Here is a 57671-nt window from a genome sequence, read left to right on the forward strand (position 1 = left end):
AGCACTCAATTTGAGTGCTTTTTCTTTAAGCATAAAGACAAGTTTGGAGACAGTTGACTTCTTCAAAATTTTATTAGGGGTAATATTTTGAAAAAGAAAGCCTTTCATATGTAGATTAACACCACTGGAATATATAGTAAATTGATAATGTTTATACGGAAGATTGCTAATGTTTAGTATAGATAGTTTACACTATGCTAACAGTGAAAACTATCTATACTAATAAAAAAAGGTGCCTTCAAAAAAGACAACTTTCAAAAACAGACACTATAAAACAGAATTATTTATTGTTATATGATTGTTAGATACAAAAAGTAGAGGGAAATGTTTGTATTAAATTCTGCTTTATAAAGTCTGTCTACAACTTATATTGTAATCCTCTGCCTTTGAAAAAAAATATAATATGCACAATTGCATACAAAAAGAAAAAGCACTCTACTGAGTGCCTTTTCAACCATTTTACTTTTAATATATCGCTTTGAATATATTGTAACATACGTATCTATATATTTTATTGAGAAAATTCAAAATCCTTTTTCTTTCATTTTCAATTATAAAATCATGTAATATAAAAGGTATGTCAAATTCTTATACAAGTTGAGGTGTACTATATTTATGATGTATTTTGGAATTATTCCTCTTATACTGTTTATTATTTTTCTTATCTCGTATTTAAAAGATCCGCGAAAAATAATAAACGGCTTTTTATTTAATGCCTTTATCTGTTCATTTCTATTATTTTGCGCTATAGCCTCATTTGAGTCTGGTAATAACGATTTACATTTTATCGTTATCATCCCCATGTTAGCACTACTTGTAATGATACCTTTTGCTATAGTCGCTTTAATGTTCGGACTTTTTCTTAATGCAAAAATTTTAATGCAACGTGAAGGAAGGCGTTTCACAAACTCTTTAACTTTAATTGCTGCTTTAGGGATTTTATTCTTTATAATGCTCCCTATCATAAACCCAGCAAGTTTAGTTTCATCGCATTTAGAGCCTATTTTTGCAGCTATTTCTCTTATAAGCTTCTATTTCTTTATACACTTATCTAACTTCTTAAGCGCATATTTTTTATACCAATTCAACAGACCAAGACGTAATCAAGATTTCATTATCGTTCTTGGTAGCGGCTTAATTAATGATAAAGTACCACCATTACTTGCAAGCCGCATTAATAAAGCTATCGACTTCTATTGGAAACAAGCCGCTGTGAATACACCACCAACAATTATTTTCTCTGGTGGTCAAGGTCCAGATGAAGGCCTTCCAGAAGCAGAAGCAATGCAAAATTATGCTGTTGAAAAAGGAATTCCACTTGAACATACAGTACAAGAAAATCGCTCTGTAAACACATATCAAAATATGTTGTTCTCTAAAGAAATTATGGATTCTTTAAAACCTGAAGGTAAATATAAAAGTATTTTTACAACGAATAATTTCCACCTTTTCCGCGCTGGTATATACGCTAGACAAGCTGGTCTTAATAGCCAAGGAATCGGGTCAAAAACTGCATTTTATTACTGGCCTAACGCAATGATTCGTGAATATGTTGCAATTGTCGTAATGGGACGTAAGCGTCATATGAAAATATGTGGAACTATTTTAGGTTTCGCTTTATTCATATCAGTACTTAGTTTTATATTTTCTTAATAGTATCCCATCCTTTGAAAGGATGGGATTTCTTATACTCATTTCAAAAATATTTTAAAGATAATATGGTGATAATATTCCCTGCATACATCCATTAAAGGAGAATTTTTTCAAATTAAATGTTAAAATGAAATTTAGGTGTGAATAACGTAACAAATAAGAAACTAGTTTGAAACGAGGAAATTATATGGAGAAAATTATCAAAAACAAGCCCAATAAGCTAAAAATTGCTTCAAAAGCTTTGATGATTATTATTGGGGCATTTATCACAGCGTACGGATTAGAAGCGGTATTAATTCCAAATAACGTATCAGACGGTGGTGTAACTGGTTTAAGTATCGTTAGTTCAAGATTATTTGGATTGCCATTAGGAGCTCTAATCGCAGTTATTAACATTCCTTTCGTTTGGTTAGGGTATAAGCAAATCGGTAAAAGCTTTGCGATTTATTCTATTATCGGAATTGCTTCATTAGCAGTAGGTACCGTTGTCATGCACGGAATACCAGCTATTATTGAAGGTGATACATTATTAGTTACAGTTGTTGGTGGTATTATCATCGGTTTTGGTATGGGACTAGCATTACGTAACGGTGGGGCATTAGATGGAATCGATATGCTTGCTGTATTGCTTTCTCGTAAGTTACCATTTGGAACGAGTGACCTTATTTTATTCTTAAACATGTTCGTATTTATTTTCGTATCAACGGTATTCGGCCTTCAAGGAGCTATCCTTTCGGCAATTGCTTACTTTATCGCTTCGAAAGTGATTCATATCGTTGAAGTTGGTTTAAGTGGTTCAAAAGCATTTAAAATCATTACAAAAGAGCCTGAATTAATGGTAGAAACAATTCGCGATCGTTTAGGCCGAAGTGCAACATATAACGAAGTATACGGTGGTTATTCAAGAGAGAAGTTCAAAGAAATTTCTTGTGTAATTAACCGTTTAGAAGAAAGTAAAATGAAAGAACTTATTAATGAAATCGATCCACACGCTTTTATTACAGTTTATGATGTAGCAGAAGTAAAAGGCGGTAATTTCAAGAAACGTGATATTCATTAATCGTTATATAAAAGAGGGTATGCCAAAATTTTGGCACACCCTCTTTTTATTATTAAGTTGCTATCGTTGTCAGTTTTTGTCGGTAAGTCGATATATTTCAATAATCGCTGATATATTTTTACTCTCCCCCCTTATGCCTAAATCGCACTAATAATAAGGAATTAATTCCCATAACAAGAAAAAAGACCAAAAAGCAACTCACACTTTTCGGTCTCTACACTATCTTCTCTTCGTAATCTTTCCTGAACCACCGACCCTCGTTTTCGGAGGAGATGTATTCCTTGGCGGGGTTTTAATAGATGATTTTGGCTTCACATCTGATCCGCTTGAACCACCTGGATTTTTCGTTATTTTCCCTTTGCTTCCAGTAGGAGGCGGAGGCGTACTACTTCCTTTTTTAGTAATACTTCCTGTATCTCCTACGGAAGGTTTCGAATCTACATGATCGCCTCGCTTAATGATAGACCCTTTTCCTTCCTTCGTAATTGGAGGAGGGGTTTTCTTTTCTTCTTTCGTAGGCGGTCTCTCTGGAATAACCGGTTTATGATTTTGTCTGTCATTATACCCGCGGTAATCACCGTACGATGATTTTCGTGAACCAAATATATCATTTAATATACTTCCCATAATATACCCTTGCAAGAAGGACGGTTGGTAATTTTGACGGACAAATTCTTTATTACTTATTTCAATTAACGTATCAGATGGTTTCTCTTTATCCTTTTGCAGGTTATAAATCTTATCAGAATAAACGAGGAACATTTGATTTTCGTCTTCTTTAGATGCTTGCTTCGGTTCTCTTTCGTTAATGAGTTCCTTCGCTACTTCAGGAACCGACCGATTGGCGGCCCTATACACGTAAGATTCTTGTTTACCTTCCTTGGCAACAGATTCAAGTGGATAACGGTCTTGAATCGACTTTGTCTGCCCGCCTTGACAACCTGATAAGGCATAACCAGCAACAACAAGTAATATAACGATAGCAAGTATAGGGATCACAAACGATTTAATCATGGTAAACAATCGGTTTGACATGATTACGCCCCCTTACGTTGCTCTTATAATTTGTACATCAGCAGGAATGATTGCTTCTCCCTCATACATCATTGTGCGACCATTTTGCCATTCAATACGCAATAATTTTCGATTATCTGATTGGAATTCCCATATATACTGTTCTTCTGAAGCTGAGAATGGAGTTTTTCCCATCACAACAACACGTCCGTTATATTGTTCTTCCATATGGTACTCGGTATCATCCATTTCAATTGTCGTCGGAATTTCATCAATTGAATCTAAGCGACCATCAATTGGAGTATATAATTTGTAATACGTATTTTCACGGTCTTCAATTTTTAAATAACGAATATCTTTCCCGTCTTGCAGTGTCAAAACAATTTCTTTACGAGAATGCATACTCGTTTTCCCAATTAATTCATACATAACTAATGAAACTTCAATCATATCGCCAGGAGCTAACGTTAAAAGACTCTTTTCCGGCTTCGGTGGCTCTGGGCTTTTCATTATATTTTTAATTCGTTTAAATAAACTCATGATCTACCCCTCCTTTTCTCTTTATAAACACGCACCTAAAATTAGTGCACCAACAATATGTAATGATCCGGCTAGCATCGCATGTGCAACGCTACCTTCTTTCGTACCCTCTTCTAAATCAAGACCAGACATTTTCTTTAATACGAATTCGATAAACATTTCTACCACTAATAAAATAACGAAAGAAACTGCTGATGCAAGAAGTGCTTGCCATAAATCATTTGCTTTCGTTATCGATTGGGATAAAATGTACCCTTGCGCAAATAATTTCATAATAAAACGAGTTGTTACAGCTGTATTTCCATTTTTGATTTCTTTTAAATCATTGTATTTTGTAAAAATTGAATCAACCCACATAATTGCAAATAAAAGTACTGCACTCGCTCCAGTCCATACAAGCATGGCAACTACATTCATCCATGTCATTGCAAAACCTCCTCTAAATATAAAGTGAAACTTTAATGGGTGGGGAAGTGTTTATTCCCCACTGATTATTAGCCCCCACCAATCGGGCATTTATGGGCAGTAGATCTCCCACCCACCTCTCTGTTTTCACCAAAAGTAGAGGTGGGTGTCTTACTGCCCGCAAATTGCGGGGTAATAGAAAACCGACATGAATTTATTTAGACATGTCGGTTCATTTGTCTCTATTCTATATTATTTCTCATACTGCTTCATAATACGAGCTAATTCATCGTCAACAGCAGAATTTTTATTTAAGCTTGCGAATTCATCATCTAATGATTTTTCTTTTTTGTACACTTCACCGCTTGCTTCTGCTTCAGCCTCTAATTGAAGAGCTTTCTCTTCCATACGGCTTAAACCAGCTTTTGCTGAGTTTGAATCAAATCCAGACATCGCCTGATTAATATTCTTTTGTGCTTTCGCCGCATTTACACGTGCTACAAGTGTCTCACGTTTATTTTTCAGTTCATTTAATTGCTTACGCATTTCTTCTAGCTTCAGGCGCAGATTATCAGCAGCAGCTTTGTTTTGCTCATAGCTTGCTTTATACTCATTCATCTTTTGCTCTGCATTTTGTTTTTCTTCTAGTGCACGGCGCGCAAGATCTAAGTTACTAGCTTGAACAGCCATATGAGCTTGTTCTTCACGTTTTTTCACAAGTGCTTCTTGCTCTTCAAATAAGATTTTGAATTTCTTCTCAAGCGCAATTTGAGCTGCTACACTTTTCTCAGCTTCTTGTACATCAGCTTGCATATCGCGTAAATATTGATCCGTCATCTTAACTGGATCTTCCGCTTTTTCAATTAATGAATACACATTCGACATTGTTAAATCTCGTAATCGTTTAAATACAGACATCTAAATTCCTCCTATGATATACCTCATATTTTAAATTCACTACTTGGAAAAATAAAAATCTTCCTTAACAGTAAAGAATAGTAATTTTTACAGCTATGTGTTTATTATAACAAAATGAAGATGTACTTACATGTTATTTCCAAAATACATCCATTATAATATGACATTCTAGATGCAATATTGTATTTCTAATATATTCTCATTATCTCCCTTTAAAATTAACTTACTTTTTTGCAATTTCACTAAATTACATAAGTGTAATATTACTGTAAGCTAACTCGATAGTTACGTTTCCATATTTCTTATACACTAATACCAGAAGCAACAAATAAGCTTCTCATCATTTCAAAACTAATACAAAAATTGTATTTACTATAAAACATTAAAAAGGAGAAATCATCATGAAAAAATTAGTAGGAATCGGATTAGCAGCAGCAATTTCATTCGGAGCATTATCAGGTTGTTCTTTATTAGGAGAAAAAGCAAACGGATTTGTACTGTACGGAACAGAAGATCAAGTAACACAAATTGCAGATAAAAATAAAAAAGAAGTGAAAGAAAAAGACTTCTATAAAATGAAAATGACAACATTAGACGGTAAAAAAGTTCTTGTCATGGATAAGAAAACTGGTGAAGAACTTGTGAAGAAAGAGTTACTTAGCAAAGTGGATGCAAAAGACGACACGAAGCCACTTGATAAATTACCAGCTGTAACAACAGAACAAGGTGTATTATTCGCAAAAGAAAAAGTAGAAAATGCTACACTTGATGGGGCAAAATTAAAATACGAAGGCAATACAATTATCGGTAGTGGCCGTGCATATGCCGACATGTTCGCGGTTGTTGATGATGCAACATACGGAAATGTAAAAGGTGAAGAAAAATCTGTAGGTGTATTAAAATTTGATAAAGACCCAAGTAAAGAATTCCCTGGAAAGAATGGTGTAGAATCATCACAACTTGTAAAAATTAAGAAGTAATAAAAAAGCTTTGCGAAATTCGCAAAGCTTTTTTCTATTTATTATGAGCAATTTGCTCCATATCCGGACTACAAGTTTGCGACTGACATGACTTATTTAAAGAACATGCCGCGCATTTTCCTTTTTTACTTCTCTTTACAAAATGAACTAACGTGTATGCTGCATAACCAAAAATGATAGCTCCAATTATAATATTGACCATCATCACAATACATCTCCTTCTAGAATCCGAGTAAGGATCCGACTTGGTATATAATGAGAGTTAATACGTAAGCAACTACGAGCGGATAAACGACTGAGAAAATCGTCCATTTCGCTGATCCTGTTTCACGTTTAATAACAGCTACTGTCGCTAAACACGGAACATATAATAAAATAAAGAACATAAATGCATATGCTGATAACGCAGTATAATGTGCTCCCATTACATTTCCAAGCACATCTTCTTTCACCGCATAAATAATTGCCATTGTAGAAACGACAACTTCTTTCGCTAAAAATCCTGTTAAAAGAGATGCTGCAGCTTGCCACGTTCCAAAGCCGAGCGGTGCAAATAGTGGTGCGATAAATCCACCAATCATCGCTAAGTAACTGTCTCCCATATCCACACCAAATCCTGATGGACCTGCGTAGTTTAATAACCAAATGACAACAGAACCACCGAAGATGAATGTACCTGCTTTACGAACAAATCCCTTACCTTTCTCCCACGTGCTTAGCCATAACGTTTTCGCTTGTGGCACGCGGTAAGGAGGTAGTTCAATGACGAAAATAGACTTTTCCGCTTTTAAAATGGTAAGAGACATAATTTTTGTAACTAATAATGCAAGAACAATACCTGCAACATATAAAGAAAACACAACAGTTGCCTGACTATGAGGGAAGAATACTCCCGCAAATAATGCGTATACAGGTAAACGTGCCGAACAAGACATAAATGGTGTTACAAGAACTGTAAGTAAACGTTCTTTTTCTTGTTCAATCGTTCTCGCTGCCATAATACCTGGAACATTACATCCAAAACCGATAATCATCGGAATGAATGCTTTTCCATTTAAACCGAAGAACTCCATAATTCTATCCATAACAACTGCAATTCGCGCCATATATCCTGAGTCTTCTAATAATGAAATGAAAAAGAATAGTGCAAAGATTTGTGGAACGAATACTAATACCGCACCAACACCGGCAATAATACCTTCTGTAACGAGTGCTTGAATAAAATCAGAAGCTCCAACACTTGTAAGTCCAGCTGTCACCCAATCCGTAAGCTGGCCACCAAAAAACTCATCTAACATATCCGATAAAGGTGTACCAATCCACGTAAACGTAACCTGAAAAATAAAAAACATAACTGCTAAAAAGATTGGAAGTCCTAAAATTTTATGTGTAATTAATCTATCAATTTTTTCTGAAAAAGGAATTTTCCCTTCTTTCTCATGCTTCATAACATTTGTTTTTAACTTTTCAATATACGCTTCACGAGTTTTGTAAATGTGCTCTTCCAACGTACAATCAAGTTTTTCTTCTAAGCGAGATCGAATGGCTGCAAGTTCCTTATAAATTGGTAATGCTTTCATCTCTTTTTCTACTACTTCGTTATTGCTTAAAAATTGAAGAGCTAACCATCTCGGATGCTCGTAATTCGCTTTCTCTAAAAGAGAAATTACTCCTCCAATTCCTTCATCCATTCGTACACCATATGAAATAATGAATGGCTTTTTCGCATTTTTGTCATTTTCTTTAAGCGTCGCAAGTAGTTCTTCACAACCTTTTCCGCTTCTTGCAACGACAGGAACGACTGTTACACCTAATAGTTCTGATAATCGTTTAACATCAATTACAATGCCTCTTTGCTTCGCCACATCAATCATATTTAAACCAATTGAAACGGGCTTACCAAATTCAAGTAATTGCAACGTTAAATGCATATTTCGTTCAAACTGCGAAGAATCCACAATATTTAACATATGCTGAAATTCTTCTGTTAATAGAAAGTTTGTTACAACACCTTCATCACGTGAAACTGGATTTAAATCATAGACGCCTGGTAAATCAATTAATGTTCCTTGCTTATCTTTTAATTTACCAACCTTCTTTTCTACTGTTACACCGCTCCAGTTTCCTACATACTCATAAGAACCAGTAAGTGCATTAAATAATGATGTTTTCCCTGTATTTGGATTCCCTAGCAAAGCTACCTTATTCACGCTAATTCCACCTTTATCATTTTCGCGTCACAATGACGAATACTAATTAACTGTCCACGACACTCCAATGTACAAGGACCTTTGAACATCGCTTTTTGCTTCATGCGAAGTTCGCTTCCTTCAGAAAGACCAAAAGCAGCCAGTCTTCTCTTTAGTAACTGATCTAACGACTGAATACTTTTTACTAACACTTTCTCACCAATTTTAATATCTACTAAGCTCATAACCTTCCCCCTCCGAAGAGAATGATAATTATTTTCAAAAGAATTATAGCACACTCTATTTCTTGAGCACTATACCCTTTGACTTCATATTTATTAACATTTCTCTACAATTTTATTTCAATTATTGTCATAATAGATTCGTTTGCCATTCTCATCCATTTCGCTTACAATAAACAATAACAAATAAAGAATTTCGTTATCACAGGGGGAGCCATGCCGCTGAGAGGGAACACTTCGTTCCGACCCTTCGAACCTGTTAGTTAATGCTAACGCAGGGATTGTGCAAACGTCCGAAATACATACCTCTTTTTTATTTACGTATTTCGTATCCTCCTATGATATCTATTCTTTTTTGTACAACTTGGATTTAGGGGGAGACAACATGCGTAACACCAATTTACAAGCGATGATCGAATCTGCTATTCTTGCAGCCTTCGCCATGACCATCGACATTTTACCATTATCAATTAAACTTCCAACAGGCGGTTCCATTTCATTTGCTATGATTCCTATTTTTATTATTGCTTACCGCTGGGGCTTTAAATCAGCTTTCTTAGGCGGTTTAGTTTGGGGACTATTACAAATTGTCGTGGGAGATGCTTACATTTTAACACCTGTTCAAGCATTCATTGAGTACTTCATTGCCTTTGCTTTTATTGGATTTGCTGGCTTATTCTATCGTCCAATTCAAAAAGCACTTTTAACATCTAATGAAAATAGCTTAGAACAATCAAATTTAGGTAGCCGTAAAGACAAACCTTCATCAAAACAAAACCAGGGTAAGAAAGTCCTTGCTTATATTATCCTTGCTACATTTATCGGTAGCTTTGCTCGCTATTTCTGCCACTTTATTGCTGGCATTATTTTCTGGGGACAATATGCACCGAAAGGTCAATCAGCTGTGTTATATTCATTAATCGTAAACGGCAGTACAATGCTCGGTTCTTTTATTTTATGTACAGTTTTACTTATATTTTTATTCCTTACTTCACCACGATTATTCAAAAGCATCAATGCTTATCAAATAAATGCAAACAAAAAGGGCGCTTAATGAGCGCTCTTTTTTCATATCGTAATATCAATTAAAAATACAATAAATGCGCAAAAGAAAATAAATACCATTATACTTAGCCAATTGCTATGCACGGTTCATCGACTCCTTACATAACCTCATATTCTAAACAAATTATACTGATTAAAAATAAAGATTAGGTAAAGATAATATGAAAATAAATTAAAAAAACGTAGATAATATGATCTACGCTTTTTTCGGTAAATAGAAGTAAAATAACACACCATTTTCTGTATTTTTTACCCCATATTCAGCATCATGTAGTTCTAAAATGTTCTTTGAAATGGCAAGCCCAAGCCCCGTCCCACCTTGTGAACGCTGACGAGCTGTATCCACGCGATAAAAACGATCCCAAATTTTATCTAATTGTTCTTCTTCAATGTGAGTACCTTTATTTTCAATACACACTTTTATACGATCCTTCTCATCTATTGTAGAAATAATAATATCCTCTTTATTTGGTGTGTAGCGTATGGCATTCGTAATAAAGTTCACGATGACTTGTTCAATCCGGCCTTGATTTGCAATCACTTCAAATGAACATATATTTTTATGAACATGAAGTTCTTTTTTCTCTATTTCCACAGATAGATGTTCACATATATCTTCAATTACTGTATCAATATAAAACGAATCCTTTTTCATTTTATATGTACCAGATTCAAATTTAGCTAGCTCAAGCATATCCAAAATTAACGTATCCATTTTGTCTACTTCTCTCTCCATTGCCTGAAAATAATACTCTTTTTTATGTTCAGCTACCCCGTCTTTTAAAATAGAAATACAGCTTTTCATAATACTTAGCGGTGTTTTTAATTCATGTGAAACACCAGAAATGAATTCTTTTCGCGTCTTTTCTAACTTTCTTTCCTTTTCAATATCTTCTTCTAACTGTCCAATATGCGAATGGAGTTTATTTGATAGCACATTAATATTTTTTGATAAATCCCCAATTTCATCTTTTGAAGTAATCGGTATTTTTTCTGTGAAGTCTAAATGCGCTATTTTCTTCGTTGTATCATTTATTTTCAATAATGGCTTTGCAATTTGTTTTGAGTAATAGAACGAAGCTAAAAAAATAAGAACGACTACAAATGCAATGATATAGATATAATAATCTTGCACCATTTGTACAGCCTCATCTACGGGCTGTAAAGAAGCCATCGCATAAATATATGTTACTGATCCACCTTTTTCTTTTATCGGCTTAATTAATAATTTATATTTTATATCATTCTTTTCATAGTCCATTGTTTGTATTGCATATTGTATATGCTTGCTCTCTTTTAATAATAAATCCGTTTGAAATTCTTTTATGTTATCTAAAAAGATGCTATTTTTATAAATTTGATTTATAGGACCTGTTACATCAGGAAGCTGAACTTTCGTAACACGCCCACCTATGTAAGCATCTAATTCTTGAGCAGATTCTTTCTGGACAGCTGGTTTCTTTTCCTTAGCAAGTTGTTCTTCGGCTGCTCTCTTTTTCTCCTCATTTAATTTCATTTTCTCCTGAAACGCTTTTTCTAACGGTTTATTAGATCCACTTAAATTTTGCTTGCCTAACGTGAAAGAGAATGGAATATAATTATCATCTTTTTTCACGCCAGAAAAATAAATTTCTTGTCCTAAAAATGCATTTGATGATTTATTATCAATCTCCTCTATATTGATGAGATTGTATAAAGGAATTTTGAATATTTGTTGTCCAAAGCTCTTTTGTTGCCTACGATCTATCGTTACCTCAAAATAAAAATCATCCGCATGTTTTAAATTCCCATTCTGATCTAATGTCGTAATCCACGTATTATTTTCTCTTAAAAAGTCTTGCTCCAGTCGCTTAATTTCTTCTGCATTTCCTACATAATTCAAATAACTCTTCTCAAAGGAATTTAAGTTCACTTTAATATCTTCTACTTTTCGATTCGCATAATATTGTTTAAAAAATATCGTTTGTCCAATAAATATCGTCACTAAAATTAACATGCATAATGCTGTTGTGAGGGTAAATAATTTTAGTACAATTCCTTTTCTCATACATTCCCCTCAAATTTATAACCTGTTCGTACTACAGTTGTAATGTACTTTGCTTTCTCTCCTAATTTATTTCGCAAATTACGAATATGGCTATTAACGGTTCGGTCATCACCGGCAAATTCGTATCCCCAAATTCTTGAAATGAGTTGCTCTCGCGTTAAAACTATTCCTTGATTTTTCATGAAATACACCAATATTTCAAACTCCGTATGCGTTAAACTAACATCTGCCTCATCAACAGTAACAGTACGCGACGGAAAATGGACATGGATGCCATGAATCGATAACGTATCATCTTCGTTCTCTAAAGGTTTCTTCGATGCTTTTCTACTTTCTAATAATCGTTTCGCTCTTGCTAATAAAATTGGCGGACTATACGGCTTCGTCACATAGTCATCTGCTCCAAGTTCAAAACCAAGTAACGTATCGTCTTCATCTACGCGTGCCGTCAGCATAATAATAGGCACCTCGGACGTCTTCCTAATCCTTCGGCAAACAGACCATCCATCGAGTTCTGGCAACATAATGTCTAAAATAACTAAATCCACCTTTTCTTGCTCAAATACAACTAAAGCTTCTTTTCCATCTCTTGCTTCAAACACTACATATTGCTCACTCAAAAAATAATCTTTTAATATTTCACGCAAAATATCTTCATCTTCCACAATTAAAATGTTTTTTGACATAACTTATGTATCCCCTTCCGTTTTCAGAAACTATCACTTCATTTTGAATAACTAGCCGTTAACTTCGCCTCGATAATATATCTATCTGGTGCATCCCCTATATAATCAAATGGATAGCAAGTCGTCAGTGTTAATACCGGTTCTTCTTTTTTTATAATAACAGTACGATCATCCGCGTGGGTAATCCACGTCTTTTGAATTTCATATGTGTAAATTTTATTATCATACTCTAAAACAAGCGTATCTTTTTCTTTTAACTCCCCTAAATCGGTAAATACAGTATCCCGGTGTCCACTCAAAACAGTATGTCCACCTCCAGATGGCGTTGTCGTTAAATCACTAACGAACATACCCACTCCTTTTTTCAAAGTCGTATCATCCGCTCCCCAATATATAGAAAACTTCTTCCCTATTTTTGGTATGTTTAACATCGCTACCTTTTCTCCTTCTTTATGTTCTGTTTGAGAAGAAGGCACTTGGGAAGTTACAGGTGTTTCGGAAGAAAGTTCATTATCTTGTATATTTTCAAGGCTCTTTAGTTCTTTTTTTGTTAATTGTTGAGCAGAGCTTTTTCCTTTATACCATTCGACAGCGTAATATGCTCCCATAAATAGCCCTATAGCCATCAATATGATACCGATATAATTGAGTATCTTCATGTTTCATCCCTCCATGCAAAAAATGGTAGGAATAACCTACCATTTTTAATATATGAAATTATGCCATTCTTTATAGGACAATATTTGATTTATGCCTTAACTTTATTCCGACGATTCAAACCAAATAATGTACCTAGTGCTACAAGACATGCGCTTAGTCCCATCATTGCTACATTATTAGATGCTGTGTTTGGTAATTTCTCTCCAGCTTCTTTTTTTGCAATAGCTTCCTTTTCTTTCACTTGTGGCGCTACTACTTCTTTAGCCATATTACTTTTTTCTTTTTCTTGTACTTGTGCCGCTTGCTTTTTCGCTACTTCATTCTTCTCTTGCGCTTGCGCCGCTTGTTTTTTCTCTGTATCATTTTTTTGCTGCGCCTGAATCGCTGCTTCTTTTTTTGCTATATCTTGCTGTATTTGCGCTGCTTCTTCCTTTGTCAATGTTCCAGTTGAAGCACTTGCTACTGAAGAATATCCTACTGTTAAAAGTGCCATCGCACAAATTGGTAATAGTTTCTTTTTCATTTTATTTCTCTCCTCTTATACGTTTTACATCACTTCGCATCGGATGTATCACTAGAATAAACAAGAGATATAAATTTAAGATGCAGATGAAATATATTTCATTTAAAGATTTCATTGTAGAGAAATAAAAAAACATCGCAATATATACGATGTTTTTTCGGGTGTGTGTCTCAATATTTACATATTACTTTCGCGTGATGTAGAAGTAGAACAGGCCGGAGCGATAACTAATTGTCTCGGCTCAGTTTTCTTTAAGTGATTTTTGACGTTACACTTACGACGTTGAACAACCCACGCTTTAATAGGGTTTGTCAAAATAATCTTTTGCTCTTCGTTAGGGGCCTCTTCTTCAAACCTACAACTTTCGCTCCATTTATTCCATTTCATTGTAAATTTAGAAGAAGAATGATCATCTTCTTGATCAAACAAGTGCAAAAAATCCATCTCGCCAGCTAGCATTACGGTGTTGCTAGTTGCTAAAAAAGAAAAGGTCGTCCAACGTTTCTCCATGCCCTCCTACTCCTTTTTCACATATAGAGTGCCTAAAACTTAATTTACCTAAAATATGCTTGCCTTTTACCTTACACCCATAGTTTATCCAAAATGCTCTTATGCAACTATCGATTTGCCTTACAACTACCTTACATTTTTGTAAGAAACAAAAAAACCTTCACTCTATATAATGAAGGTTTCTTACTTTTTATCTATATGATCTCTCATATCATCAAGTCCAGCTTCTTTTAGCTGCGACATCATACCGTGCGAAATTGCTCCTAACACTAAAGTCATTCCAATTAATGAAATACGAATCGCAGGTACATCAATTACGTAAGCCAACAGGCCAAGAACAATTGTTAAAAGTAATGCTTTTATAAATGTTACACTTGTGTACTGTTTCTTCTTCATCATATTCACCCTTTATGGAAGCGTTTTCTTAATATGCTTATTATATCATATCATCAGATGATTTTTTCGTTATCTTTGTAAAAAATTACTATCTCCTTTGACTTTTTTCTTTCTATCCTTTACAGTCGAAATGTTCACAAGTTTTACACTGTAGGAGGACTCCAATGAATATTGAAATAAAAGACACTTTAATTTCTGAAGAACAATTACAAGAAAAAGTAAAAGAACTAGCACTTCAAATCGAAAGTGACTTTGAAGGAGAAGAAATCGTAGTCATTGCTGTATTAAAAGGATCTTTCGTATTTGCTGCTGATTTAATTCGTCACATTAAAAACGATGTAACAATCGACTTTATTTCTGCATCTAGCTACGGAAATCAAACAGAAACAACTGGAAAAGTTAAACTATTAAAAGATATCGATGTAAACATTACTGGAAAAAACGTCATTGTCGTAGAAGACATTATCGATTCTGGTTTAACACTTCATTTCCTAAAAGACCACTTCTTTATGCATAAACCAAAGGCACTCAAGTTCTGTACATTACTTGATAAGCCAGAACGTCGTAAAGTAGACTTAACAGCTGAATATGTTGGCTTCCAAATTCCAGACGAATTCATCGTTGGATACGGTATCGACTGTGCAGAAAAATATCGTAACTTACCATTCATCGCTTCAGTTGTAACGGAATAATCATATAACTTAAAAAATCGATAGTACATAAAATGTATATCGGCGATTTTTTAAATATATCGACTTACCGACAATAACTGACAATCTTAGCGCCTTATTAATAGGAAAAAGCTGTTCTGAAATACATCGGAACAGCTCCTTACTTTCCATTACAAAAAAAAACAGGGAGAGATGAAAAATGACAAAAACAAAATTTGAAAAAGTACTCCTCATCGTAAATCCAAAAGCTGGACAAGGCGACTTACATACAAATTTAACGAAAATCGTACCACCTCTTGCCGCAGCTTTTCCTGACTTACATATCCTTCATACGAAAAAACAAGGTGATGCAACAAAATATTGCCAAGAGTTTGCTAGTAAAGTAGATTTAATTATCGTCTTTGGTGGTGACGGAACAGTATTTGAATGCACAAACGGCTTAGCACCTCTTGAAACTAGACCTACACTTGCAATCATTCCAGGCGGAACTTGCAATGACTTCTCTCGCACACTAGGCGTTCCGCAAAACATTGCAGAAGCAGCAAAACTTATCACAAAAGAACACGTAAAACCAGTTGATGTTGCAAAAGCAAATGGACAACATTTTTTAAACTTCTGGGGCATTGGACTCGTATCTGAAGTATCAAACAATATCGATGCAGAAGAAAAAGCAAAGCTTGGTAAAATCGGTTACTATTTAAGCACAATTCGAACTGTAAAAAATGCTGAAACATTCCCAGTTAAAATCACTTATGACGGACAAGTATATGAAGACGAAGCTGTTCTTGTCATGGTTGGAAACGGTGAATATCTTGGTGGTATTCCATCCTTTATTCCGAACGTAAAATGTGATGACGGAACACTTGATATTTTCGTAGTCAAATCAACAGGTATTCAAGCATTTAAAGATTACATCGGAAAGAAACTATTTGAAGACTCAAATGAAAATGACATCTTCCACGTAAAAGCGAAATCCATTCATATCGAAACAGAGGAAGAAAAAGAAGTTGATACAGATGGAGAAAGCTCGCTTCATACACCTTGTCAAATTGAATTATTGCAAGGACACTTTACGATGATTTATAATCCTGCGGTTGTGTAATAAAAAAAACGAGTGCTAGCACTCGTTTTTTCTCTTCTAATCTAGTTATATTGTTGAATCATTTCTTGTATTTCTTTCACTCTCTCTAAAGTAATTCCATTTCTTTGTTCGATCGCTAAAGAATGCTCGGTTGGCTCTAATTCAATATACGGTGCCGTTCCAACTTCTCTTATATGTACATTTGTTTTTAAATTTAATGTTTCTGGATAAAATGGTATTTCTACAGATAACCAACCAAAATAAGGATCACTATTTTCTCGGCCTCTCTCATCCCACTTTTCTAATACTTCATCATAACTTTCTTTACTAAGTGATACCCACACAGTCCATATGAAATTTTCGTGGTAATCAATGATAGGAATCTCTAAACAACCTCTAATAAAGTAATATTCATCATCCATTACGCAAAGTTCTGACGTTAAATAGAAGCGTTCCTCTCTTTCATGGGGCGCTACCTCGTAATAATAATATGGTGCTTCACTTCGGTAGCATAAAACAAGTGTAAAACGACTCATTTGTACTTTTTCTCCAGATTTTCTTCTTCTTTTCATTTATTATTCTTTCTCCCATCTTTTTCAGTCACAATCAAACTCCACCCAATTTTCCCAGTTCGTATTAGCATCCTTATTTACAATTTCACTAGAGTATACCATAGACATACTTACCTTTCATTTTCTAATAATATTACTAAAAAATAGTAGAATGACTAGTTTGCATACTCTAGTTCTTTTTATGTACAATGAAGGAAAGAAGCACCTTCATGTAAGGGAGAGGACAAACTTTGTTCAACCAACAGTTAGTTAATTTACGCATTGATTTTGCATTTAAACAATTGTTTGGTACGAATGGTAGCGAAGATATTCTAATTGCATTTTTAAATGCTATGTTACAAGAGTCTTTAGAGTCGCCCATTGCTTCTCTACAACTAGAAGATCCACATTTACACAGGGAATATGAAGAGGATAAGTTATCTATTTTAGACATTTCAGCGACATTAAACACAGGAACAAAAGTTAATGTAGAAATACAACTCAATAATAATCACGATATGGTTAAACGCAGTTTATATTATTGGGGAAGACTATACACATCTCAACTACAAAAAGGGATGCCCTACAGTGCACTTCACAAAACCATCACCATAAACTTACTAAACTTCGTAATGTTTTCGGAACACCCAGCCTTCCATACAACGAGCATATTATGGAATACACAACAACAAAAAATCCTGAGTGAAGACATAGAAATCCACATTATAGAAATTCCAAAGTTAACTGAACAATGGCATGAAGAAAAAGTAAATCCGTGGAAAGATCCATTTGTTCGTTGGCTTTTATTGCTTTCAGCAAATGAGGATGAGCACTTAACTAAACTATTGGAGGATATTGCTATGAACCAAGACCCTATTTTACAAAAAGCAATAAATAAATGGGAACGTATGAGTCAGGATTCTTCTTTCCGACAAGCCTATGACGCAAGGGAGAAAGTTTTAATGGATGAAGCAGCAAAATTCGCCCATGCAGAGACAGAAGGAATAAAAAGAGGAATGGAACAAGGAATTAAAAAAGGGCTTGAAAAAGGCATTGAAAAAGGCATTCAACAGGGGAAAATTCAAATGATTAAAAATATGTATGATCTTGGTATACCACTTGAAACGATTGCTAAGGCAAGTAAATTAAGTTTGCATGAGATTGAGCATATTTTAGGATATAAATAGTCATAAAACAAGAGCTTGAATAGTTTCAAGCTCTTGTTTTATCAACTCTCCTCAATATCATCCAATTGAGTCTTATAACATTCATCACACTTTGGCCTCATAGGAAGAATCCCTCTTTCATCAGGTAATAAAACCCTCAAAACTTCTCGATCCATCTCTACGAAAGACTTCATAATAATGGGATAGCCTTCAATTATATTCGTATACTCAATCCCTTTTTCAAACTTTTTTCCGCCCTTTATTTCTTCTATTATGGTACAAAAAACACTATGCGCGACTTCAGGATCCATATTTAATGCTATTTGTAAATCTTGATGATTAAAGTTATCTCTTAGACCATGCGTATGATAATTAGCATGGATGCCATCAATATCTTCTGCTAATATGCTATGCATGTACCATCCATACTCTTGTAGCATATTTTCTTCCCATTCATCTGCATCCTCTTCTAAATCTTCATCAAACAAATTCGGATCATACCACACATCTTCGTAATCTCCATCAATTAAAAATCTCCAACCAGGTGGTAACCCTAAATACTTCTTTATTTCAGGTGCCCATTCATCAATATGTTGAGCGTGTAAAGGAAGAAAGAAATCTTCTTCTGTCCCCATTTCTTCACCAGCCCAAATGTACCAACCTGTCGTTCCGTTTTCTATAAGCATTCGTAACCCATTAATCGGAACAATACCATCTTTCACATTTTGCGCTATTCCTAATTTCAAGTCATTCGGAGATTCTACATACTCTACTTTATATTTATCACATATACTCCTCTGTTCTTTTATGTATTTTTCCATCCTTTTAGCACACTCCCCAATTTTTGAAAGATAGATTTCTTTGCCGAAGCACTCTCTAACTTCCATACCCCACACGGATTATAAAATGGATCCTCTTGTTCATAACGATTATCTATATAATGAGATAAAAGATACACTGGAGCATCTTCTGTGAAACTAATTGTATCTCCATCTTTCAAATTAGGTTTTTCCAATATATTATGTAGGTTAAAATCATTTAATAAATCTACAGCTACTTCCGGATCTATTCCTCTGTCTAAAACAACGTCTGATAGATTAAATGCTTGCATTCCACATGAATAATAACCGTCCTCTTCATCTCCAACTAAAGTTACAAGGTGCGAATACATTGGGAATATTTCCTTATTCTCTGCAAGCTCTTCCTTTCTTAACTACTTACCTATATTTTACCATTAAGTAAAGATAATTTTATACTTATAATCCTATCTTATCCTTCATACTGGAAGAAACTTTCTTTACTTCTATTTACTCATCAATGTGATTCTTTTTTGTCTATATAAATAAAGAATACCTGTAACTATAAAAACAATCCCGCCAAAATACACACCATACTCTATCGCAACTGCTACAATTCTTTCAATATGTTGTCCAAATAAAGAACCTAGTACGAAATAAACGAGTGTCCAAACAAAGCCTGTCGTATAAGAATACAAAGCATACGCCTTAAATGACATGTTATTCATTCCAACTAAATACGGCACGATATGTCTTACAACTGGTATGAAATAGCTTGTAACTAACGCGTACTGTCCGTATTTATCAACCATTTCTTGTGATTTTATCAAATACTTCGCTTTTTTCTTTTTCATTAATTTATGGAGTACCTTCGTGCCAAATACCTTCCCTAATATATATCCTAAAGAAAGCCCTGATACAACACCTAAATATGTTAATACAAATGAAGGAACAACACTTAATATCCCTACTGAAGATACGAAACCACCGCTCATAACAATCATTTCATCTGGAATTGGCATACCGATAATACCTAACCATAAACAGAAAAATAATGCCCAATAACCGTACTGCTCGATATAGGATAATAATTCATGTAATTCCATTATGCATACGCTCTCCTTAGTTCTTTTTTGCAACTAAAGACGTAGGCTGGCGGAAAATTGAGCCATACTTTTTCTAGTGTAATTTCAGGAAAGAAATGCTCTATAAAGCCTTTTTTCACAAGTGAATATTGAAATGTAATGAATTCACCATTCTCATGTATCACTTCCATCGCATTGTTTAAAATGCGCTTTGAAACTTCTTCTGGTAAAGAAGTGAAAGGTAATCCTGATAAAATGTAATCAATGCATTTTATATTGAACTCTTCCATATACTTCTTTATATTTTCAGCTGAACCGTGTACAACTATGACGTTCTGCTCATCTTTAAACTTTCTCTTTAGCTTCTTGCAAAACACTTCATTAATTTCAATAAGAAGAAATATTGTTTCCTTCTTCTTTCTCTTCATAATTTCTTTCGTAAAGACTCCTGTACCAGGACCTAACTCTACAATGCATTTCGCTTTATTAAAATCAATTACATCTACCATTTTCTTTGCTAATATTTTTGAACTTGGCGCAATTGCACCAGTATGTTTCGGATGTTTAATAAATTCATGTAAGAATGTTATGAGTTGCATGTAACCTTCTCCCCATTCGTTCAATAGTTTTTAACTTGTTTCTAAGTATAACTATCATTTCTTAATAAAAATTGAGGAAGTTTCTTAAGATTTTATGAAGAATAAAAAAACAGCTATCCCTATTACGATAGCTGTCCCTTTATTACTTCGCACTCACGATCTTATAATAAGAACGAACTGTTAAGAAGTAATATCCAATATAAATAGCGCCGTATACTCCGATACTAATTAGAAGCGGAATCATAATTTCAAATGGTAGTATGTTCCCTAAACCTTTTAATGCAAACAAGCTGTGCAGGATTCCGATTACTAGTGGAATTGCAAAGATAAAGCTTACTTGTTTTGCAATAGCTTTTTTCATTTCTTGTTTTGTAACCCCGACTTTATGAAGGACAATGTAACGATCACGGTCAGCACTTGCTTCTGTAAGCTGCTTAAAGTAAATGATTGATCCTGTCGCTAATAGGAAGACTAAACCTAAGAATAGTCCGATGAACATCATTAGTCCAGTTGCTTCCAGTCCCATATGGAAACCAGTATAGAAGTCTCTAAATGGTGGTGCCATTTCTGATACACCAGTTGGCATCACTTTTGCTAATTTTTCCGTTAACACTTTACTGTTTCTTTCATCTTTTACATCAATATTTTTTACAATACGTGTTCCAAATGCTTGTTTCGCTTGTTCATACATTTCATCGGAAACGACAACAACTAGTTCACCTAAGTTTGTAATTGCATTATCATTTGCGGCTTGAATCGTTAATTTCTTCGTTTCATTTCCAATTTGGAATACTACTTTATTCCCTTTATATTGAGGGCTAAACTCATGCCCTTCAATATACGAACTATCATATATAATTGCTTCACCAGCAGTTACATTCACTGTTTCTGCCTCAATTTTTTTAGCAAGCTTGTTAAATTCAGATTGAGACATAAATTGATATTTCTCTGAAATCGTGTAATTCATATTAAGAATGAAATCAACTTTCTCTCCTTCAAACTTCCCTTTTACAGGAACTGTCTCAATTTCAACTTGATCTTTGATCGGATGATCTTTCTTCTCTTCTGCAAAAATCGCATTTACTTTCTTATCAAGCTCTGCATCTTTCTTCTCGTAAGAATAACTGTATGGCATAGCTGCTTTTGATTGTGTAAATGTGTTGTAATACATCGTAACTGACGTACCAACCGCTGTTAATGTTACCGCACTTAAAATAGAAATTGTCGCAAGTGACTTTGCATTTCCTTTAATACGATATAGTAGCTGTGACGTCGTTACCATATTCATACCGTTATAAAACGATGATTTATTATTTCTTGCACGTTTCAATACGAATACTGTAAAGAACATAAATAGTAAGTACGTACCTAATACTGTCGCCAGTAAAATATAAAGTGCAACTGCCATAAAGTCTGCATATTTAACGGCCTTCATGAACATTAATGCTAAGAAATAACCTGAACCAATTAAGACAACTGAAATTAATGCCATAATAACAGATCCTTTTGGCATTGCTTCTCCTTCACGTTCTGCGCGGAAAAGTTCAATTAACTTAAAGCGATAAATTAAACGATATCCTTGGAGTGATGTATATAAAATAATCACAAAGAAAATAATTGCTGTATCAATAATTGCTGCCATTGGTACTTCAAAATGAACGTTTAAATTTAATCCCATCATATTTACTAATAACTCAAGGAATAATTTTGAAAGGACACTACCGATTGCAATCCCGATTACTAATGACATTAATCCCATTAACATATTTTCATAAAAGAGCATTTTACCAATTTGTCTTTTTCGAATACCTAATAAAGAATATAGCCCAACTTCTTTTTTACGTTTACGTGTAAAGAATCCGTTCGAATATATAATGAACACTGCTACGAAAATGATAAGCATCACACTGGAAACTTGAAATGCACCACTAATCTTTTTAGAAGCTTCTGCTGCTTTTTCCATTTGTGAATTATATTGTAGTGCTTTAAATGTAAAGTAAATTACAATACTAAATATCATTGATGCAAAATATACAAAGTAGTCTTTAAAGTTCCGCTGTATGTTGCGGAGGGCAATGCTAGATAAGGTCATCAGCCATACCTCCAGAAATAGAAGACATTACGTCAACGACTTTTTGGAAGAACTGTTTACGCGTTGATTCACCGCGGTGCAATTCTTTATATAGTTCACCATCTTTAATGAAAATAACTCGTTTACAATAACTCGCCGCAAATGCATCATGCGTTACCATTAAAATTGTTGAGTTATCATATTCATTTAATGACTTCATACTTTCAAGTAAATCTGTTGCAGATTTAGAATCAAGCGCTCCAGTTGGCTCGTCTCCGAAAATCATACTTGGATTCGTAACGATTGCACGTGATGCTGCACAACGTTGCTTCTGTCCACCCGACACTTGATATGGGAACTGACTTAAAATATGATCAATACCGAATTTCTTTGAGATTTCAAGAACGCGGCGATCAATCTCACTCGCTTTCACCTTTGATAACGCAAGTGGTAAAGCGATATTCTCTTTCACTGTTAACGTATCTAATAAATTATAATCTTGGAAAATGAAACCTAAATGATCGCGGCGGAATAACGCTAACTTATCATCATTCATCTTCACAATATCTTTTCCATCAATTAAAATTTCACCGTTCGTCGCATTATCAATTGTAGAAAGAACATTTAGTAAAGTCGTCTTACCAGAACCAGAAGGTCCCATAATTCCAACAAATTCACCTTCTTTTACTTGTAAGTTAATACCTTTTAACGCTGCAAATTTATTACCACCCGTGTCATACACTTTTTCGATATTTTTTGCTTCTAACACTGTTTTCATCTCGACATCCCTCATTTCTTCTATTCTCTATTTTCAACTATATACACTCTCTACTCTTGCCACTATCGATGTTTCTTACACAAACATGACAGTTATGTAAGGCACATAAGTAAAGACATCAAAAAGTTAACATAATGAATTAAAGTACTTTGCTACTATAACATTGGGATATCATACCATCCATTCATTCTCCTTACAGGAACATTACAATTTTGTAAGGTAAAAAATGTACCTACAAAGTTGTGCACGAAATGTCGGATGGGGTTATTTCGTTCCTGTTATTCTATGTACAGAGGAGGTCATAATATGGATTCACTTAAAAATATGAATGCTGCAATGCACTATATTGAAGGTAACCTTACGAATGAAATTGATTTTAAAGAAGTTGCGAGGCTAGCTCTCTGTTCTGAGTATCACTTTAAAAGAATGTTTTCGTTTTTAGCAGGCATATCACTATCTGATTATATTCGCTGTAGACGTCTTACTCTCGCTGCCTTTGAACTAAAAAACAGCAATGTAAAAGTCATTGATGTCGCTATAAAATATGGCTACAACTCACCAGATTCATTCGCTCGTGCATTTCAAAACTTGCACGGTATAACACCTTCAGAGGTCCGAAATAGTAGCCATTCTTTGAAGGCTTATTCACCAATGACCTTCCAGTTATCCATTCAAGGAGGAAATGAAATGAATTATCGAATTGAAGAAAAAGAGCCATTTCGAATTATAGGTATTACAAAACGAGTACCAATCGTTTTCAATGGTGTAAATGAAGAAATCGCTTCTATGTGGAAGAGTTTAAACCCAGACTCCATTCAAACATTAAAGTCCCTTTCAAACATTGAACCTACTGGAATTATTAGTGCCTCTACTAATTTTTCTGAAGGGAGAATGGAGGAAAAAGGAGAACTTGATCACTATATTGGAGTAGCCACAACGAAAGATTGTCCAGAGCAATTCGCGCAACTTGAAGTCGCAGCTTCAACATGGGCTATATTTGAAGCTGTCGGTCCATTTCCTGATGCATTACAAAATGTGTGGGGACGTATTTATTCTGAATGGTTCCCTTCTTCGAACTATGAACTAGCGGAAGGACCGGAGATATTGTGGAATGAAAGTAAAGACGTATCCTCTCCGAATTTCAGAAGTGAAATATGGGTACCTGTTTTAAAAAAGTAATATAAGAGTCTAACCTTTTCAAAATAAAGAAGCTACTTTTCCTTTTTAAAGGAAAAGTAGCTCCTTTATTTTATACTTCTTCTCGACTCGTTCTTATACAAGAAAATAGTAATAATCGTAAGCACTATAATAACTACAAAAGTAAATACTCTGTAGTTCGAGATAGTAGCAGTACCAATTAATAAGGCAGGTATAACCGCCACAATTAAGCCACCAAACATACCAACAAACGATCCTATACTTTGTTTTACTACTTGAGTTTCTGATACCCAATCATAATAACCAAATCGATTATTAATGAAAATCCCCCATACTGCTGAAAATAATGAATATATTATCGGTGTTATTACGATGAAAAAAGAACTCCAAACATCTAGCTTTAACCCGATTATCAGTAATACAGCACTAATAAGTGATGCAGGTATACTCAATGAAAGATTCATAAGAATTTTACTATCATAAATCATCTTTGGCGCTATAGGCAATGATTTAATAATCCATACATTTTTTCCTTCTAAAGACAATGACACACATGTTGTACATGTCATCGAAATCGCTGCTGCAATAGCAAATGGAGCAATCTTTTGCAACAGGGGCTCAATTCCAGGATACGCTATTAATTGGCTTGGTCCTACTACAACTATGGCTAGCGAGAAAGCTAGCGCCATCACGACTCCCATTCCACTATTTATGACATACACTGTAGAAGAGAAGAAACGTGTCAGCTCTTTTTTATACAATGCGACCAATACACTCTCTTTTTTCATGCTATTAATCTCATAATTTGAAAGCATATGATAAGTGGTGATCCCTGTGTTTATTTGCTTATATTTTAACGAAAGTATTTTTACAAAAAGATAATACCAAATCACTGATATCCCCACAAATAAGATGAAAGCTACCATATCAGCATTAACAATTGCTTTTTGAAACATGTTAGCTAATGGATACACTTTAGTTAATTGCTCCGAAACAATTGCACCAATTCCGTTCATATCATTAAGGCTATATTGAGCATTTCCGTTTTTTAGCATAAAGGAACCGAATGTAATAATTACTATAAAACTTAAAATCGTAGTTATTTTATTCGTATTTTTAAATTTAGAAGCGATTGCCGTAATCGAAGCTCCAAAGATTGCTGCGATTGTTGTTGGGATTAAAGATGCGATAAACATACTGATGAACCACATAAAGTAAAAAGAAACTGATGGATTTTCATGTATACAATACACAACTCCCATTGGTAGCATGATTATGATTGAAAAGATTGTATTCAGCAAGTATAAATACAAAAATCTACTTGCAATAACAGTACTTACGCGAATCGGCAATGACATTAAAAAGTCGTAATCCTTAAAAGCAAAAATTTCTCCATTTGCCTTAAATATAGTGAAAAACAACGTTAATACACTGCTAATAACTAGTGCATAGACGGGAATAATTTCACTCATTCCTAGTTTTACCAACCCATATGCCGAAGCTCCGCAATATAACATTAACATGACACCAACTAGAGCAATAGATGCTGTCAGCAAAATCTTATTCTGCTTCTTTTTCTTATCTTTTTCGTATTTAAAGGTGTTTAAACCGAGCTGCGTTATCAACCGAATTTTCAAAAGACCTAAACTATTAGTATTCATTAGCAAGCTCCTTCATAAAGAGCTCTTCCAATGAGCCTTCCTTTATTAAAGAATTTACTTCTCCTGAAAGTGCTAATTTCCCTCTATTAATCATCGCTACTTTATTACATAACTTCTCAGCTACATCTAAAACGTGCGTAGAAAAGAAAATCGCACTTCCTTTTTCACAAAGCTCTTTCATAATACCTTTCAATACTACTGCTGCCTTTGGATCAAGACCAACGAAAGGTTCATCTAAAACTAATAATTTCGGTTTATGTAAAACCGCCGATATAATCGCTACTTTTTGTTTCATGCCGTGTGAATAAGAAGATATTAAATCCCCTAAGTACGGTGTAATCTCAAAAGCATCCCCATACTTCTGTATCTGTTCTTCCCGATCCCTCGCAGGCACTTTAAACACATCCGCAACAAAGTTCAAATATTGAATTCCTGTTAATTGCTCATATAAATCTGGATTATCAGGAATATACGCCATTACTCTCTTACATGCAATCGGATCCTTTTTTACTGAATGTCCATCAACAAAAATTTCACCCTCTTCAAAATCTATAACTCCTACTAACGACTTAATTGTTGTACTTTTCCCCGCACCGTTATGTCCAATAAATCCAAAGATATCCCCTGCTTTAACAGTAATATTCAAATGATCAACTGCTTTCTTACCGTCTTTATATGTCTTGCTAAAATTTATAATTTCTAGCATGTAAATCCCTCCAAATCACCTTTTCGATTGAATTTTCAGACCTTAAAACGAAAAATTTACTCAGTGAGCTTTTCATTATTCCCACTGAGTATTAAAATCTCTTAACACATAGAAACTATAAATATAAAATTTGACTAATATAACTCACATTTGTATTTCTTTTTTATACAAAACGTAAGAATATAAATTCGTTATAATGACAGCAACTACTATAATCCCAAGCATTATATAAGTTCTCCAATAAGCCGGAGCGAAAACACTTATAATCATAATAACTCCTAACGCCACAAATACTTTTCCGCTAAACCGATGTGTTTTCCGCCATACTTCTTCATTACTTAACGTCCATGGATTACGCATCCCGACAAAAAAGTTTGGCTTACACTGTGGTAAATAATTACCCATTACTAAAAATAAAACACCAACTAATAATTCAGGCACCCGATTAATGAATAAGTTATATCCTAATCCACTTGTAATAATATCTATATTTCCTACAAATAGTAGCAATAGTACCCCATTATTCATCATCATAAAGGCTTTAGAAAATTTCTCGTAATTTGCTTTCCTTGGATCAATCTTTGGTATCACATTTAGAAATATATATAATGCAATCATAATTCCGACCATAGAAATCATTCCGTAAAATTTAGACGAATATCCATCTACCTTACCGCCGCTCCAATGCGTTGCAATTGTATCCGGCAAATGCGGCCAAGCAAACGCCCAAGCTAAACAAGTTATAACAATTAATAAGATTGCAAAAAGATGTTTTTTCATTTCCCCTCTTCCCCCTTATTCGTAAATGTAAACACCCAAGTCAACAAATCTTGAAAGACCGTTGTGTTTAAAGAGTACACAACGAATTGCCCTTTCTTTTCATCTTGAATAAGTTCAGCACTTTTAAGTGCGCTTAAGTGGTGTGAAATACTTGGTTTTGTCATATTGAAATGTTCAGCAATCTCACCTGCGGTTAGATCGCCTTCTTTTAATAAATCTAAAATTTTTCGCCTTGTTGGATCTGCTAATGCTTTGAATGCTTGATTCAATGTCTTTCTTCCCCTCATTAATTAGACATTTAGATATTTATCTAAATGTTAAAATGATTTTAGTTAATTGTCAATTATCTATACGCCCCTTTTTATTTTGTACCCTACGCCAATTACTCTATATTGAATAAAATCTAAAGAGTACGCAGGTTAAAAAGGAAAGCAGCTCTTCTGCTTCTTTTCTTAATAATACTTTTTCTGGAACTTCTACAACAGGATCATCACTTAGTTGTTGTTTTTCAAATAAGCGCATCCTCTTCCATATGTGTTTTCTCCATTGACTAATCTGTTTGTAAACAATTCCATTCAACCAAAATAGAAACGGTCTAGATTGATCATATGTTGAAATAGATTTCCAAAGTTGAAAGTAGATTTCATTTACGATTTCATTTGTATCATGCCGATTTTTAACTATAGCAAAGACGGTTTCATAGATTCTCTGACTTGTTAAGTTAAATATAAATTCAAAAGCCTCCTCATCACCTTTTAATAAGCGTTCTATCCAGGTATGTATACCTTCATTACTTGCCAAGTAGTGCCCCCTCCTTAACGATGTTCTCACTATATATTGGACGGTAAGCAAAATAAAGTTCCAAATTTCATAAAAAAATATAATACTTTTATCCATTCATATATTTAAAAGGAAAATATATTGAATTATTCCTATAATACTTTTTACTTTTCTCATTTTTAACCTATACTGTTTACTAGCTTATCTTTCAACATAATGAAAAGACTTGAAACACATGATACACTATAGCTACAATTGTTTTTTTGAGGAGGAATATACATATGTATAAAATTTTAATCGTTGAAGACGATCCAAATATTTCATCATTACTACAATCTCACATTCAAAAATACGGCTATGAAGCTGTTGTTGCAGAGAATTTCGATGATATTATGGAATCGTTTAACGCAGTGAAACCACATCTTGTTTTACTTGATGTAAACTTACCGAAATTCGATGGGTTCTACTGGTGCCGCCAAATTCGTCATGAATCTACTTGTCCTATTATTTTCATTTCAGCTCGTGCAGGTGAGATGGAACAAATTATGGCGATTGAAAGCGGTGCGGATGATTACATTACAAAGCCGTTCCACTACGATGTTGTAATGGCGAAAATTAAAGGACAATTACGCCGTATTTACGGTGATTATGCACCAAATATTTCTGAACGTATCGTTGAAGTAGAAGGTTTAAAACTATTCCCTGAACGTCCAGAAATTCATTTTGGATCTGAACAAGTTCTTTTAACGAAGAAAGAGGCAATTTTAGCAGAAATGTTATTATCTAAATTCCCTCGTACAGCGAGCCGTGAAGATTTATTAGCTGCGCTTTGGGATGACGAAAGTTTTGTTGAGGAAAATACATTAAACGTAAACATTACGCGTCTTCGTAAAAAGTTTAATGAACTTGGTATTGAGAATTCTATTGAAACAGTACGTGGACTTGGGTATCGTTTTAACGCAACTTGGAGTGAATAAGCATGAAGCTATTTTTACGTGATCATTTTGCATTTTTCCTACTGTACGTATTAAACTTCGGTATCATCTTCGTTCTTTATGATGCAGTAGATGGATTTCAAAACAATAAATTTTACTTCGTCGTTTTAAGTTTATACTTATTTATTTGTTTCCTCGCTTATCGTTACGTTCGCAATCGTAGAATGTACCATAGATTAAGTGAGCAACCAGAAAAGATGGAAGATGCGTTTATTGAAAGAGCGACTGCTCCGATGCCTCACGGTGTCAATGAACTCGTGCGTACGCAGTACCGCCTCTTCCAAAAAGAACTACAATCGTATGAAGTAAAACAACAAGAACATCAATTATTTATTAATCATTGGGTACATCAAATGAAGACACCTGTATCCGTTATGCAGCTTATGGTGCTCGAAATGGAAGATGAGCATTTGATTCCGAAATTCAAAAAAGAATTAGAACGATTAAATCAAGGACTCGATATGGCTTTATATATGGCAAGGCTAAATAACTTCCATGAAGATTTCCATGTTGAGACAATTTCATTAAAAGATACAGTAACAAAAAATATTAACGGATTAAAAGAACTATTCATTCGTAATGGTGTCTTCCCTGTTTTAGAAGTCCATTCGGATTTAAAAGTTGCTTCTGATGCGAAATGGCTAAAATTTATCATCTATCAGTTAATGACAAACGCTGTTCGTTACTCTGGGGAACGCGGAAAGAAAGTTTTCTTATCTGCTTACCGAAACGGAAAAGATATTATTTTAGAAGTTCGTGATGAAGGTGTGGGTATTCCACAAGAAGATATTCGAAGAGTATTTGAACCGTTTTACACTGGGAAAAACGGTCGTGCATTCGGAGAATCTACTGGTATGGGACTTTATATTGTAAGTAAAATTTGTGATTACTTAGGTCACTCTGTCAAACTAGATTCTGAAGTTGGTAAAGGAACGACGATTAAAATCATCTTCCACAACGCTGCAAATAATCAAGCAGAACATACGGAGAAGGTGACCGAAGCATGATCGTAACATATGTAAGCGAAATGTATGAGAACTCACTCTCATACATTTTTTGCAATACAACTACTTCTATATCTTCTAGCCGGAGGTATAATTTATGACATTTTGGCAATTTGCATTTAAAAATGTAACGCGTAATTCAAGAGCTTATTTTGCTTACTTTGTAAGTGGTTCCTTTTCCATTGCTGTTTTCTTTTCGTTTGCTGTTTACTTATTCCATCCGAAATTACAAAACTTTGACATGACCTCTGAAATTTCAGGATTAATGATATTTTCAGAAGTAGTAATTGTATTTTTCTCTTTCTTCTTTTTACTATATTCCATTGGTACTTTTTTAAAAGTTAGAAAAAAACAATTTGGTATTTTGACCATTTTAGGAATATCGAGAAAACAATTACATCGTCTTGTTTTTATGGAGAATATGTTAATCGGGGTTTTATCTATCTTTTTCGGCATGCAGTTTGGAGTTGTTTTTTCTCAATTTTTCTTATTAGTAACAGCCAAACTTACGCATATTCCAGGAATATATTTATACGGTCCTACTAAAGCGTTTATTTTAACAACTATTGTTTTCCTTAGTCTTTTTATCACTGTATCTGCATTCACACCAATGCTTATTCGTACAAAAAAAGCGGTACACCTTTTAAAAACAAATGGTGGAAAACAAAAAGAAAGAAAACCATCCATACTTGTTTCATTATTTGGTGCGATTTGTTTATTTGGTGGTTATGCGTTAGCTGGAAATCCTAAATATTTTGTATCAGTAAGCCCGCAAATCGGTGTTATATATATGGTTTCAAGTATTTTCGTTATCCCAACGCTTGTTACAGTCGGAACATATTTCTTCTTTTCACAAATTAGTTTCTTACTTATTTATATTTTAAAGAAAAAAAGGAAGTTTTATATGAAACGGATTAATATGCTTTGGATTTCGGATTTAGCGAGCCGTATTCGAACGAATATTAATATGCTTTTTATTGTAGCGATGCTATCTACTATCGCTTTCACAATGATTACGTTTCTATATGGATTCGGAAAATTTATTAAGCTAGAGGTTAATAGAACTTCTCCTTTCCCAATTTCTTATTTTTCTTATGATGCGAACCCTTTTGTTACAGAGCATTTAAATTGGCTTGAGCAACAATTACAAAAAGAGCATTTCCCTTATCAAAAAATAAAAGCTGATATATATGAAACACCACTAAAAGAAGATAAAGATATAGCTATTTATAATGACGTATACGCAATTAAGCAAAGTGACTATAACAAACTTGCAGATTCTTTACGAATGAAACAACTATTTATGGATGATAACGAAGCATATGTGCTAACAGGGACATCTTATATCACCATATTCAATGAATTTGAGCAAAGCTACAAAAGAGATTACATTACACTCTCTAGTACAAATACGAAATTACGAGTAAAAGGCTATGAGCATGTAAACGCAATCCCATCTGACTTTTCATATCAAACGATAGTGTTGCCTGATATTATCGTAAATAACTTACCTAACACCGTAAAACATATATCAGCATACAATTACAAAATTCAAAACTGGGAACAGACATATGAAATTGCTGATAATTTTATAGAAAAAGTGCAAAAAGATCGAAATAAATTCCAGTATGAAGGGCCTCTTATTCGTTCCTTTGAATCAGCAGGATCGTTATACAAAATAACATCAGGCAGTGCGGCATTCTTCCTAATCGGGACATTTTTAGGAGTTATTTTCTTCATTGGCGCTGGTAGCGTTCTTTACTTTAGAATGTATACAGACTTAACGAACGAACATGAGAAATATATAACGATTTCTAAAATTGGTGTAACAGATACAGAGATGAAACGATCTTCAACCATTCAACTTAGTATTTTATTTTTCGTTCCGTACATTATGGCATCCATTCATACAATGTTTGCAACGAAAATGCTACAAGATGTAATTGGTCTATCTTTGTTCAAAGAAGTTTCAGCCGTTCTTATTATTTTTGGATTCGTTGAAATTATCTTTTTCTTCTTCATTCGTTCACTTTATATGCAAAAATTATCACAGTATACGAATGGTTAACATATTAAAAAAGTTATCACATGAGAAGGTGGGATCTCATCCTTCCTTTTTCATGCTCATTCTAATAGGAGGTTTAGGTGAATGACATTTTGGCAGTTTGCCTTTAAAAATGTGACGCGGAACGCCAGAGCTTATTTCGCCTATTTTGTAAGCAGTGCGTTTTCCATCGCAATTTTTTTCTCATTTGCAGTTTATTTATTTCATCCTAAATTGCATATGACAGACGTGAATGTTGCTCTGAACATATTAATGACAATTTCAGAAGTTGTCATTGTATTCTTTTCGTTTTTCTTTTTACTATATTCAATCGGTACCTTCTTAAAAGTACGAAAAAAGCAATTTGGGATTTTAACAGTACTTGGCATATCTCAAAAACAATTAAAGAGACTCGTATTTCTAGAAAACATGCTAATTGGTGTTCTTTCCATCTTTTTCGGCGTTCAACTTGGACTTGTCTTCTCGCAGTTCTTTTTGTTAGTTACCGCCAAAATTACACACGTACCTGGTTTATATTTATATGGGCCTACAAGTGCTATCGTTTTAACTATCATCATCTTTCTTGGGCTCTTCATTCTCGTATCATCTTTTACACCGATGCTCATTCGTACGAGAAAAGCCGTACGTCTTTTAAAAGAAGGAACAAAACAAAAAGAAAGAAAAGCATCCGTTCTTATCTCTCTATTTGGTGCGATGTGTTTAATATGTGGATATACGTTAGCCGCAAATCCGCTGTATTTTATGTCGCTAGGTGACATCATTGGGCTTTTATATGCCGTCTCTAGTATATTTGTCATCCCATCGCTTATTGCAGCTGGAACATACTTTTTCTTTTCACAAATTAGTTTTTTACTCATTCGTATATTAAAAACGCGAAGAACATTTTATATGAAGCGAATTAATATGCTTTGGATTTCTGATTTAGCAGCGCGCATTCGGACAAACATTAACATGCTCTTTATTGTAGCGATGCTATCAACACTTGCTTTTACTATGATTACATTCTTATATGGTTTTGGTAAATTTATGAAGTTCGATACAGTAAGAGAAAATCCTTTTCCTTTTACATATTTATCACATACTGAAAATACGTTAGCAGATGAACATTTAAATTGGTTAAAACAAAAGTTTAACGAAGAGCAATTTACTTATAAACAATTTAAAACGGATATATATGAAGTATCTTCAGCGGAAGAAAATTCGCAGCTCTATTATGCAATTAAACAAAGTGACTATACTGTACTTGCTAAGGCTTTAAATTGGGAAACGCTCACAGTAAATAAGAATGAATCTTATATTCTTATGAAAGACTTAGATGATCAAGTTATTGGAACGCTTCATAATAAAGACAAGAAAAATACTCTTACACTTACTCAAAACAATTTACAACTACAAGTGAAAGAATATAAAAGTTATAACCCATTCCCAAATCGCTTAATATACCAATTGCTCATACTATCTGATGAAAATGTAGAAGCATTATCCTCCGTTTCAAAACAGATGAGTGTATATAGCTTTAAAGTTAAGGACTGGGAAAAAGCTAATAACATCGGCTCGTTATTCATAGACAAAATTAATACCGACGGGAACAACATTCAAGCAGAGCACAAGCCTTTCCATGCAAGTGAAGCGAGCGATTCTCTATACACAACAAAACAAAATGTCGCTTCGTTCTTCTTAATTGGTACTTTCTTAGGTGTTATTTTCTTTATTGGTGCTGGCAGTGTCCTTTACTTCAGGATGTATACAGATTTAACAAATGAACAAGAAAAGTATGTAACGATTACAAAAATCGGTTTAACAGAAGCTGAGATGAAACGATCTGCTACAATTCAACTTGCGATTCTTTTCTTTGTTCCATACATTATGGCATCGATTCATACGATGTTTGCGACAAAGATGCTACAAGAAGTTTTACATCTCTCGTTCTTCGCTGAGATTACAGTCGTACTTATGATTTTTGGAACGGTTGAAATTTTATTTTTCCTTTTAATTCGTTCCTTTTATATGCAAAAATTATCACAACACATTAAGTTTTAAAAAGTAGAAAGGTGATTACTATGGAAGAAGTATTACACATAAAAAACGTCTCAAAAGTATATGAGGGAAAAGTCCCTCATACTGCTTTAAAAAATATAAATTTACACGTGGATAAAGGGGAATTCGTTGCCATTATGGGACCATCTGGTAGCGGGAAATCTACATTTTTAAACGTTATCTCTACAATCGATTCTCCGACTTCTGGTGATGTCGTGATTAACGGAAAAAAACCGCACACATTTCGTAGAGAGAAGTTAGCTATTTTCCGAAGACAAGAGTTAGGATTTGTTTTCCAAAACTTTAACTTACTAGATACACTAACAATCGGTGAAAATATCGTACTACCTTTAACATTAGATAATGTTCCATTAAAAGAAATGGATGAAAAGCTTGATAACATTTCAAAAAAGCTTGGAATTGATCATATTTTGGACAAGCGTATTTTTGAAGTTTCTGGAGGACAAGCACAGCGTACTGCAGTAGCACGTGCTGTTATTCATCATCCTTCACTTCTACTTGCCGATGAACCGACAGGAAACTTAGATTCAAAAGCGGCAATTGACGTAATGGAGCTATTTACGAAATTAAATAAAGAAGAAGATGCAACGATTTTAATGGTTACGCACGATCCGTTTGCAGCAAGTTATTGTAACCGTGTTATTTTCATTAAAGATGGAGAGCTTTACAATGAACTACACCGCGGATTGTACCGTGAGAAATTTTATCAAGAAATATTAGATGTTTTAGCATTATTAGGAGGAAGACGTGGATGACATTTTGGCAATTCGCATTTAAAAATGTCTCGCGTAATTCTAAAGCATATTTCGCTTATTTTGTAAGTAGTGCTTTTTCTATTATGGTTTTCTTTTCATTTACTGTATACGCGTATCATCCACGCTTACAAATTATGAATAAATTACAGGAACAAGATCCACTGATGAACTTAGCCGGCATGGCACAGTTTGTTATCGTTTTGTTCTCGTTCTTCTTTCTCTTATATTCAATCGGAACATTTTTAAATGTTCGGAAGCAGCAATTCGGCGTTTTAACTGTTCTCGGTATATCTCAAAAACAATTAAAACGTCTTTTGTTTACTGAAAATATGATTATTGGAATGCTCGCTATTTTTGCTGGTATTCAAGGCGGTCTTGTTTTTTCTAACTTTTTCTTACTCGTTACTTCTAAATTAACAAACGCAAAAGGCCTCTATTTATATTGGCCAACAGAAGCTATTATCGTAACGACAATAACTTTTATTATTTTATTTCTCATCGTATCTACGTTTACACCGATGTTTATTCGTACTCGTAAAACAACTCGATTAATTAAAAATAGTAAAAAGGAAAAAAGCGAAAAAAGACCGTCTATACTCATTTCATTATTTGCTTTAATTTGTTTAGCACTATGCTATTATATCGCTGGTTATCCGCAAGGCTATATAACAGAAAAAAATGCACAAAATGGATCTGTATTCTTAATTATGCTATCTATTTTACCGCTCGTAGTGGTAGGAACATATTTATTCTTTTCACAAACATTTCTTCTCTTTATCTTTATTTTGAAAAAGCGGAGAAAGTTTTATATGAAGCAAATAAATATGTTATGGATTTCAGATTTAGCTAACCGGACTCGTAGTAATATTAATGTACTCTTTATCGTTTCTATGCTATCTGCACTAGCATTTACGATTATTATTGGTTTATTCGCTGCTAATAACAATACAACAGCATCGGTACTAGAACGATATCCCGTCCCCTTCACTTATACATCAGAAGGTGACAATTCCCTTGAACAAAAGCATATTACTGCAATTGAAACTGAGCTTACAAATAGTAATTTTCAGTACAGAAAATATAAGTTTACAGTAGTAAAAGATACAGCTTCAAAAGAAGACATTATGCTTATGAAGATGAGTGATTATAACGCAATTGCTAAACAATTGAAAAGGCCGGAAATAACAATTGATTCTACAGAAGTGTATATTATTTCTCGCCACTCACCAGAACTTCTCAATCTCGTATCTAATCCATTTGCAAAGCATAATACGATTACACTTGGATCTAATAAAAAAGAATTTCATATTAAAGGGTTTATTAATAAAGGAATAGAACCATCCTTTGCATTCCCACATTTAGCTGTCGTACAAGATTATGTATTTGATAATATGATTCCTCATATTGAAACAACCGTAATCTATAACTACTTCGTAGAAAACTGGGAAAATGCAATCGTTCCAACAAAAAATATGTTACGTGTTATTAGTGGCGATGCACGTAAGTTCTACGAAAAGCATACAGAAGAGAACGCTCAAGTTCCTTTCTTCATATATACAGCTACGGATGAACTCATTTACGGTAAAGGGAATGCAGTTGCTCAATTCTTTATTTGGGCATTTCTTGGCTTTATCTTCTTTATCGGTGCGGCTAGCGTTTTATATTTCCGTATGTATAACGACTTAACAACTGAAAGACAAAAGTATATTACGATTACAAAACTTGGCTTAACAGAATCAGAAATGTTTCGTTCTGCAACGATTCAATTAGGAATATTATTTTTCGTTCCTTATATTGTTGCTGGTATTCATACAATATTCGCCATTAAGTTTTTACAAAGCATGTTTTCTTTCTCATTACTGAAAGAGACATGTATCGTACTCACTTTATTCGGGATTATTGAGATCATTTTCTTCTTCTTAATCCGATCTATATATATTAATAAATTATCACAACACATAAAAATATGAATAAAATGGCCTTGTGCAATACGCACAAGGCCATTTTCAATAGTTTTTAATTAGCAGCAATATCCACCGTAGCCGCCAGCATAACCGCCGTAACCACCATAACCACAAGAACCGCCACCGCCGAAGCAGCTAGCACCGATGATGATTAATAAAATAAACAATACGATTAGAAGCGCAAAACCGCCGCCGCAACCATGTCTGCGGTTACAATCATCATGTCTGTGTTCACACTTTTCGCTCATTACCCTATTCCTCCTTTAGTATCATTCATAACAAGTTCCTCTTGTTCTAAATGAGGGGATTCCATTTATATTATGTTTTCAGGGCGAATAGGAAGCTTGGCTTACCTAAAAACGGGCTTGTTTTAGGAATTGGACTTTATTAAAAAAGGATACCTATTCAGGTATCCTTTAAAGAAACATATTCAACAAAAGAGCAAAACCGAATGCAATAAATGATAACAATGTTTCCAGCACCGTCCACGTTTTAAACGTTTCTTTTACTGTCAAACCTAAATATTCTTTTACAAGCCAGAACCCTGCATCATTTACGTGAGAAAACATTAATGAACCTGCACCGGTTGCTATAACGAGCAATTCTAAATTCACACCAGACATGTGCTGAATAACTGGTGAAACAATTCCCGCTGCTGTCGTTAACGCTACTGTTGCTGAACCTGTTGCAATTCGAATTAATCCAGCTACCATGAAAGCTAATACAATTGGTGATAACGATATATGCTCTGCCATTTGCGCAATCGCTGTTCCAACGCCACTTTCAATTAATATTTGTTTAAATCCACCGCCTGCACCGATAATTAAAATAATGGAACCGACTGGTAATAAACTTTCATCCGTTAATTTTTTAATCATCTTTTTATTAATTCCTTGTCTTATCCCAAGTAAATAAAATGCTGCGAAACATGAAATAAGTAAAGCAATTACTGGGCTTCCGATAAATACAAAAAATTCAGTCATCTTTTTCGGTAATGAAATATATGGTGCAACGACTGATAAAATCATCAATACAACTGGTAATAAAATAATAAAGAATGAAACTTTACGACTCGGTAAATCAGTTGAGACAGTCGTAACTCGAATAAGCTCTGGTTCATTTTCAGGTATAACCCTTTTATGTACCCACTTTGCAAATATCGGTCCTGCGATAATAGCTGCTGGTAGCGCGATAAGTAATGAATATAAAAGTACCTTTCCTAAGTTCGCGTTATAAATACCGATTGCTGTCATCGCACCTGGATGCGGAGGCACTAGCCCGTGAACAATAGATAATCCAGCAATGACAGGTAACGCAATTAATAATATATTTTGCTTCGTCGTTTTTCGGATGGAAATAACGAGTGGTAATAAAATGACGATCCCCACTTCAAAAAATACTGGAATCCCTATAACAAATCCTGCAAATAACATAGCCCACGGTAGTTTCTTCACACCGAAAAATCGAATAAAGAAATCTGCCACTTGCATGCCGGCCCCTGAATCGGACATCATTTTTCCTAAAATTGTACCGAGAGCTAAAATACCAACTAAATGCCCTAGTACACTACCAACACCAGATTCATAGGCAGTCACTATCTTCGTTAAATTCAATCCAGACATGATAGCTAAAAATAAACTCGCAACTGTTAAACTAATAAATGCATGCCATTTCCACCATGATACCCCTAAAATAACAATCGCAATTGCAAGTAACGTGACGATTAATAAGTATATATCCATCTCGCATTCCCCTTACTTTATAAAAAAAGAGGGCAAATACCCTCTTTTTTATACGTCATAATTCACTACATAATGCTGCATTTCTGTATTGTAGTAGCCTTCGCTATATTCAATTACTTCGCCAACTTCATCGTAAGAATAACGCATACGTTTTAATAGCGCTGTCCCCTCTTTTTCACCTAACGCTTCTGCAACGAAACTAGACGCAAGTCCAACAGCGAATTCATCTCTGAAGTTTTCTAAATGAATGCCTCGGTCCTCGACTAAATCGTAAAGCGATTGTAAATCAAAATCCGATAAATCTGTACTTGCCATTTTCGCTGAGAAATAGTGCGTATAATGAATATACGGTGCATCATTTAACGTATATAAACGTTCAATACGAAAACTCTCTTTACCGAATAATTGAAATGGCACTGTTCCTTCTTCATTCTGAACGATTTCTGCTTTTAGCAATTTCTTCTGTACTTTATAGCCTTCTTCCACTAACACTTCAGTAAATTTCTTTCCCTTTGACAACTTTGTCGCAGAAGTGTTACGGATGACTTTCGTTCCTTTACCGCTTTTCTTTTCCAAATATCCTTCTTGAGCGAGTTCTTTAATCGCATTTCGCACTGTAATTTTGCTCACTTTGAACTCTTCTTCTAACTGTGGTTCGGAAGGAATATTTGTATGAATCGCATATACACCATGCAATATTCGATCACGAATAATATTTTTTATTTGTAAATATAATGGTCCTTTTTTTCTCGTTACGTTCACCGTTACACCCACTACCTTTCTACATCACCTACTGATGTCGTCATTGCCCGAAGTATATCCTTCTCTGATGACATTGGCGTATCACCGACGATTGTATGTGCAAGCATTCCAGCTGCTGACGCAAATGAAACAGCTTTCTCTGGTGCAAACTCTTCTATCTCGCCATGAATAATCCCGCTCGTATAAGCATCTCCAGCACCTATTCTATCATATACAGAAAACGTAAGTGTTTTTGCAAAAGTGAACGCACCATCTTTACATATAAATCCGCGAAGCGAGTGTGTATTATCGCTATTAATAGAGCGATGTGTACCAGCGATTGTAGCGATATGATATGTTTCAGCTGCCTTTGGAATAAGATCAACAAGTTGCGCCTCTCGCTCCGTCTTTTCTGTTTTCATTCCAAGAACAAACATCGCATCTTTTTCGTTCATCATAACGATATCAGCAAGAGCCAGCATTTCTTCATAATGTGGTTTCGCCTGCTCATACCCGTCTTCTCCCCAAAGAGATGGACGATAGTTGCAATCAAAGACGACAGTTCCTCCGTTTTCTTTCACTGCTTTCGCCAAAGATTTTATATGATGGCGCACCGTATCATTCATCGCAAGTGTAATGCCGCAAAAATGAACGATATCAATTTCCTTTGCGATTTCTTCAAATTGATACATTTCTTCACATGCCGTATTGAAGCTACTTTCTAATCGATTTGAATATGTAACGCGGCTTGCACGTGTACCAAATCCATTTTCTAAAAAGTACATACCCACATATTTGCCGCCTCTTGAAACAAGCGAGGTTTGCACACCTAACTTTTGAATGTAAGATAATGCCGCATCCCCAACCGAATTTTCCGGTAAAGTTGAAATAAGAAGCCCTTCATGCCCTAGATGAGAAAGTGCTGCTGCCACGTTCACACCTGTACCAGAAAATGAGTAATTTAATGTGTTTGCTTGCGACAACAATTCATATCCTGGTACTTGCAGGCGCATCATTACTTCGCCGAACGCTGCAATTTTCTTACGCATATTGATCAACTAACTTCTTCACGACTGCTAATAATTCACGAACATCTTCTGTTTTCGTATTGCCAGTTTCTTTATCAATAATAGAAGAGTACACGTGCGGGATAACTTGCTCTACGTTTGCTTCAAGCGCAATACGTACAATTGTTTCAAAGTTTTCCTTATCAATTCCGCCTGTTGGCTCTAATGCAAATCCTTCTTCCGCACAAGCTTTCGCAACTGCGCGATATTCTTCTTCATGAGCTAAACCTTTCATTGGGAAGTATTTCAATGAATTTCCGCCCATATCACGTACAAGTGCGATCGCTGTTTTAATTGGAACGATTGCTTTTTCTTCCCCTGCTGCACTAATTGGACCAGTAGAAATATTTACGTACCCTACTTTTCCTGTTGGTGATACTAAACTATTAATCCAGCTATCTTTTCCGCCAAGATTTGCACGTGTCGCTCCAACTGAAGGGAACACTTGGTTAATATGACTACCAGGATAATGCTTCGCAATTTCAGCTACAACTGCTGCTTGGCGATTATCTCCAGCTCCGAGTCCAATTGATACAGCGTCATCAATTTCTTTTCCGTATGCTTTCATCGCTGTAACAGCTTCTTCTACTGTTGGATAATCTTTTGATAATACGCCTACTACTACATAACCTTCTGCTGCTTCAAAAATATCTTTCGCATTTTCTATATTGTTTGCTAATACATTTAATGCTACGCGGCCTTTATAAAAACGTTTTTGAATGTTTGTCATTTTAATTTCCCCCTACAATTTCTCTCAATTTTTCTTCAATCACATGTATGTCATCACCTTGAAGTGGACGTGGATCGATATCAAAGAATCCTTGTCTTACTCCGTAATCACGTGTGTAGATTGCAATTTCTCCTTCGCGTAATGCTGTCACAACGTCTTTTGCCGATTTATTTAACTCTTTTTCGTTAATATGAATACGTGCTCTAAAGATTGCTCTTCCCGCTTCATCTTGAACGATTGTTACATTTACACCGTTTAATTCTTTTAGCGGCATAAGTACTTGTAATAACTCTTTTTCTTGCTCACTCTTATCTTCTTTTACTCCGTACTCATCAAGTGCTTGAAGTAAACCAAAAGTTGTTTCTTTCCCAACTTTCATGCTTCTTCCAATGCAATGTAATTGCACTTTCAGCCACTCAATATATTTTCGTTTCCCGCCAACAATACCAGAAGTAGGCCCTTCAATTGCCTTTGAACCACTATAAATGGCAAGGTCTGCATACTTCACATATTTTTGAATATCTTCTTCAGCTGCCGCATCCACGATAAGTGGTACGTTATTTCTTTGCGCGACTTCCCATGCTTCTTCAACAGAAATCATATTTTTTTGCACGGCATGATGCGATTTCACATATAGAATCGCTGCTGTATTTTCACCAATTGCATCTTCAATATGCTCTGCTTTCCCTTCATTTGCGTAGCCAACTTCTACAAGTTTTCCTCCGCCTAAATAAATCATCGTTTCAACTGGAGCACCGTATTGAACGTTATGACCTTTTAACATGATCACTTCGTTTTTCGCGATTACCTCTTGATGAAGTCTTTCACTTTTACGGCGATTTCCTTCAGTAACGATACCAGCGATAGAAAGCGCAATTCCGCTCGATGCTGAATTCACAACGACCGCTGCCTCTGAATCTAGAATTCTTGCAATATGGTCTCCTGCTTTATCTACTAAATCAGCAATTTCCACATAATTTTGTCCCCCATGTTTCATCGCATCCATAACTGTATCTGTCGGAGCAGATACACCTAAAATACTCATTCTACCACTCGCATTAATCACTCTTTTTAATCCGTACTTAGCATTCAATGAATGACCCATTAATTACAACCCCTTTCGTATCAATTCTTCTTTCAGCAATGCGCTGATCCCCTTCTGAATCTATTAACGTAACCTTCTCATCTTTCACCGTAAATAAAGTTAAGTTTGCAATATCTCCTTCTTGAATGCGGCCAAACTCTGGTTTTTTCAGCCACTCTGCTGCATTTTTCGTAACCGCGTCAATCACTTCTTCTAGCGGATAACCTAAGTAAAGGAATTTCGAAAGAACGTGAGCCATACTATACACGGGACCGTGCACGCGATTCTTCCGGTAAATATCTGTACTAATTGTATTAAAAGCAATATCGTGACGCTTTGCGGCCTCTGCTACTTTAAATGAAAAACTAGCATTACCATGTCCAACATCTAAATGCACACCGCGATTCACTGCATCTAGTAATACAGGTAACGGTTTACCTTCTTCATCAAATAAATTATTTTCTTTCCCGTTTAAGTAATGTGTAATGACATCATCTTTTTCTAAAAGAGGTACAACTTCCTCAATGTGAGGAGGCGCTGAACCGATATGTACCATAATCGGTAATGATGTTTCGCGAGATAAAGAGCGCGCTATATGAAGCGGTTCAATTCCACTATCACAAACGACACTTTTACTCATTCTCGCTTTTAACCCAACGATTACATCTTTATAATTTTCTACTGCTTCTATTACTTTCTCTTTATCGATCCATTCCATATTGGATAATTCATCAATTCGTTTCAAACCGATGCGAGAAATATTTAAAAAGGCAAATAAATTCGTTTTTGCCTGCTCTCTACTTTTTACTAAATCTGCAATGCGATCAGCACCGCAACTACCCGCATCAACAATTGTCGTTACCCCTTGCTTAACGCCAATTTCATCAACCTCATCGCCATACGGATCAAACTCTGGAAAAGCGTGAACATGCAAATCAATCCAACCACTCGATACGTAAGTACCAGAGTAATCAAGAACCTTTCCACCCTCACCAACACCAGCTTTCGTCACCTGTGCGATTTTATTATTTTCAATTACAATGTCAATCTCTTCCCCGTTCACACGTTTCACATTACGTAGTACGAATCGTTCTGTCATTGTACTTCCACCCTTTTCTATAAGAAGCCATAAGAATGCGCTTACATTAAAGTTTCATTTTATGTCTCTTTCACACGTTTAGCGTAACATAAAAAAAGGAATAAGTAAATATAACGTTATAATGTTTAAAAGTAAATCAAAAGATGCTCCTTCAAAATGCTAATAGTATAGGAATTTATATCAACGATTCGACAAGGAATATCGATTTACAGACAAGAAACGTCAATTCCTTTCTTATATAAGAAAAGGCTGTCCCAAATGGCACAGCCTTTTTCTCTATTCCTGAACCGTCACAATAACCCCATCCATATTGTTCCCGGAAATTGCATACTGCTTATTTGCTGGAACATTCACTTTCATATTCCCAGAAACTTTATAATAAGAAACAGTATATTTCTTACCTTCTACTTCAGTTGAAATCTCTTTTTCCTCTTTTAAGAACTCTAAATATTCCTCTAGTGTGAAATTCTTTTTTTGCATAATTGCGCTATGAGGTAGGCCGACATAACGGATATGCCATGGCTCATATTGAATTCCAGTAATGTTACTTTTATTTTTCGGATAACGTAATATAAAGCCATGCTTCCATACGTTCTCTTCAATCCATTTTCCTTCAGGCGCTTTCTCCATTTTCTTTTGAGTAGACCCAATGTCCAGTGATAATCCTAAATTATGTTCACTGTATCCTGCTGGAAGTGCATAATCAGATCCCATTTTTTCATATAACTGTTTTTGCTCTTGGAAATCTCTATAGCCACTACTAATCAAAAAATGGTTAACACTTTCTTTTCCAGCCGCATCGACAACGTTCAAAAACTTTTTCACAACATCCTTTGATAAACGAAGATTTCTATCAAATATTACATAGCCTCTCACTAATTCACTATTATGATTTACATTTATAATATCAGACCTAATACTATCTTTTTTTACTGGATAATCCCTGTTAACTAATAATAAATCGCCCTTATAAATTTGTTCCTTCGTAATCTCTTTCCTCTCGTTGTTTGCCGCCTTTACTAGCTCATCTTTTCCGACAATTTTAACATCGATTTCCTTTTGAAATAACGGTGATATATAAACGCCTACACATACTGTGCATGCTATAAAAAAAGAAATAAATACCCACTTTTTCATTTCTATTTCCTCCTTAACGTAACTTACGTATAGAATAGAAAAAACTATTAAAATAAAAAGTGGGGTAAAGTTTAAATTTTTATTAAATTGTTACATTCTCGTCTTTTGGCAATCGTACTTCAAATATCGTTCTAACTACATTGCTTTCAGCAGAAATCGTACCGTTATGCTGCTCGACAATATTTTTAGCAATGAATAATCCAAGTCCCGTCCCGCCACGGTTCTCTGACCTTGCTTTATCACCTGTATAAAACATATCAAAAAGATACGGTAAATCTTCTTCCGGAATGCTATCTCCGTAATTCATAATTTGTACGACAACTTCTCCATTATCAACATACCCGTTCATATCAACAAATTGCCCATCATATCCGTAACGTACGGCATTTGTTAACAAGTTTTCAAATACTCTAGCTAGCAATTTTCCATCACCGTGCATCGGTAAATGAGGATCCACATTCAATCTTGCTTCTAAATGATGTTTTTCTAATAACGGATACAATTCCTCCTCTAGCTGTATAAGCAACTCACTTATATCAATCGGCTTTTTATCCAGCTTTAGCATGCCATAATTCATACGTGTAATTTCGAATAGCTCATCAATTAAACTTTCCAGTCTTTGCGATTTTGTATATGCAATTGTGGAGAAATGTTTAATTTGTTCTTTTGTTAAATTTTCATCTTTAAGAATTAAATCTAAATATCCTAACACGGATGTTAACGGTGTTCTTAAATCATGAGCTAAATTCACAACGAGCTGATCTTTACTACTTTCAGCAAAATCTCCTCTTTCCACCGCTTCTTTTAACTTTTCACTCGCAACATTTATTTCATGTGCGATATCTCCAAACTCATCGTTTGATGAAATACGCACTTCATTTGAAAAATCTCCGTTCGCCAAATGATGAATCCCGCTTGAAATCTCATCAAAGTATTTTAAGTATGGTTTAGTAAGGAAGAAGAAAAACATAATGGATAGCGGGATGAAAAGAATTAAAAAGAAATTAACATCCCCAATTTGTTTTATCATGAACCGCACTTGCGCTAACGGATCCTCATAACGAACGACTAATTTGTAATAAATCCGTAACCCTTGATAAATGATATACGTTACGCCACCAGCAAATATCATACTTAACGCAAATAGCATAACCATCTTCGAACGAAAACTTCTCATCTTTTTAGCCATTGAAAGTATACCCTACTCCCCACACTGTTTTTATTAACTTGTCCTTTCTTTTATCTTCTCCAAGTTTTTTCCTCAATGTACGAATATGTACCATAACTGTATTTCCGCCTTCATAATAATCATCCGCCCATACTTGCTGAAAAATATTTTCCACATTGTACACTTTCTTCGGATGGCTCGCTAATAAATATAAAATATCAAACTCTTTCGGTGTTAATTCAACTTGTTCTCCGTACACATTTACCGTTCTTCGCTCCGGATCAATAACGACTCCGCCTACCTCTAAAGCTGATTTATTCTCCGCTACTTTCGGCTGATTTAACGTAAGAAATCGGCGTAATTGTGCATTTACACGTGCAACTAATTCAATCGGTGTAAAAGGCTTCGTCATATAATCATCTGCGCCTAATACTAAACCTGTCACCTTATCAAAATCAGACGTTTTCGCACTTAAGAAAATGATTGGCATATGATGCTTCGCACGAATTTGGCGCGTCACTTCATACCCATCCATTTTCGGCATCATAATATCTAAAACCACTAAGTCGATTGGCTGCGTTTCAATAACATGAATTGCCTCTTCTCCATCAGCTGCTTTCACGACGTGGTACCCTTCTTTTTCTAAATGTATCTCAATTAAATCAGCAATTTCTGCCTCATCATCCGCTATTAAAATTGAAATGCGCTTCATTTTACTCCCCCTTTACCCCGCTATTTGCGGGCAGTAAGACTCCCACCTCAAAATTCGGGTGAATCAAAGAAGTTAGGTGGAAGATCAACTGCCCATAAAAGCCCGATTGGTTCAACTAATAATCAGTGGGGATGCCCCACTGATTAAAGTTTCACTTTATACGCTCGATTGTAAACTAGTCTATCCAATTTGTACAATAAGAAAAGGCTACTCACGGGAGTAACCTTAGTAAATAAAATTATATCGACCGTAACTCAAATTATATTAGCGATTATTGAAATATATCGACTTACCGACAATTAACGACGAAATTCGCCCGCTATTTTAAAGACTCAATTTACCGCTCCAAAGCAAGCCGCTGCTTCGTAATCTCCGCCAGCCTTCCGCGATCTACTTCATACTCAGCTTCAACACTTTGCGGCACCATCACTTTCCCGCTCTCAAGCATCACTTCCGGCGAAATAATATCCCTCTCCCAGTGCCTACTAGAAGCAGATATATCACCTGGAATCGTAAAGTTCGGCAGTGAAGCAAGGGCAACATTTTGCGCTCGTGAAATCCCCATCTCTACCATACCGCCGCACCAAACTGATATGTTATGCTCCATGCAATAATTATGGATTTGAACCGATTCTGTTAATCCGCCCACTCGCCCTGGTTTAATGTTCACAATTTGGCAGCTACCAAGGGTAATCGCAACGCGTGCATCTTCTAAACTATGAATACTTTCATCTAAACAAATGGGCGTTTCAATTTTCTTTTGCAACTCCGCGTGATCAAGAAAATCATAATCGGCTAACGGTTGTTCAATCATCATTAATTGGAATTCATCTAGTCGTTTCAGCCTCTCCGTATCCCCTAATGTATATGCTGAATTTGCATCTGCCATTAGCGGGATATACGGAAACTCTTTTCGAATCTCTTTCAATAATTCGTAATCATGCTCTGGCTTTATTTTCACTTTAAAACGCTCGTATCCTTCTTCTGCATACTTCTCGATTTGTTTTAACATAACTGGAATCGTATTAAGGCCAATTACAACGCCGACTTCAATTTCATGACTAGTTCCGCCAAGTACTGTCGCTAGCGATTTCTTTTGGCGCTTCGCATATAAATCCCAAACAGCCCCCTCTATTCCGGCCTTTGCCATTCGGTTTCTCTTTATATGTTTGAACAAACCAGGTACTTCATTCGGATGAGAAATCTCCGCCTTTAATAAATCCGGTAATAAAAAATCTTGAAGTACATGTAGCGCTGTCTTCACTGTTTCTTCCGTGTACCACGGTTCAGAAAACGCAACGACTTCGCCAAATCCAATGTATCCGTCCGTATCTTCTAATTCAATGACGATACTTTCACGCTTTTTATACGTCCCGTAGCTTGCAGCAAACGGGATTACGAGTGGCATTTCCGTTATATGTAGCGTCGCTTTTTTTATTTCCACCTACATCTCCTCCACTAATTGTCTTAACTCTCGTCTTAACAATTTTTTCGAAGCGTTTCGTGGTAATTCCTCTAAGAAACATGCTTTTTTCGGCACTTTATATTTCGCTAATTTCTCCTCGCAAAAATGAAGAATTTCTTCTTCTGTTACTTCTCCATTTTTTACAACAAAAGCAGCCGGTACTTGTCCCCATTTATCGTCAGTCATCCCGACCACACCTGCTTCCGCAACCATCGGATGAGAAAGCAACACTTCTTCAATTTGAGCCGGATATATATTCTCTCCGCCAGAAATAATTAAATCACTGCGTCGATCTAATACGTATAAAAATCCTTCTTCGTCTAAATAACCGAGGTCACCAGTATGAAGCCATCCGTTTTGAATTGTTTCGCGCGTCGCATCTTCGCGGTTAAAATAACCGCCTGTTACGTTTGGTCCTTTTACTACGATCTCACCTTCCGCAAATGGCGACACTACTACGCCATCTTTTTCAATACGGAGTTGGCACTGAAATAGTGGTTTTCCGGCTGATCCTACTTTCGTTAACATGTAATCAGCTGATAACGTACAAATTTGTGAAGACGTTTCTGTCATACCGTACGTTTGATATACAGGAATTCCTTTATCTACACACGTTTCTAATAGTGGTTTCGGCGCTGGTCCTCCACCAAGTAACATGCATCTTAAAGAAGATGGGTATGTCCCTTCTCCAAGTCTCTCTAATAAATCAGTCAACATTTTAGAAACGACAGAAATAATCGTAACGCCTCTCGTTTGAAGTGCTTTATGAATAAAATCAGCATCATATTTCGGAACGAGTAAAATGCGCATGCCATACATAATATTTTTCATTATAAGAGATAGCCCGCCAACGTGGAACATCGGCATACAAGCTAACCAGCAATCGTCATCACGAAGGCCTAAGTTAAGCGCAGAGCCAACCGCGCTTGACCAGTGATTCCCGTACGTTAAAATAACGCCTTTCGGTGTCCCTGTCGTCCCAGACGTATAAATAATTGTCATCGCTTCTTCTAAAGAAAACTCTTCTTGTATAGAGGCTTCCTCTTTTGGTCCATTCATCACTTCGGCGAATGAATATACAGGAATATCTTTAGCCTCAAAATCTTGATCCGTCACTAAACAAATAACTTCAGCATCATCCATTTGCCAAAGTAGCTCTTCTCTTGAAAGACGCGTATTTAAAAGCACAGCTACTGCACCTACGTAAGATAGGGCGTGAATAACTGTAATCATCTCCATACCATTTTTCATCAGAACAGCCACCTTTTGCCCACGCTTCACTCCAACATGCGTGAGGTGTTCACAAACAGATACTACTTTTTCATGCAGCTGCATAAAAGTAACTTTCTCTTCCTCTATTTCAATTGCAGTGCGATCTGGTGTTAAAAATGCACGTTGCTTTAACCAATTTGGCATAGTTTTCATCATACATTCTCCTTTCATGAAAGAAAGAGACTTGATATGACATCAAGTCTCTTAGTTGTTTTGTTTCCGGTTAATCTCATCTAGTTACAGCGGCTAGAACAGTCGGTCGTTTCACGCCTTCCTACGAGGCAAAAAGCGCCTCTACGTCAGAAGCTCCATCCCCCTCACATTCTGAACGAGCTACTTTCGCTTTTGGTTTGATCACGGGAAACGAGGGAATTGACCGAAGTCCGGACTGCGTTTTTCTTTGAATGCGTCGCGACCTTCTTTTGCTTCGTCAGTTGTGTAGTACAATAACGTTGCATCTCCAGCTAGTTGTTGAATACCAGCTAGACCGTCTGTGTCTGCGTTGAATGCAGCTTTTAGGAAGCGAAGTGCCATTGGGCTGTTTGCTAAAATTTCTTCTGCCCATTGTACTGTTTCTGCTTCAAGTTGTTCTAATGGTACTACTGTGTTTACTAAGCCCATATCAAGCGCTTCTTGTGCGTTATATTGGCGGCATAGGTACCAAATTTCGCGAGCTTTCTTGTGTCCTACCATACGAGCTAAGTAACCAGCTCCGTATCCACCGTCAAAGCTTCCTACTTTAGGACCTGTTTGTCCAAATACAGCATTGTCTGCAGCGATTGTTAAATCACATACGATATGAAGTACGTGTCCTCCACCGATTGCATAACCTGCTACCATTGCGATAACTGGTTTAGGAATTGCGCGAATTAGACGTTGTAAATCTAATACATTTAAACGAGGGATTTGGTCGTCACCTACATATCCACCATGACCGCGAACTTTTTGGTCGCCGCCAGAACAGAATGCACGTCCACCTTCACCTGTTAAAATGATAACGCCAACATTTGCATCATCACGAGCATGTGCAAAAGCGTCGATTAACTCCATTACCGTTTTAGGACGGAATGCGTTATGTACTTCAGGGCGGTTAATCGAAATCTTTGCGATACCATTGTATGTTGAATAAATAATATCTTCGTAATTGCCTTCTTTTACCCATTCAATAGCCATTACAACTACCTCCTTGTATATTTCTGATCTCCTCTATAAGTGTAACTTCATTCTTAACTGAAAAAAGCATCACTGCATAGTTTTTAGAAATCCCTTTACTATTGTATCAAACTTTTCCGGTTGTTCCACATGAATTGCATGGCCAGCACCATCAATTTTGACAAATTTCGCGTCAGAGACGCATTTTTCGATGTTTTTTAATATGCGAAAGAACTTTTCATCATGCTCCCCGTTCATTAAAAGAACAGGCATTTTTAAGTTTTGCAGCTCATTCCACCAAGAAGGCTGAGCCCCTGTTCCCATGCCGCGCAAGCTATTTGCGAGCCCTTTTGGATTGTTAGCAAGTCTTTCTTTTCGCACTGCTTCTTGTACGTTTTGTTCTAAACTTTTTTGCCTTTCAAATAGCGGAATATTTTCCCACATTGTTACAAAACTTTCGATGCCTTCTCGCTCAATTTTGTGAGCAAGTCGCTCATCTTTTTCACAGCGTTCTTCCCGCTCATCTTCCCTTTCAAGCCCAGCTGTACAATTTTCTAATAAAAGAGAATGTACATATTCTGGATATAGACATGCCATCGTAATTGCCAGTCTACCGCCCATTGAATAGCCGAGTATGTGCGCTTTTTCAATATGAAGATAATCTAGTAGTTCTTTCATTTGCAATGCTACATTTCGAATATCATAATGCGTCACATCTTCAGGGCTTTCTGTTTTTCCGTGCCCAACAATGTCTACTAAAATGACTTGAAATTGCTCGCTCCAAGAAGGAACGAAAGAACGCCACGTTTCCATGCTTCCCGTAAAACCATGAAGAAGTAGAAGTGGTTCCCCGCTTCCGACTACTTCATATTCATACGATACACCTTGCAGTGTTACGTTCATTTTGATTCACCTTGCAACGATGCAGTAATTACGTCCTGCGTTTTTGCCCATAATTTACGATGCAATGTTAAGTTTTCATCACGGTTCGTACAAATTTCTACAACGTGTAAACCTTCCGCCCTTGTTCCTTTTTGTACCTCTTCTCGGAATTGCTCCCAACCATTTACACGACTAAATGAACCGCCATACATTTTGACAACATGTTCATAATCAAGCCCAATCGGTGTTCCAAATAACGATTCGAAGTGTTCCTTTTTCTCATATTGTGGTAAGAATGAGAAAATACCGCCACCATCATTATTTACAACGACAATCGTTATATTTAATTCGTGTAATTTTGCTGCTAACAGTCCATTTAAATCGTGATAAAATGATAAATCACCAATCACTAATACAAGTGGGTCACAAATAACGCTCGCTCCTAGAGCTGTCGAAATGATTCCATCAATACCATTTACACCGCGGTTTGCCATCACATGGATGTTTTTATCCGATGTGAAGAAGAATGAGTCTGTATCACGAATTGGCATACTATTGCTCGCAAATAATGTTGCGTCTTCTGGTAATACGCGCACAATATCTGTAATAACCTTTCCTTCAAATGCAGTTTCATATGTTTCCATTTCACGAAGCGTTTCCTTCGTTTTTTCGTTTATATGTTGCCACATTCGGAACCAATCATTCTTTTTCATAACTGGCATTTTTTCTATTAATGCCTTGCAGAATTCAATGTCACTTGCTTGCACAACTTCTGTCGCAACAAGAGCTGGGTCTCTCCATTGTCCTGATTCATCGACAACGATATGAACTGCTTTCGTTTGTTTTTTTATGAACTGCGTTAACGATTTAGAAACAGGCATACCACCAAAGCGAATTAAAACATCCGGTTTCCATGTTTCTTTTAACTGTTCATTTCGTAAAAATGTATCATAACAGTCAATTACCATCGTTTTATCGTGCTGTCCGCTACGAATATTAGAAAGTGGGTCTGCTAATATAGGATAGCCAGTTTTTTCAGCTAATTCTACCGCAAACATTGCGATTTCTGCATGACTATCATCTCCACAAATAATAAGCCCCTTTTCCATATGTGAAAGGCGCCCTACAAGAGAATCTACATATTCACTCGGCATCACCGCGTTTCCTTGTTGAACTACTCCTGTATATTCACTACGCCCTTTATCCCATAAGCTTTCTAGTGAGAAATCAGGTATAAGTGGCTCGCGAACTGGAAAATTAAGATGAACAGGACCCTGCGGCGCTAAACAAGCATTTGCTATCGTGCGCTGCGTCGTCATACGAGCATAATGATACATCGTTTCACTTGCTTCTGGCAGTGCCATCTCTGTAAATTGTTTCACAAAAGTACCGTATAAATTAAATTGATTCATCGCTTGTGGTGCACCGACATCTCTTAATTCATGCGGTCTATCCGCTGTTAAGACGATAAGCGGCACTCGTGAATGGAAAGCTTCACATACAGCTGGATAGTAGTTCGCTGCTGCCGTTCCTGACGTACATAATAATGCAACCGGACGTTTTATCGCTTTTGCGATACCGAGCGCAAAAAATCCTGCAGATCTTTCATCTACATGTAAATATGTGTTCATTCCTTCGTGTTGTTCCATTAGTAGAGCAATCGGCGTTGACCGTGAGCCTGGACTAATGACAACATCACATACATTTAGACGCGTCAGTTCATCCACGAACGCGCCTAAATAATATGATAATGCTTCTATATGATTGTTCATTTCATTAATTCCTCCAAAGCACCAAGCATCGGTCTAAACTTCAAACTTGTTTCTTCATATTCAAGTTGCGGTACTGAATCAATTACAATCCCGCAACCGGCAAATAAGGATGCCTTCTCGCCATTTAATAATCCGCAGCGAAGTGCAACCGCAAATTCACCATTTCCTTCATCATCTATCCAGCCAATCGGTGCACCATATAATCCTCTATCTAGCAATTCAACATCACGAATTAATTTCATCGCTTCTAAACGAGGTGTCCCGCCAAGAGCTGGTGTTGGATGTAATTCTTCTACCATCGTTAAAAGACTCGCATCGCCTTTTGCCTCTACAGGCGTATATAAATGAATTAAATTTTTCGTTGTTAATAAACCTGGACTTTCTGGAATATTAACGTATTCGCAGTGCTCATTTAATACCGACCTGATCATGCTCACAACATAACCGTGTTCAGCTAAATTCTTTTCATCATGAAGAAGCGCATCACTATTTCGCTTACTTTCTTCTATAGATTGACCATGACCAGTTGAACCAGCAAGACACATTGAAGTAAACTTCTCATCTTCTTTGCGAATTAATCTCTCTGGCGTCGCTCCTAAGAAGCATGCTCCTTTATAATCAAAAGAAAATACGTAACAATCCGGTTGCCCAATGCGAAGTGCTTCTAAAACAAGCGCAGAATCAATATGATGATCCATCTCTACTTTTAGCTCCCTCGCTAATACAACCTTCTGCACGTTCCCCTGCTTCATCTCATCTTGCACTTTCTCAATAGCCTTCATCCAGCCTTTCGGATCCACTTCTACTTTAGAAGTAACTGTTAATTTCGATCCTTGTAGTGCACATTTACTCTTCTCAAAAATTTTCTCTTCTAAAGAAACAATTTCGTTATAAAGAGTTTCTGCACAATCTGTTGCTGAAACGAATGTATTCATTGTTAACCATGCTTTTTCATTTTTTACAGTTAATAAAAATGCTGGTAGTGAAAATGTCGTATCATCAAATTCTTTCCATAAATCTGTTTTCTCTTTTTCTTGGTCAAATGAAAACCCGCCAAATAAAAGAGGACCTGTTCCAAATTCGTATTTTTCCCTTTGTACAAATGCTTTCTCTTTTACTTTATCCCACTCGTCACGAGCAGTTTGAAAGCGTTTGTGAGAAGCAGTTGCTATAGTGAAAACAGAACCAATTCCAGCAAATATTACATGCTGAGCTGGGTCTGCAAAATAACATCTATTTTCGAATGCAATCCTTTTTCCTGCTGCATAAAACAGAAGCGGATCCATCCAGTCTATTTGTTTTACGAAGCTCACCAATATTTTTTCATCAGTTGCACGCTTAATGGCCGCACTTAGAACTTCTTGCAAGCCTATTTGTTTCGTTTGAATCACAATTGTCTCCCCCCTATGGGCGAAAAATAGTCATAATTACGCTTGATTTTAAGATACACCTCAAACGAAAGGCCTGTCAACGTTTAGCATTTCTGAGAAATTCACCTTCTCTTCCTAGAAAATAAACGTTGACACTAAATGATGCTTTTTCTACACTTAGTTGTGTACAATATGTGACCAAAGGAGGATTCAACATGGAAATGAACGTCAAAACGAATTCCTCTCCTACGGCGCCAAAGCCAAGTAAGCAAACAGGCTGGCGCATTTGGTGGAGTTTACTACGTCCCCATACATTAACAGCAGCTTTCGTTCCTGTTTTCATCGGAACAGCCTATGCAATGCAGGTCGGAGGTATAAATCAAATACATCTCCCTCTTTTCCTTATAATGCTTCTTGCTTGTCTTCTCATTCAGGCAGCAACAAACATGTTTAATGAATACTTTGATTATAAAAGAGGGCTCGATCACGAAGGTTCAGTCGGTATCGGCGGCGCTATCGTTCGCGATGGCATTCAGCCAAAAACAGTGCTTAACTTAGCATTTGGATTTTTCGGCATCGCAATACTATTAGGTGTTTATATTTGTATGAATTCTAGCTGGTGGCTTGCTGCAATCGGTCTTGTTTGTATGGCCGTTGCTTACCTTTATACAGGCGGCCCACTTCCCATTGCGTATACACCATTTGGAGAGTTAACAGCCGGATTGTTTATGGGTGTCATTATTATCGGGATTTCATTCTTTATTCAAACTGGGGCTGTAACATCGGAAGTCATTTTACTATCTATTCCAAGCTCCATTTTAATTGGTGCCATTTTACTAGCGAATAACATCCGTGACTTAGATGGCGATAAAGAAAACGGTCGTAAAACGTTAGCCATTCTCGTTGGACGTGAAAGAGCCGTTGGTGTACTCGCTTCTATGTTCATCGTTTCCTATATTTGGACAATTGCTTTAATTATCGTGGGCATCGTATCACCATGGATGCTTATCGTATTTTTAAGTGCACCGAAAGCATTTAAAGCGACGAAAGGCTTTATCGGCAAAAGCATTCCAATGGAAATGGTACCTGCGATGATAGCAACAGCAAAAACAAACACAATCTTCGGTCTCCTCATGGGAATCGGATTATTACTTGGATATTTCCTTTAAAAGGAGCTGCTAATGCGGCTCCTTTTTCATATACCAATTTCAGCTCATAATTCCTCCTCGCAACGCTCATACTATGTAAAGAAACTGAATTGTAGGAAGGTGGACGACTATGTTAACTCCACAACAAATAAATCAATTTAAATCCGTTTTAGAAAAGCAAAAACAAGAACTAGAGCAAACGATACAAACACATGAAAATGAAGATCGTGCATCTGAACGTGATTCCGTTGGGGAATTATCTAGCTACGATAATCATCCAGCTGATATGGCAACAGAGCTATATGAACGTGAAAAAGACTTCGGGCTTATTGAACTTTGGCATAAACAACTAGCGGATACGAAACATGCCCTGCAAAAAATAGAAGCAGGTACGTACGGCATTTGCGAAGTGTCTGGCGAAGAAATTCCATTTGAAAGATTGGAAGCAATGCCGACTGCTACAACATGCATCCAGCACGCGACAAATAAGTTAAATATGAATACACGACCAGTTGAAGAAGAAGTGTTATCCCCTTCTTTTCACAAGCATGATGAGGATCATTCTGTTGAGTACGATGCGGAAGATGCGTGGCAAGATGTCGCAAATTACGGAACGTCTGAAACACCGTCCGATTTAGAAAGACAAGATTCAAAAAACTATAATGGCATGTACGTGAATAGTGAAGAAAACGTAGGCTACGTGGAGGATTTTGAAAACTTTATCGGTACGGATATGTACGGGAAAAACCCACAAGTTTTCGCTACAGAAGAGCATGAAGAATATGAACAAATGCTTGATGATTTTGAAGAACGTACCTTCAAAGGTGAATTATCTTCAAATGAGTCGAGCTCCAAAGAATAAAAAAAAGCATTCCGAAAATCGGAATGCTTTTTATCGCTAGCTAATTAGTTTTTTGTAACGTTAGCAGCTTGTGGTCCACGGTTACCTTCAACGATTTCGAAAGAAACTTCTTGACCTTCTTCTAAAGTTTTGAATCCGTCACCTTGGATAGCTGAGAAGTGAACGAATACATCGTCTCCACCTTCAACTTCGATGAAACCGAAACCTTTTTCGCTGTTAAACCATTTAACTTTACCTGTTTGCATGTCATGTACCTCCTAAATAAAAATGAAACTATGAATCCACATGAAAAGGTGGATATAAAGGACATGAATGTATAACAAGCTTACAGCCTTTAATTCAACGTGCTTTATTTCCGTACCACATTATGTAGCTCAATAGTGATTTCACTATATCACGCTATATCCAAAACGTCAAATGAGAACACTTTCATTCCACCATTTTTTTATAATTTTAATATAATGTTGAATTTCCATATTCATATTTTATCCCGCCATTTGCGGACAGCTCAATTGGTGGGAGCTGATAATCAGTTTCGATACTCCCACTTTATTTAAAAATTAACAAAACTAAAGTATTCTAATCCTGTTAAATTCTGTACAATATAAGTATCTATTACATACGAGGTGAAAAAAAATGAGAGCACACGAAATCG

The 57671-nt window shown here is 35.7% G+C and carries 58 protein-coding genes, 1 pseudogene and 1 riboswitch (1 of these 60 running past the window's edge); of the genes and pseudogenes, 17 read left to right on the plus strand and 42 right to left on the minus strand.

What is annotated here, in order from left to right:
* The first annotated feature begins 618 nt into the window (after positions 1 to 618).
* Both BAQ53_RS22785 and BAQ53_RS22790 read left to right on the plus strand, forming a co-directional pair.
* Positions 619 to 1653 carry a YdcF family protein gene (locus BAQ53_RS22785; RefSeq protein ID WP_033690171.1) on the plus strand — a complete coding sequence of 345 codons (1035 nt, stop codon included), beginning with the start codon at positions 619 to 621 and terminating at the stop codon, positions 1651 to 1653.
* A gap of 187 nt (positions 1654 to 1840) precedes the next feature.
* A complete protein-coding gene (locus BAQ53_RS22790; RefSeq protein ID WP_000411244.1) occupies positions 1841 to 2713 on the plus strand; it encodes a YitT family protein in 873 nt (290 codons plus the stop codon).
* A 219-nt stretch (positions 2714 to 2932) separates the two neighbouring features.
* Here BAQ53_RS22790 and BAQ53_RS22795 read toward each other — a convergent pair whose 3' ends face one another.
* From BAQ53_RS22795 to BAQ53_RS22810, 4 genes are all read right to left on the minus strand, one after another.
* Positions 2933 to 3748: a DUF4247 domain-containing protein gene (locus tag BAQ53_RS22795; RefSeq protein ID WP_000071188.1), complete on the minus strand. Its 816-nt coding sequence runs from the start codon at positions 3746 to 3748 to the stop codon at positions 2933 to 2935.
* A gap of 12 nt (positions 3749 to 3760) precedes the next feature.
* Positions 3761 to 4267, minus strand: a complete 507-nt coding sequence (locus BAQ53_RS22800) for a DUF4178 domain-containing protein (protein WP_000051745.1) — start codon at positions 4265 to 4267, stop codon at positions 3761 to 3763.
* Positions 4268 to 4288: 21 nt separating this feature from the next.
* The gene (locus BAQ53_RS22805) at positions 4289 to 4693 is read right to left on the minus strand and encodes a DUF350 domain-containing protein (protein WP_000220087.1); all 405 of its coding nucleotides are present in this window, start codon (positions 4691 to 4693) and stop codon (positions 4289 to 4291) included.
* A gap of 231 nt (positions 4694 to 4924) precedes the next feature.
* Positions 4925 to 5590, minus strand: coding sequence for a PspA/IM30 family protein (locus BAQ53_RS22810; protein WP_000110286.1), 666 nt, complete (start codon positions 5588 to 5590; stop codon positions 4925 to 4927).
* 401 nt (positions 5591 to 5991) lie between these two features.
* Between BAQ53_RS22810 and BAQ53_RS22815 the strand changes: the two genes are divergently transcribed.
* Positions 5992 to 6570: a lipoprotein BA_5634 family protein gene (locus BAQ53_RS22815; protein WP_000737480.1), complete on the plus strand. Its 579-nt coding sequence runs from the start codon at positions 5992 to 5994 to the stop codon at positions 6568 to 6570.
* A gap of 34 nt (positions 6571 to 6604) precedes the next feature.
* On the opposite strand, the gene BAQ53_RS22820 is transcribed toward BAQ53_RS22815, so the two are convergent.
* From BAQ53_RS22820 to BAQ53_RS22830, 3 genes are read right to left on the minus strand one after another with little or no spacing between them, the layout of a single operon-like run.
* Positions 6605 to 6775, minus strand: a complete 171-nt coding sequence (locus BAQ53_RS22820) for a FeoB-associated Cys-rich membrane protein (RefSeq protein ID WP_000989586.1) — start codon at positions 6773 to 6775, stop codon at positions 6605 to 6607.
* A 16-nt stretch (positions 6776 to 6791) separates the two neighbouring features.
* Positions 6792 to 8780, minus strand: a complete 1989-nt coding sequence (feoB, locus tag BAQ53_RS22825; RefSeq protein ID WP_001044824.1) for a ferrous iron transport protein B — start codon at positions 8778 to 8780, stop codon at positions 6792 to 6794.
* Positions 8777 to 9004 carry a FeoA family protein gene (locus BAQ53_RS22830; RefSeq protein ID WP_000060514.1) on the minus strand — a complete coding sequence of 76 codons (228 nt, stop codon included), beginning with the start codon at positions 9002 to 9004 and terminating at the stop codon, positions 8777 to 8779. Before BAQ53_RS22830 ends, feoB begins: the two co-directional genes overlap by 4 nt.
* 194 nt (positions 9005 to 9198) lie before the next feature.
* Positions 9199 to 9300, plus strand: a riboswitch (TPP riboswitch).
* Between the two features lie 86 nt (positions 9301 to 9386).
* Here BAQ53_RS22830 and thiT point away from each other — a divergent pair.
* Positions 9387 to 10055, plus strand: coding sequence for an energy-coupled thiamine transporter ThiT (thiT, locus tag BAQ53_RS22835; RefSeq protein ID WP_208906269.1), 669 nt, complete (start codon positions 9387 to 9389; stop codon positions 10053 to 10055).
* 207 nt (positions 10056 to 10262) lie between these two features.
* Here thiT and BAQ53_RS22840 read toward each other — a convergent pair whose 3' ends face one another.
* The 6 genes from BAQ53_RS22840 to BAQ53_RS22865 all read right to left on the minus strand — a co-directional run bounded on the left by BAQ53_RS22840 (position 10263) and on the right by BAQ53_RS22865 (position 14891).
* Positions 10263 to 12113 carry a sensor histidine kinase gene (locus BAQ53_RS22840; protein ID WP_001225370.1) on the minus strand — a complete coding sequence of 617 codons (1851 nt, stop codon included), beginning with the start codon at positions 12111 to 12113 and terminating at the stop codon, positions 10263 to 10265.
* Positions 12110 to 12799, minus strand: a complete 690-nt coding sequence (locus BAQ53_RS22845; protein WP_000041865.1) for a response regulator transcription factor — start codon at positions 12797 to 12799, stop codon at positions 12110 to 12112. The genes BAQ53_RS22840 and BAQ53_RS22845 overlap by 4 nt, the downstream gene beginning before the upstream one ends.
* Before the next feature lie 38 nt (positions 12800 to 12837).
* Complete coding sequence (locus BAQ53_RS22850; protein WP_000698540.1) at positions 12838 to 13458, minus strand: class D sortase; 621 nt, start codon at positions 13456 to 13458, stop codon at positions 12838 to 12840.
* A gap of 89 nt (positions 13459 to 13547) precedes the next feature.
* The gene (locus BAQ53_RS22855) at positions 13548 to 13982 is read right to left on the minus strand and encodes an LPXTG cell wall anchor domain-containing protein (protein ID WP_000728028.1); all 435 of its coding nucleotides are present in this window, start codon (positions 13980 to 13982) and stop codon (positions 13548 to 13550) included.
* A 177-nt stretch (positions 13983 to 14159) separates the two neighbouring features.
* Positions 14160 to 14492 (minus strand): hypothetical protein, encoded by a 333-nt coding sequence (locus BAQ53_RS22860; protein ID WP_000415590.1) that lies wholly within the window; start codon positions 14490 to 14492, stop codon positions 14160 to 14162.
* Between the two features lie 183 nt (positions 14493 to 14675).
* A complete protein-coding gene (locus BAQ53_RS22865; RefSeq protein WP_002001286.1) occupies positions 14676 to 14891 on the minus strand; it encodes a hypothetical protein in 216 nt (71 codons plus the stop codon).
* Positions 14892 to 15052: 161 nt separating this feature from the next.
* Here BAQ53_RS22865 and hpt point away from each other — a divergent pair, with 161 nt between their 5' ends.
* On the plus strand, positions 15053 to 15580 hold the full coding sequence (gene hpt, locus BAQ53_RS22870) for a hypoxanthine phosphoribosyltransferase (protein WP_001019309.1): 528 nt from the start codon (positions 15053 to 15055) through the stop codon (positions 15578 to 15580).
* Between the two features lie 178 nt (positions 15581 to 15758).
* A complete protein-coding gene (locus BAQ53_RS22875; RefSeq protein ID WP_000167907.1) occupies positions 15759 to 16661 on the plus strand; it encodes a diacylglycerol/lipid kinase family protein in 903 nt (300 codons plus the stop codon).
* A 41-nt stretch (positions 16662 to 16702) separates the two neighbouring features.
* Here BAQ53_RS22875 and BAQ53_RS22880 read toward each other — a convergent pair whose 3' ends face one another.
* Positions 16703 to 17212, minus strand: a complete 510-nt coding sequence (locus BAQ53_RS22880; RefSeq protein WP_208906270.1) for a DUF2199 domain-containing protein — start codon at positions 17210 to 17212, stop codon at positions 16703 to 16705.
* A gap of 230 nt (positions 17213 to 17442) precedes the next feature.
* Here BAQ53_RS22880 and BAQ53_RS22885 point away from each other — a divergent pair, with 230 nt between their 5' ends.
* Positions 17443 to 18378 (plus strand): Rpn family recombination-promoting nuclease/putative transposase, encoded by a 936-nt coding sequence (locus BAQ53_RS22885; protein WP_151522807.1) that lies wholly within the window; start codon positions 17443 to 17445, stop codon positions 18376 to 18378.
* A gap of 41 nt (positions 18379 to 18419) precedes the next feature.
* On the opposite strand, the gene BAQ53_RS22890 is transcribed toward BAQ53_RS22885, so the two are convergent.
* The 6 genes and pseudogenes from BAQ53_RS22890 to BAQ53_RS22915 all read right to left on the minus strand — a co-directional run bounded on the left by BAQ53_RS22890 (position 18420) and on the right by BAQ53_RS22915 (position 23687).
* Entirely contained in the window at positions 18420 to 19178 is a 759-nt protein-coding gene (locus tag BAQ53_RS22890; RefSeq protein ID WP_208906271.1) for a DUF4262 domain-containing protein, read from the minus strand.
* Positions 19163 to 19561, minus strand: a pseudogene (locus BAQ53_RS22895) (DUF4261 domain-containing protein); the annotation flags it as partial. The pseudogene BAQ53_RS22895 and the gene BAQ53_RS22890, both read right to left, overlap by 16 nt.
* 99 nt (positions 19562 to 19660) lie before the next feature.
* A complete protein-coding gene (locus BAQ53_RS22900) occupies positions 19661 to 20260 on the minus strand; it encodes a DedA family protein (RefSeq protein WP_000418939.1) in 600 nt (199 codons plus the stop codon).
* Positions 20260 to 20838: a class I SAM-dependent methyltransferase gene (locus BAQ53_RS22905; protein WP_089148182.1), complete on the minus strand. Its 579-nt coding sequence runs from the start codon at positions 20836 to 20838 to the stop codon at positions 20260 to 20262. The genes BAQ53_RS22900 and BAQ53_RS22905 overlap by 1 nt, the downstream gene beginning before the upstream one ends.
* A gap of 142 nt (positions 20839 to 20980) precedes the next feature.
* Entirely contained in the window at positions 20981 to 22930 is a 1950-nt protein-coding gene (locus BAQ53_RS22910) for an ABC transporter permease (protein ID WP_000176158.1), read from the minus strand.
* A complete protein-coding gene (locus BAQ53_RS22915) occupies positions 22917 to 23687 on the minus strand; it encodes an ABC transporter ATP-binding protein (protein WP_000859656.1) in 771 nt (256 codons plus the stop codon). Before BAQ53_RS22915 ends, BAQ53_RS22910 begins: the two co-directional genes overlap by 14 nt.
* Before the next feature lie 306 nt (positions 23688 to 23993).
* Here BAQ53_RS22915 and BAQ53_RS22920 point away from each other — a divergent pair, with 306 nt between their 5' ends.
* Positions 23994 to 24866: an AraC family transcriptional regulator gene (locus BAQ53_RS22920; RefSeq protein WP_000377679.1), complete on the plus strand. Its 873-nt coding sequence runs from the start codon at positions 23994 to 23996 to the stop codon at positions 24864 to 24866.
* A gap of 65 nt (positions 24867 to 24931) precedes the next feature.
* Here BAQ53_RS22920 and BAQ53_RS22925 read toward each other — a convergent pair whose 3' ends face one another.
* From BAQ53_RS22925 to BAQ53_RS22945, 5 genes are all read right to left on the minus strand, one after another.
* On the minus strand, positions 24932 to 26506 hold the full coding sequence (locus BAQ53_RS22925) for a hypothetical protein (RefSeq protein ID WP_001095682.1): 1575 nt from the start codon (positions 26504 to 26506) through the stop codon (positions 24932 to 24934).
* Complete coding sequence (locus tag BAQ53_RS22930) at positions 26496 to 27212, minus strand: ABC transporter ATP-binding protein (protein ID WP_000889756.1); 717 nt, start codon at positions 27210 to 27212, stop codon at positions 26496 to 26498. Before BAQ53_RS22930 ends, BAQ53_RS22925 begins: the two co-directional genes overlap by 11 nt.
* A gap of 144 nt (positions 27213 to 27356) precedes the next feature.
* The gene (locus tag BAQ53_RS22935) at positions 27357 to 27992 is read right to left on the minus strand and encodes an SdpI family protein (RefSeq protein ID WP_000716348.1); all 636 of its coding nucleotides are present in this window, start codon (positions 27990 to 27992) and stop codon (positions 27357 to 27359) included.
* Positions 27989 to 28261 carry an autorepressor SdpR family transcription factor gene (locus BAQ53_RS22940; RefSeq protein ID WP_001070535.1) on the minus strand — a complete coding sequence of 91 codons (273 nt, stop codon included), beginning with the start codon at positions 28259 to 28261 and terminating at the stop codon, positions 27989 to 27991. The genes BAQ53_RS22935 and BAQ53_RS22940 overlap by 4 nt, the downstream gene beginning before the upstream one ends.
* A gap of 118 nt (positions 28262 to 28379) precedes the next feature.
* Positions 28380 to 28793 (minus strand): sigma factor, encoded by a 414-nt coding sequence (locus BAQ53_RS22945; protein ID WP_208906272.1) that lies wholly within the window; start codon positions 28791 to 28793, stop codon positions 28380 to 28382.
* A 260-nt stretch (positions 28794 to 29053) separates the two neighbouring features.
* Here BAQ53_RS22945 and BAQ53_RS22950 point away from each other — a divergent pair, with 260 nt between their 5' ends.
* The 6 genes from BAQ53_RS22950 to BAQ53_RS22975 all read left to right on the plus strand — a co-directional run bounded on the left by BAQ53_RS22950 (position 29054) and on the right by BAQ53_RS22975 (position 37619).
* A complete protein-coding gene (locus BAQ53_RS22950; protein ID WP_000276738.1) occupies positions 29054 to 29749 on the plus strand; it encodes a response regulator transcription factor in 696 nt (231 codons plus the stop codon).
* Between the two features lie 2 nt (positions 29750 to 29751).
* Positions 29752 to 30774: a sensor histidine kinase gene (locus BAQ53_RS22955; protein WP_000765341.1), complete on the plus strand. Its 1023-nt coding sequence runs from the start codon at positions 29752 to 29754 to the stop codon at positions 30772 to 30774.
* 94 nt (positions 30775 to 30868) lie between these two features.
* Positions 30869 to 32839, plus strand: coding sequence for an FtsX-like permease family protein (locus tag BAQ53_RS22960; protein ID WP_000145029.1), 1971 nt, complete (start codon positions 30869 to 30871; stop codon positions 32837 to 32839).
* A gap of 81 nt (positions 32840 to 32920) precedes the next feature.
* Positions 32921 to 34876 carry an ABC transporter permease gene (locus tag BAQ53_RS22965; protein ID WP_208906273.1) on the plus strand — a complete coding sequence of 652 codons (1956 nt, stop codon included), beginning with the start codon at positions 32921 to 32923 and terminating at the stop codon, positions 34874 to 34876.
* Between the two features lie 20 nt (positions 34877 to 34896).
* The gene (locus BAQ53_RS22970) at positions 34897 to 35649 is read left to right on the plus strand and encodes an ABC transporter ATP-binding protein (protein ID WP_000393250.1); all 753 of its coding nucleotides are present in this window, start codon (positions 34897 to 34899) and stop codon (positions 35647 to 35649) included.
* Positions 35646 to 37619: an FtsX-like permease family protein gene (locus BAQ53_RS22975; protein ID WP_208906274.1), complete on the plus strand. Its 1974-nt coding sequence runs from the start codon at positions 35646 to 35648 to the stop codon at positions 37617 to 37619. The genes BAQ53_RS22970 and BAQ53_RS22975 overlap by 4 nt, the downstream gene beginning before the upstream one ends.
* A 50-nt stretch (positions 37620 to 37669) precedes the next feature.
* Here BAQ53_RS22975 and BAQ53_RS22980 read toward each other — a convergent pair whose 3' ends face one another.
* From BAQ53_RS22980 to BAQ53_RS23055, 16 genes are all read right to left on the minus strand, one after another.
* Positions 37670 to 37861 carry a YjcZ family sporulation protein gene (locus BAQ53_RS22980; protein WP_001290399.1) on the minus strand — a complete coding sequence of 64 codons (192 nt, stop codon included), beginning with the start codon at positions 37859 to 37861 and terminating at the stop codon, positions 37670 to 37672.
* A 168-nt stretch (positions 37862 to 38029) separates the two neighbouring features.
* On the minus strand, positions 38030 to 39355 hold the full coding sequence (gntP, locus tag BAQ53_RS22985) for a gluconate permease GntP (protein ID WP_000356150.1): 1326 nt from the start codon (positions 39353 to 39355) through the stop codon (positions 38030 to 38032).
* 48 nt (positions 39356 to 39403) lie between these two features.
* Positions 39404 to 40129 (minus strand): GntR family transcriptional regulator, encoded by a 726-nt coding sequence (locus BAQ53_RS22990; RefSeq protein WP_061884699.1) that lies wholly within the window; start codon positions 40127 to 40129, stop codon positions 39404 to 39406.
* The gene (locus BAQ53_RS22995; protein ID WP_208906275.1) at positions 40129 to 41145 is read right to left on the minus strand and encodes a sugar kinase; all 1017 of its coding nucleotides are present in this window, start codon (positions 41143 to 41145) and stop codon (positions 40129 to 40131) included. The genes BAQ53_RS22990 and BAQ53_RS22995 overlap by 1 nt, the downstream gene beginning before the upstream one ends.
* Complete coding sequence (dagF, locus tag BAQ53_RS23000; RefSeq protein ID WP_000181913.1) at positions 41138 to 41893, minus strand: 2-dehydro-3-deoxy-phosphogluconate aldolase; 756 nt, start codon at positions 41891 to 41893, stop codon at positions 41138 to 41140. The genes BAQ53_RS22995 and dagF overlap by 8 nt, the downstream gene beginning before the upstream one ends.
* A gap of 1 nt (position 41894) precedes the next feature.
* Positions 41895 to 42998, minus strand: coding sequence for a DgaE family pyridoxal phosphate-dependent ammonia lyase (locus tag BAQ53_RS23005; RefSeq protein ID WP_000510103.1), 1104 nt, complete (start codon positions 42996 to 42998; stop codon positions 41895 to 41897).
* The gene (locus BAQ53_RS23010; RefSeq protein ID WP_000139978.1) at positions 42976 to 44076 is read right to left on the minus strand and encodes an amidohydrolase/deacetylase family metallohydrolase; all 1101 of its coding nucleotides are present in this window, start codon (positions 44074 to 44076) and stop codon (positions 42976 to 42978) included. The genes BAQ53_RS23005 and BAQ53_RS23010 overlap by 23 nt, the downstream gene beginning before the upstream one ends.
* Positions 44077 to 44352: 276 nt before the next feature.
* The gene (locus BAQ53_RS23015; RefSeq protein ID WP_000759398.1) at positions 44353 to 45213 is read right to left on the minus strand and encodes a D-Ala-D-Ala carboxypeptidase VanY; all 861 of its coding nucleotides are present in this window, start codon (positions 45211 to 45213) and stop codon (positions 44353 to 44355) included.
* Positions 45214 to 45295: 82 nt separating this feature from the next.
* On the minus strand, positions 45296 to 46402 hold the full coding sequence (locus BAQ53_RS23020) for a HAMP domain-containing sensor histidine kinase (protein ID WP_001085277.1): 1107 nt from the start codon (positions 46400 to 46402) through the stop codon (positions 45296 to 45298).
* Positions 46395 to 47093: a response regulator transcription factor gene (locus BAQ53_RS23025; RefSeq protein ID WP_000822498.1), complete on the minus strand. Its 699-nt coding sequence runs from the start codon at positions 47091 to 47093 to the stop codon at positions 46395 to 46397. Before BAQ53_RS23025 ends, BAQ53_RS23020 begins: the two co-directional genes overlap by 8 nt.
* Positions 47094 to 47430: 337 nt before the next feature.
* Positions 47431 to 48537, minus strand: coding sequence for an o-succinylbenzoate synthase (gene menC, locus BAQ53_RS23030; RefSeq protein ID WP_208906276.1), 1107 nt, complete (start codon positions 48535 to 48537; stop codon positions 47431 to 47433).
* On the minus strand, positions 48538 to 49983 hold the full coding sequence (locus BAQ53_RS23035) for an o-succinylbenzoate--CoA ligase (protein ID WP_208906277.1): 1446 nt from the start codon (positions 49981 to 49983) through the stop codon (positions 48538 to 48540).
* Between the two features lie 201 nt (positions 49984 to 50184).
* Positions 50185 to 51003 carry a 1,4-dihydroxy-2-naphthoyl-CoA synthase gene (menB, locus tag BAQ53_RS23040; RefSeq protein ID WP_000963875.1) on the minus strand — a complete coding sequence of 273 codons (819 nt, stop codon included), beginning with the start codon at positions 51001 to 51003 and terminating at the stop codon, positions 50185 to 50187.
* A 69-nt stretch (positions 51004 to 51072) separates the two neighbouring features.
* Positions 51073 to 51885 carry a 2-succinyl-6-hydroxy-2,4-cyclohexadiene-1-carboxylate synthase gene (gene menH, locus BAQ53_RS23045; RefSeq protein ID WP_001103374.1) on the minus strand — a complete coding sequence of 271 codons (813 nt, stop codon included), beginning with the start codon at positions 51883 to 51885 and terminating at the stop codon, positions 51073 to 51075.
* Positions 51882 to 53636: a 2-succinyl-5-enolpyruvyl-6-hydroxy-3-cyclohexene-1-carboxylic-acid synthase gene (menD, locus tag BAQ53_RS23050; RefSeq protein ID WP_208906278.1), complete on the minus strand. Its 1755-nt coding sequence runs from the start codon at positions 53634 to 53636 to the stop codon at positions 51882 to 51884. The genes menH and menD overlap by 4 nt, the downstream gene beginning before the upstream one ends.
* A complete protein-coding gene (locus BAQ53_RS23055; protein ID WP_208906279.1) occupies positions 53633 to 55027 on the minus strand; it encodes an isochorismate synthase in 1395 nt (464 codons plus the stop codon). The genes menD and BAQ53_RS23055 overlap by 4 nt, the downstream gene beginning before the upstream one ends.
* Positions 55028 to 55221: 194 nt before the next feature.
* Between BAQ53_RS23055 and BAQ53_RS23060 the strand changes: the two genes are divergently transcribed.
* A complete protein-coding gene (locus BAQ53_RS23060) occupies positions 55222 to 56175 on the plus strand; it encodes a 1,4-dihydroxy-2-naphthoate polyprenyltransferase (protein WP_000425763.1) in 954 nt (317 codons plus the stop codon).
* Positions 56176 to 56284: 109 nt separating this feature from the next.
* A complete protein-coding gene (locus tag BAQ53_RS23065) occupies positions 56285 to 57016 on the plus strand; it encodes a yteA family sporulation protein (RefSeq protein WP_000957367.1) in 732 nt (243 codons plus the stop codon).
* A gap of 44 nt (positions 57017 to 57060) precedes the next feature.
* On the opposite strand, the gene cspD is transcribed toward BAQ53_RS23065, so the two are convergent.
* Positions 57061 to 57261 carry a cold-shock protein CspD gene (gene cspD, locus BAQ53_RS23070; protein ID WP_001193054.1) on the minus strand — a complete coding sequence of 67 codons (201 nt, stop codon included), beginning with the start codon at positions 57259 to 57261 and terminating at the stop codon, positions 57061 to 57063.
* 391 nt (positions 57262 to 57652) lie between these two features.
* On the opposite strand from cspD, the gene BAQ53_RS23075 reads away from it, so the two are divergent.
* Positions 57653 to 57671, plus strand: partial view of a TIGR00266 family protein gene (locus tag BAQ53_RS23075; protein WP_001201258.1) — the start only. The gene runs 764 nt beyond the window's last position; the window shows 19 of its 783 coding nt (coding positions 1-19); the start codon lies at positions 57653 to 57655; its stop codon lies beyond the right edge, outside the window.

The organism is Bacillus sp. B25(2016b) (assembly GCF_001679765.1).
GTDB classification, from domain to species: Bacteria; Bacillota; Bacilli; order Bacillales; family Bacillaceae_G; genus Bacillus_A; species Bacillus_A thuringiensis_K.

Coding starts and splice junctions, on each gene's coding strand:
- BAQ53_RS22840 (WP_001225370.1), bottom strand. CDS start 12,113: ATGAGAAAAGGAATTGTACTAAAATTATTTACCCTCACAACAGCATTA.
- hpt (WP_001019309.1), top strand. CDS start 15,053: ATGAATATTGAAATAAAAGACACTTTAATTTCTGAAGAACAATTACAA.
- BAQ53_RS22785 (WP_033690171.1), top strand. CDS start 619: ATGTATTTTGGAATTATTCCTCTTATACTGTTTATTATTTTTCTTATC.
- BAQ53_RS22930 (WP_000889756.1), bottom strand. CDS start 27,212: ATGCTAGAAATTATAAATTTTAGCAAGACATATAAAGACGGTAAGAAA.
- BAQ53_RS22960 (WP_000145029.1), top strand. CDS start 30,869: ATGACATTTTGGCAATTTGCATTTAAAAATGTAACGCGTAATTCAAGA.
- menB (WP_000963875.1), bottom strand. CDS start 51,003: ATGGCTATTGAATGGGTAAAAGAAGGCAATTACGAAGATATTATTTAT.
- BAQ53_RS22905 (WP_089148182.1), bottom strand. CDS start 20,838: ATGCAACTCATAACATTCTTACATGAATTTATTAAACATCCGAAACAT.
- BAQ53_RS22955 (WP_000765341.1), top strand. CDS start 29,752: ATGAAGCTATTTTTACGTGATCATTTTGCATTTTTCCTACTGTACGTA.
- BAQ53_RS22910 (WP_000176158.1), bottom strand. CDS start 22,930: ATGACCTTATCTAGCATTGCCCTCCGCAACATACAGCGGAACTTTAAA.
- BAQ53_RS22845 (WP_000041865.1), bottom strand. CDS start 12,799: ATGTCAAAAAACATTTTAATTGTGGAAGATGAAGATATTTTGCGTGAA.
- BAQ53_RS22860 (WP_000415590.1), bottom strand. CDS start 14,492: ATGGAGAAACGTTGGACGACCTTTTCTTTTTTAGCAACTAGCAACACC.
- BAQ53_RS22890 (WP_208906271.1), bottom strand. CDS start 19,178: ATGGAAAAATACATAAAAGAACAGAGGAGTATATGTGATAAATATAAA.
- BAQ53_RS23020 (WP_001085277.1), bottom strand. CDS start 46,402: ATGGCTAAAAAGATGAGAAGTTTTCGTTCGAAGATGGTTATGCTATTT.
- BAQ53_RS22805 (WP_000220087.1), bottom strand. CDS start 4,693: ATGACATGGATGAATGTAGTTGCCATGCTTGTATGGACTGGAGCGAGT.
- BAQ53_RS22970 (WP_000393250.1), top strand. CDS start 34,897: ATGGAAGAAGTATTACACATAAAAAACGTCTCAAAAGTATATGAGGGA.
- BAQ53_RS22980 (WP_001290399.1), bottom strand. CDS start 37,861: ATGAGCGAAAAGTGTGAACACAGACATGATGATTGTAACCGCAGACAT.
- BAQ53_RS22975 (WP_208906274.1), top strand. CDS start 35,646: ATGACATTTTGGCAATTCGCATTTAAAAATGTCTCGCGTAATTCTAAA.
- BAQ53_RS23005 (WP_000510103.1), bottom strand. CDS start 42,998: ATGGGTCATTCATTGAATGCTAAGTACGGATTAAAAAGAGTGATTAAT.
- BAQ53_RS22995 (WP_208906275.1), bottom strand. CDS start 41,145: ATGCGTAAGAAAATTGCAGCGTTCGGCGAAGTAATGATGCGCCTGCAA.
- BAQ53_RS22965 (WP_208906273.1), top strand. CDS start 32,921: ATGACATTTTGGCAGTTTGCCTTTAAAAATGTGACGCGGAACGCCAGA.
- BAQ53_RS22865 (WP_002001286.1), bottom strand. CDS start 14,891: ATGATGAAGAAGAAACAGTACACAAGTGTAACATTTATAAAAGCATTA.
- BAQ53_RS22875 (WP_000167907.1), top strand. CDS start 15,759: ATGACAAAAACAAAATTTGAAAAAGTACTCCTCATCGTAAATCCAAAA.
- BAQ53_RS23065 (WP_000957367.1), top strand. CDS start 56,285: ATGTTAACTCCACAACAAATAAATCAATTTAAATCCGTTTTAGAAAAG.
- BAQ53_RS23035 (WP_208906277.1), bottom strand. CDS start 49,983: ATGAAAACTATGCCAAATTGGTTAAAGCAACGTGCATTTTTAACACCA.
- thiT (WP_208906269.1), top strand. CDS start 9,387: ATGCGTAACACCAATTTACAAGCGATGATCGAATCTGCTATTCTTGCA.
- BAQ53_RS22935 (WP_000716348.1), bottom strand. CDS start 27,992: ATGAAAAAACATCTTTTTGCAATCTTATTAATTGTTATAACTTGTTTA.
- BAQ53_RS22820 (WP_000989586.1), bottom strand. CDS start 6,775: ATGATGGTCAATATTATAATTGGAGCTATCATTTTTGGTTATGCAGCA.
- BAQ53_RS22810 (WP_000110286.1), bottom strand. CDS start 5,590: ATGTCTGTATTTAAACGATTACGAGATTTAACAATGTCGAATGTGTAT.
- BAQ53_RS22915 (WP_000859656.1), bottom strand. CDS start 23,687: ATGAAAACAGTGTTAGAAGCAAAAAATATCGAAAAAGTGTATGACACG.
- BAQ53_RS23015 (WP_000759398.1), bottom strand. CDS start 45,213: ATGAAAAAGTGGGTATTTATTTCTTTTTTTATAGCATGCACAGTATGT.
- menH (WP_001103374.1), bottom strand. CDS start 51,885: ATGAACGTAACACTGCAAGGTGTATCGTATGAATATGAAGTAGTCGGA.
- BAQ53_RS22950 (WP_000276738.1), top strand. CDS start 29,054: ATGTATAAAATTTTAATCGTTGAAGACGATCCAAATATTTCATCATTA.
- BAQ53_RS22800 (WP_000051745.1), bottom strand. CDS start 4,267: ATGAGTTTATTTAAACGAATTAAAAATATAATGAAAAGCCCAGAGCCA.
- BAQ53_RS22790 (WP_000411244.1), top strand. CDS start 1,841: ATGGAGAAAATTATCAAAAACAAGCCCAATAAGCTAAAAATTGCTTCA.
- BAQ53_RS22900 (WP_000418939.1), bottom strand. CDS start 20,260: ATGGAATTACATGAATTATTATCCTATATCGAGCAGTACGGTTATTGG.
- BAQ53_RS22795 (WP_000071188.1), bottom strand. CDS start 3,748: ATGTCAAACCGATTGTTTACCATGATTAAATCGTTTGTGATCCCTATA.
- dagF (WP_000181913.1), bottom strand. CDS start 41,893: ATGACAAACATTCAAAAACGTTTTTATAAAGGCCGCGTAGCATTAAAT.
- menD (WP_208906278.1), bottom strand. CDS start 53,636: ATGAACAATCATATAGAAGCATTATCATATTATTTAGGCGCGTTCGTG.
- BAQ53_RS22880 (WP_208906270.1), bottom strand. CDS start 17,212: ATGAAAAGAAGAAGAAAATCTGGAGAAAAAGTACAAATGAGTCGTTTT.
- BAQ53_RS22925 (WP_001095682.1), bottom strand. CDS start 26,506: ATGAATACTAATAGTTTAGGTCTTTTGAAAATTCGGTTGATAACGCAG.
- BAQ53_RS23025 (WP_000822498.1), bottom strand. CDS start 47,093: ATGAAGCGCATTTCAATTTTAATAGCGGATGATGAGGCAGAAATTGCT.
- BAQ53_RS22830 (WP_000060514.1), bottom strand. CDS start 9,004: ATGAGCTTAGTAGATATTAAAATTGGTGAGAAAGTGTTAGTAAAAAGT.
- BAQ53_RS22850 (WP_000698540.1), bottom strand. CDS start 13,458: ATGAAGATACTCAATTATATCGGTATCATATTGATGGCTATAGGGCTA.
- BAQ53_RS22815 (WP_000737480.1), top strand. CDS start 5,992: ATGAAAAAATTAGTAGGAATCGGATTAGCAGCAGCAATTTCATTCGGA.
- BAQ53_RS23010 (WP_000139978.1), bottom strand. CDS start 44,076: ATGACAGAACGATTCGTACTACGTAATGTGAAACGTGTGAACGGGGAA.
- cspD (WP_001193054.1), bottom strand. CDS start 57,261: ATGCAAACAGGTAAAGTTAAATGGTTTAACAGCGAAAAAGGTTTCGGT.
- BAQ53_RS22920 (WP_000377679.1), top strand. CDS start 23,994: ATGGATTCACTTAAAAATATGAATGCTGCAATGCACTATATTGAAGGT.
- gntP (WP_000356150.1), bottom strand. CDS start 39,355: ATGGATATATACTTATTAATCGTCACGTTACTTGCAATTGCGATTGTT.
- BAQ53_RS22855 (WP_000728028.1), bottom strand. CDS start 13,982: ATGAAAAAGAAACTATTACCAATTTGTGCGATGGCACTTTTAACAGTA.
- BAQ53_RS23060 (WP_000425763.1), top strand. CDS start 55,222: ATGGAAATGAACGTCAAAACGAATTCCTCTCCTACGGCGCCAAAGCCA.